Below are 41,329 nucleotides of genomic sequence, written 5' to 3' on the forward strand. Positions count from 1 at the left end.
ATGGGGAACAGTTCTGGCGATCGCAACTTCAGTTGCTTTTCTATGTTCTGCCTTTTCTCCTGGGCGATATTGTTTACTAACTAGATCCTGACTCCCATTAGCTGCTACTGTTCTGGTGCTGGGTAATGGAGGAACAGACCATAAAAGTTGGGTATCCAATCCCTTCCAGCTAGGGACTAGATTTGGTCTAACTAATAGCTGTGAATTCCCTCCGGTTAAGTCGGTATTTTCTGCGCCCAACTCCTCTTTTAGAGTTAATAGCATATTTCGAGTTTGGGTAGCCTGACTTATAACTTTTCCTGTAGAGCCATACCCTTCATTTGTCAAGACCCGATCTGCCATTATTTCGCCAAACAAAGGAGCAGTTGGCGATACCATTTCAGAAATCGAGTCCGGCGTAAACTTAACTAAAGGAAGTGTTGATTCCCCCAGTTCGCTGCTAACTGACTTTCCGGGTCTACTTGGGGATAATATATCGGCAGATTGAGTGGCTGAGTCTAATTTGACCTGAACAACAGGCAATTGGTTAACTGAGATTTTGGAAAACTCTAAGTTAGAAGTTGAATTTATCGGAGTAGCTGACTGATTCGGCTGCCCAATATTGTCTAAATTTCTTGAACCAGAATTAATATAAACCAAAGATTCGGCTAGAGTCTCTGAAATACTTTCAGGAATGTGATTTTGTTTTCGGTCGTTTACTTCACTTAGTTGGGAGCTTTGCCGAGGCAAGTTATGAAGTAAGTTTGATTCGACACCAGGAGTAAACTTTGCTTGAATAATGGGTACTTCTTTCCGATGTACTTTCGGGATAGATGAAGTTTCTGAGAGATTAACTTTTTCCCCATTATTATCTGGAATAGGTAGAGGCTGAGCGTAAACGAGGGGGAGATGATTCGCTGATTGAGTCGTTACACTAGACCAGCGCCGCTCCATTAGTGCGAGTAAGGGTAGCCGATCGCTCAATCGTTGCGATCGCGAAATAATCGCTCCTGCTAACTTAGAAGTATTAATCAGCCCTGGCTTTTCTAAAGGGCGCATCAGTCGCGCTTGGAACTTTTGGTCAATCCCATCCTGCCAACTGGTTCGTTCTGTTAAATAGGGCTTAAGTTGTGACATAATTTATACCCAAGCCTATCGGACCAAAAGTTACAGGTTTATCAATACCCTGGTGAATCAACTCCAGTCTTTCAACCGCCACTTCATTAGCATTACTAGCATTAAAAGTAGGGCCAGACCACTTCACAGGATAAGCATTTTTAAAATTCCATAACATCACAGGAATTTGTTGGCGGGTCAGCAAAATAATCGTGACATTTTTAAGTTGAATATTGCCTTGAGTTGTCGATTGATACCAAGTCCAAAGCGTATCGTTCGATGTCAGACCGTGACTTAACACAAGATTTGGGTATCGAGTGCGTCTGGGAAATTGATGGCTATATCCATTCACTCCTCCTTCTTGATAGGATTCAAATTCAATTTCGCTTTCCAGTCCCGTAATCTCACTAAAACCACCCGTTATTAACCCTTCAATTTCGAGATAAAAGTTAGAACCGTTATAAGGATCGAAACGAATGCCTGTTAAGCTATTTGCGAAACTTAAACCCACATTTAACAGTGTTTTTCCCACGATTTACTCCTGAATAACTCCTCTTCTAAAAACTAGACCCCAATCCCTCGTTTAACGTTTGATTGATTCGCATAACTTCAGCAACCCACTGCTGTCTTTCTCGGTGTTCAAATCTCATAATTTGTTCGTAAGACCAGTGAAAGTGATAGGCAATATAAGCTACCTCCTCAAGCAATCGTTCTGAGGGGTAGCAAACTACTCCCCCGCTGGCACAGTTTCAACCTCAAATTCTCCTTGACAATGAGGACAAGCAACGAGGAAGCGACTGTGACCGTTTTGGTTGATGCGCTGGTAGAAATCTTGCAAGTAAACCAAATCGGCAGAAAAGAGGTTTTCAATCATTTTCGGATTGATATGTTCGACATCTCCCAACCGAACGATCGTCCTTGATAGAAGAATAATCACCAAATAAGCTGAATTTGATTGAACGCGCGGATCTCGCAGTGGTGCAATTTCGTCGAATGCAGTAGCTAATCGCATCGTTCCTTCTCGATGGACATTACCTTCTGGGTCTATATATCCTTGAGGTAAAGTAAAGGGAAATTCAGTCTGCGGTATCATGGGGGAATTTAAACTTACGACCATTTATCAACGCTGATGCCTTCATGGGCAATTTCTAAAGTCTCAACGGCCACTTCATTAGAAGTCGCATTAAAGTCAGGCCCCGACCAAGTGACAGGCCAGCAATGAGTTAAATTCCAGCGAATTTTTTCTTGACCTGTTTCATCTAAGAGAACAATGGAGATATCTTTTCTGTACTCAGCACCCCCTTTCACTGTATTTTCCCGCCACTTCCAGAGTTCTTGATTATTGGTTGTGCCTCGCTTCAGAGTGATATTATTGTAGGTTACTAAACCTGGCAGTTTTCTGACGGTTGGCGGATCGGTTCCTTCCCGATATTCGGCGGGAGTTTGAGTGGAGTTGAGTCCGCTACATTCTCGAAAACCAGCGTGGATAATGCCATTCCATTCAACCCAGAAGCGATAACTTAAATAGGGATCTGGTTTGTGGGGGGCTTTAACATCTGGCATGGTGAATCCTCCTGTTCAAAATTATTAAGGTTGAGTCGTTGAATTAACTCCAGCCGTCCCGTGGATGAGACGAACGACAATAAATTCGTTGGGTTTAGTCGGTGCTAATCCGATTTCCGTGACAACTGTGCCGATATCGCGCATTTCTGGCGGATTAGTTTCGCTGTCGCATTTAATGTAAAACGCTTCTTGGGGAGTTCGTCCTTGCAATGCGCCTTTTCGCAGTAATGACTCTAAATAAGTGGTTAATTCGCGCTCAATACGCACCCACAATTTGAAATCATTTGGCTCGAAAACAACATCCTCTAAGTTTCTCTCTATCCAGCGAAGAACGGTTAAGAATAATCGCCGGACGTTGATATATTGCCAATCTGGATTTTGGCTTAAAGTGCGACCTCCCCAAATGCGAATGCCTCTACCTTTGAAGACGCGCAAGCAGTTTATGCTTGGTAGCTCATTTGAGTTTTTCTTTAGGTTTAATGCGTCTTGCTCGTCGGTAGACAAGGAAACGCTCAAATCTAAGACTCCTTCTAAGGGATAATTAGCTGGAGTCTGAGGAAAACCATAAGTGCGATCGCTGTGAGCGTAAATTCCAGCAATATGACCGCAAGGCGGAACTTCTATAAGTTTCGGGGTAGGGGTAGCTGGGTCCAAAACTTTAATCCAGGGGAAGTACAAAGCACCGTTATTGCTTTGCAGGCCTTCTCTTTGTTTGGTTATTTCCTGTTTATTAGGCAGTGAGTCCAGAATAGCAAAGCGATCGCGCATCTTATCGCAATGCTTCAGAACAAGTTTCTGCATTTCTACCTGTTCTGATTCCGAACTTTGCTTCATAATATCTGGAGCGCAAACCAAGTCAATGGTATCCAGAGATTCTATCGCTGCAAGTCCTTGTTCAAGTGCTTTTTGTTCAGCACTTTGTAGAGGAACCACATAGCAGAGACGACCTCCGTTTTCAAAAAAACCGCGTACTGCATGAGCAAGGTAACTTTCAGATGACGGCTGAACAAAGAATTGCTCAAACTGGGGCCAAAGCTTTAATAGCTTCGGTTGATTAACATCTCTAGGTTCGGCATTTTTTGCCACCCTTATACCCAAGAATGCAGGGACTCCTGTGATTAACTCGGTAGAAGGGGCAGGGAATATTTCCTCCAAATACACCCCTGGTGTTTTACGTTGCGTCAGCATTTTAACTTCCCCTGGAAAATTGCTACTATTTACCTGGCCCAGACCACTGGCTAAGATTGAAGATGACAAACTCTGCCGGTTTGACTATAGCCACACCTATTTCAGTTACAACTTGTCCTTGTTCGCGCAATTCAGGTGGATTGGTTTCTTCATCACATTTAACGTAGAAAGCTTGTTCTGGTGTACTGCCAAACAGGGCACCGCTACGCCAAACGGTCATCAGAAAAGAAGTCACATTGCGACGGATTTTCGCCCAGAGTTCCGGAGAATTCGGCTCAAACACTGTCCACTGAGTCCCCTGGTCGATCGACTTTTTCAGATAGTTAAATAGGCGACGGACATTGATATATTTGAACTCGCCATTCTCATCGCCTCCAATGGTGCGCGCGCCCCACACGCGAATATTGCCGTTGAGATTGCGAATGCAGTTGATTCCTTTGGGATTTAGACCATCTTGTTGATTTTTGCTGAGATTTTGCTTGAGTCCCAGCGCTCCCAACACAATTTCATTTGCTGGTGCTTTATGAACCCCCCTTTGTGCATCTACGCGAGCGTAAATTCCAGCAATGTGACCGCTGGGCGGTACATATATCAGTCCATCCCCATCCGGATTCGCCGTTTTTGTAGTTGGGTCAAAAACTTGAATCCAAGGGAAGTAGAATGCAGCATAGTTGGAGTTATCAGGCTTGTTTTTCGTAATATCTGCGCTCGTATCGTCTTCGCTACAGTCTAAGATAGCAAAGCGATCGCCTGTTTTCTCCTGGCAATGAGTTATGATTGCACTGCGAGCCTGTGGAGTAGTAATTCCAGGAGCAGCAACAATGGCAATTTCATCGATCGCTTCCAAACTTTCTAACAAAGTATCAGTAATTTTCTCCTCGTTTTCGACTCGCATCACATAGCAGCGAGTTCCGCCGTTGTTAAAAAACCCAGAAACTGCATGGGCTAGCTGTTTTTGGCTTTCATCTTGAGAAAAATCGCCAAAGAATTTTTTGAACTCCTTAAAATTGGTACACAGTTTCACTTCTCCAGATGGGACAGGTTCAAAAATTGGAAAAGTTACTTGGTAATCGGCAGTAATAGTTCTTTTGCCCTCACCTGGCATCTGATCCGATGTTAAGGTAAATTTTGCAACGCGATTTGTATCATTAGGTGTAATTCCTACACCGGGAATTATTTCTCCGTTAATCTTGATAGTGTATGTTTTTGGGGATGTGTTAACTGGATACTGTTTTAGTTTAAATTCCATTTGCTCGTCGGAAGTAGATTCTGGAACTTGGCCAACTACCTCATTAGTAATTTGATTGGCTAACACTATATACTTGATTTTGAACTGGTCTGGCGGGCTGATATGGAATGTAATTTGGGCAGATTGGCTTTGGGATGGCTCAGGGTCTGTGATTTTAAATTCCTTCTTTTCTAGCTTACGTTCGCCAACCCATATATCACAATCACCTAGTAAATTCTCACCTGGGTATGCTTCCCACCCAAAAGATGAAGAGGCATCGCCACCTCTATCATTTCCTTGCATATTTTGATCATCATTACTACCAGACTTATTTGTTTTTGCTGTTTTTGGACCGGTTGTCCCAGATGTATGTCTACCCCCAGACCCAGGCACAAATGAACATTCTTCTTCCTTAGAAATGACAGGCGCAGTAGGAATAGTAATCTTGTTAGGCACAACACCGATAAAAGCGGCTGTGCTAGTTCCCGCACCAGCAATGGGAGCCGAACCGGAAGGAACTTCTTTTACATATACACCGGGAGAAAGATACGTTGTCATTGGAGTTACTTCTTTATAGAATTGGACTCAATTTCATTCAGTTTGGTTCGGCTGAGAGCTGATCAACCCAAAAATTGCCTTAGCTAGGTTGTTCAACTTTTGGCTTGTCTTCTGGATTTAATTCAAAATTCTGAAGCTCCATTATTCTACTCTGGCTCAATTTTACACTTCGGTCAACTGGTTTGTAACCTTGAGCAGAAATTTGAATAGTAAGATCCGTATATTCTCCATCGGGCAAGTTTATAAAGCTAAAGCATCCGTCAATAGCAGTTAGAGTTCGGTCAGGACGCTCAACCATCTTTTCCCAACTCTTAGCATACTGGAGAGCGTGTAAATCGAGCCAATTTTTGAATTTGCCTTGTTTTTGGCCAACTTCCACTAAAGCCCCAGCAATCGCTAAGTTAGTTTTAGCATCTATAACTTGTCCGGCGATCGCCACCCGATTTTTTGTCTGTTCCTTTGCTGACATAATTTTATTTTCATAATTGAGAATAATTTATTATCGACTCCTGCACAAGCTTTCCAGCTTCTACAGGTTCATGGACATCTACCGCAATGGTAACAGTATAGCTCAGAATTGCTTTGGGCTTCCCTCCCATCACTTGCCAGAATTCCGACCAATTTTGGGATTGAGGTGGACGCAAAGCCATTGTTCGCAACGGAGGTTCTTTTCCCTGGAGACTACCACGCAAAAACTCATTGGGAATTTTGGGGTAGCGCATCAGTATCTTCATAACTTCACCTAAAAACCGATGTTCATCTCGATCACTTTGATCTTTTTGAACGCTCTCGCTTTTTTTCACCCAAACTGTAATTAAATAGGAACAATCAACTCTGACTGGAGGCGGATATTTGAGCGCGCTTCCATTAGTTTGACGCTCTACGATCCACTCATTGCTACGCAATTCTAGGTTTTCTCGAATATCATAGAGAAATAAGTTAATCGTAGTAGCAACTGCATCTGTGCTGCTAGCCACCTCCTTATCAGGGGCAGCAAAGCTAATTCCAAAATCAGTAGACCTCCATTTTTTAGAAAGTTCTTGACTGAGTAATTCTTGCAGAGTTTCATCTAAGTCTTGAATCATTGATTTAAGCGATGTCTCGCACAGGTGTCACTACCGACCACTAGAACAAATTAAACAATTTAATTTTTTTCCGAATCGCCAAGAATAATATCTGACTATCGATCGCCGCGTTCTGAAAAAATAGATGCGTGAGAATTCAATTTTTTATCCTCAACCTGGTAATGATGCAACACCTGTTGAAAGAGGTAATACTTTTTCTCGTTTAGTTGGGAACCAACTAGCTGTCTTCTATCTTTCGATAGACCAACTCTATTTTTTTAGATTGATGCTTGTCAAGGGGGTAAGACCCCTTTTTTTGGTTATTTATATTAAGAAAATCTACAGACTGTAAAAATTTAACGCCTAGTCGCAAACAATACCGTCTGAAGCGTCTTGCGATCGCTTACCGCAGGAAGTAAGAACGCCAGTTCCAGAATTCGGGGTGCATTTAAGTGGTGACAGAGGTACGATCGCTTTATGCCCCCAACGGCTGCACGCTACAGGTCGTTTTCTGCAAGCTCACTCAACAAGCGATCGCCCTCCTGACGGCCCGCACCCCAACTGTTGCCCTAAACGGGTATCCCCAAATCCTGCCCTAGTGATGGAATAGTTTTTTGAGAGTATCAGATAAATGAAGCGGTGGACTCAGCCGTTTCAACCAGTACGACTGAAGCGTCCTTCATCTTCGCCGATCGCATAAGGGGCGATCGCAACCATCACCAGCAGCAAATGGTGAAGCTATCGCGCCGACTGAGAATCAACACCGATACACTCACGGCTTTCCCCAAGCACTAAATCACATCTGGCAATTCATCTTCAACAAACCGCAAGCGCGGATATCGGTAAACAGCAACTGTTACCAGTATGGCTAGAATTTCCATCGTAATAAATAGCAAGCCAATACCGCGGCCCGGCCCCACACCAATGATTTGACCGATGCTTCCAGCTAATAAACCGTCCGCCGCCATTAAAGGTTCAAAGATTCGTTCGGCTAGGGGGGCAGCCATAGCATAAGCTAGGGGGATGCACGAGAAACAAATCATATTAATTGTGGCAAAGACTCGGCCTTGAATATCGGGAGCCACTTTTCGGAGCAAAATAGCATCACACCAACCATTGATAAAAGGTAAACTCAAGAAAAACAAGAAGTTAGCTAGAGCGAAAAGGGCAGTATCGGTGCGTAATCCCAATGTTAAGATGCACAGTTGACTGAGAAAGGTAAAACCAAATACACCACGAATTAATGGTCTTGGCCCTCCCCAAACACTCATCACTACGCTGCCTACTAACATCCCTGCACCGCCAAGGGATTGAATCGTTCCGAGAACGGTAACTGAAGAGAAGGAAAGTACCAGAGGTGTGAATAAAACCTCAATCATTCCGAGTGCAACATTATTGATGGCAAATACAATGAGCAATGCGAACAGTCCAGGGCGAGTGTAAATGTAAGTCCAGCCTTCAATTGCTTCACGCCAGAGTGAAGGTTTCTCATCTTGGAAAACAGTAGCAGTTTTAACATTAGGAAAGCGAACGAGTAACAGAGTTGTTACAGCAAAGAGGAATGTGGCAAAGTCAATTAAAATAATCCCTTGAAGCTCGATGGTTCCTAGCAAGACCCCTGCCAACAGCGGTGAAATTAGCTGGGCGCACGCTTCTGCTGATTGAACCATACCACTAGCACGAGGGAGAAATTCTTTCGGCACTAATGAAGAGGTCGAAGCAGTGTAAGCGGGCAACTGAAACGCTTTGCAGATGGAACTGAGGCTGACAGCCAGGTAGATGTGCCAGATTTGAAGGCTTCCGGTAGCGAGTAATAGGGCGATCGCCACTGTTGTCATCCCCGCAGCAAAGTCAGACAAAATCATACACTTGCGTCGATTCCATCGGTCAACTAAGGCACCCGCTACTGGAGAAATTAGGATGCTCGGTAACAGAGCCAATAGCAAAATCAGAGAGAATTGGGTGACTGAACCTGTACGTTGGTACACCCACACTCCCAATGCAAAGCTTGTTAGACCCGACCCAATTAAGGATATTAGTTGTCCGAACCAGACGATAAGAAAAACACCTATTCCATCGGTAAAGGGTCGGAGATTCTTAAGAATACGCATAATGGCTAATTTGTACTATACAAAAGGTTAGTTTGACTGGATTTGCAACACATAGCCTTCACAATGTAAGTCGGCTGCCTGGAAACCTAACCCTTCTAAACCTTGATAGTGCTGCACGCAAGTTTCCAGATTTGGCAATCCTACAGTGGGCTTGATACTCTCAAAACGAGAAGAGAGAAGACTGGACATAACGCAGCCCATGATGTTTAGAGGATTGGTAGGCTTAAACTCGTCTGACAATGAATCTTCATCCATGTTTTTCTTCATTGATTCGGGTAGGTAGATGACCGTTTCTATCGGGTCAGGTGCGTGAAGCGCTCCACCTTCGGTAAACAAAATATCTTTGTGTTTCTCAAAGCGCTTAATCGCCTGTTCTGGAGAAAAGCAGTGTGGGCCAGAATCATCAACAATTAGAGTGCCTGGTTTCAGCCGATCAATGTCGAGAATATCTGGGACGTTGGTAGCACCAATAATTAAGGTAGCATCGTAGATTTCGGGTGGGAGTTCCGATGAAGAGGAAGAGGTAGCGATTTGAACAGAACCTCGAAATCCTAAATCACCGCTCAGTTCGCGTTGAAGATTTTGAAGCGATTCCAGTTTACTGTAAATATCGCACACTATAATCGATTGAGGATGCGGCAAACATTTTAACATCAGGCGCAGGGTATTAATTCCAATTGACCCCAATCCGATGAAAGCGACTTTCTCTCGCTGTAAAGAACGATTACTAATCTGTAAAATTTTCTTAATGGTCAGAACAACAGAAGAGCAGGTAGTAGCGTGTCCCGTAGTGATTTTTGGTAAGTTGTTACGTCCCTCAATAGCTTTAGCAATCGCACGACCGTAATCCGTTGCCGAGGGAATTAAACCCGTTAAGGAAACAGTTTTCGCACCGATTCGCCCTGCCATTTCTAAAGCTTCAACAACCATTTGTACGAGTGTCTGCTGGTCGCTGTATAGTTCATCCTCGAATATAGGGAGGATTAGACCCGCTATTCGACCCCATTTAGTTTCCATAACAGCATCCCACATCGGAAGGTTTTCCAACCACTTTTGGAGGACTTCATCGCGAGTTAACTTGGTTTCTTTTAGTAGGGAAATAGGAAGATAACCCAGAGCGGCTGAATCAACTGGTGCTATTTTTCCTACAGCTAACAAGGATAGCAATGAGCGCTGTTCTAGTTTAAAAAATGGAGAGGATTCTGTGATTTTGGGTAAAGAAGCAATCATCGGTTTTTCAACTTCGGTTTGAAGTTCTTTTAGGTTGACAGATGGCTCAGTCGTGAACAGCGGTTCGATGGCTTTGGCTAATTTAGCTATAGTGGGATGCTCAAATAGAAGCTTGACTGAAACTTTAAGGTTCATCTCTACTGAGAGCTTGGATACGAGTGAAACTGCTTGCAGTGAATGTCCTCCTAGTTCAAAGAAATTATCATTAATGCCGACCTTTTCTAATCCCAGGACTTCAGCCCAGATAGCAGCCAGTTTCACTTCAGTCGGAGTGCCAGGGCCGACAAATTTGTCTTCCTGTTCGTTGTAAAAGTTATCTGGTGCGGGTAAGGCGCGACGGTCTATTTTGCCGTTGGGTGTCACCGGCAGCGCTTTGATCAGCACAAACGCGCTCGGTATCATGTAATCAGGTAGCTTTTGTTTCAGGTAGTGGCGCAGGTTGCGAGTTACAGTGCGCTGCAAAGTTTTCCACAAGTCTTGAGTGTCTAACTGATAATCTACGCTTTGCTCGATTTGAGCCTGTTCGCTGGGTGTAAGACGAAAGCGAATCCCAGCCTGTGGTGGATGTGACCAAACTACTGTCCCAGAAAGCCAGCGCGGTTCGCTCTCTCCAGGTAGTTGCATATGCACGCGGACGCTCTCACCTCGCTCGATAGCCGGCACCCCCACCAAACCAACGCCGCCAGTGGAGATATCCTGTGTGTGGATTGTGAGGGCGTTACCGTTTAGTTCTAGTTGGCATTCACTGTGATAAGGGACACGTTCTGGAATAAGGTTAGAGACTAGATAAGCTACGAGGCGCTTGTTTCCAGGTGCATCTTCTCGGTCGATGACTGTCACTGAGCGCACGTTCGGATGTTTTGCCAGTACAGCCTCAATTTCTCCGAGTTCGATGCGGAATCCGCGAATCTTCACTTGGTCATCTATCCGACCTAAGTATTCGATATTGCCGTCGCTCAGGTAGCGGACCAAATCGCCAGTTTTGTAGAGACGTTCACATGGGTGATTACTAAAGGGATTCCGAATGAACCGCTCATCGGTCAAATCGGGACGGTTGAGGTATCCTCGTGCTAAACCAGAACCACCGATATGCAACTCACCAGGAATACCAATGGGTACAGGCTGACGATTCCCATCTAAGATGTAGGTCTGGACATTACCAAGGGGACGACCGATCGGCAACTCCTTCAATGTCGTGTCCACTACCGATAAATCATATATCGTTGCCCCCACAGTGGCTTCTGTCGGGCCGTAATTATTCACCAGACGAACTCGCTGTCCCGCATATTCAAGCCAAGTTTTCAGTCGTTCGGGCAGTGCTCTTTCTCCGCCAATGATTATTAACCGCAATGATGGGGGTAATACCACCGTTTTTTGGCTCAAGAAAGCGGTCAGTTCGTGCCAGTAGGCTGTCGGCAAAGCCATTACAGTTATTTCCCATTTCTTGCACTTTTGCAAAAATCCCTCAATGGAGTCCAGCATGGAATCGGTACGCAATACAAGTGTGGCACCAGAAGTTAGGCTGGTATAAATTTCTTCGGCACTGACATCAAAACTAATTGAGGAAAATTGTAAAATGCGATCGCACTTCTCTATCTCATACTCAATATTGACGGCACTGGTATAGTTTACCAAAGATCGATGCTGGATAGTAACTCCCTTTGGTTTTCCAGTAGAGCCAGATGTATAAATAACATAGGCTAAGTTCTCGGCATTTACGCCGTAGGCAGTGTTTTCTTCGCTGTGTTGGGCGATCGCCTCCCATTGTGTATCCAGGCAGACTACCTGTGCTTCATACTGGACCAGTCTGTCAACTAACCGTTGTTGAGTCAGCAACACTGGTACAGCCGAGTCTTCTAGCATGAAAGCCAAACGCTCAGACGGGTATGCGGCATCGAGTGGAACGTATGCGCCCCCAGCTTTGAGAATCCCCAGAAGTCCTACTATCATCTCCAGAGAACGCTCGACACAGATGGCAACCAGTGTTTCTGGTTTTACCCCCAGTGCTTGTAAATGGTGTGCTAATTGGTTAGCTTTGGCATTTAGTTCTCGGTAGGTTAGGTACTCCTCTTTAAAGATTACTGCTACTGCATCTGGTGTTTGTTCTACCTGCGCTTCAAATAATTGATGAATACATAGATTCTGAGGATAGCCTTGTTGAGTTTGATTCCACTCGACTAATAACTTGGATTGTTCAATTGCCGTCAAAATCGGTAAATCTGATAGCCTTTGTTCTGGATTCGCTACAATACCAGCCAACAAAGTTTGCCAATGCTCTATCATTCGAGCAATGGTCGTGGCATCAAAGAGGTCTGTACTATATTCAAAAGCTCCTGTTAAACCCTGCTCGGTTTTCTGTAAAGATAAGATTAAGTCCAACTTAGCCGTATCATTGCTTCCTGGTTCAGATATGTTAATTTTTAAATCTTGAAGAGTAATATCAGACGTTGATTCATGCTCCATGTCGAAACTTATTTGAAACAAAGGCGAGTAGCTTAAGTGACGCTCTGGGTGTAGTGCTTCTACTAACTGATCAAATGGTAAGTCTTGATGATCGTAAGCTTCTAAAACAACTTGTTTAACTTGTTGTAATAACTGAACAAAGGTAGGGTTGTCTGATAAATCTGTACGCAGCACTAAATTATTAACAAAAAATCCCATCATTCCTTGAAGTTGAGGGTACTGACGATTAGCAACGCTCGAACCAACAACAATATCGGGTTGATTAGTGTAGCGATAAAGTAATATTTTAAATGCTGTGAGGAGCAACATAAAGAGCGTGACCCCCCGCTGCTGACTCAAACTTACGAGTGCTTCACTAATATCTTGCTCAAGGGTAAAAACTTGAGTTTCTCCGCGAAAGGATTGTACAGCAGGTCGGGGACGGTCGGCTGGCAATTCTAACAACGCTGGCATTAGAGCTAGTTTTTGCTGCCAGTAAGCGAGTTGAGACTGTAAAACTTCTCCCTGTAACCACTGCCGTTGCCACACAGCAAAGTCTACATATTGAAGGTGGATTTCAGGCAGAGTTAGTGTATGATGCTCAACTAAAGCTGAGTAAATTGTGGTTAACTCTTGAACAAAGATATTGACAGACCAACCATCAAAGATAATGTGGTGAACTGTTAGCAGTAGAACATTTTCTGTTGGAGTAAGCTGAACTAACTGTGCTCGGAGTAGAGGCTCTTGGGCGAGATTAAACACATACATTACTGACTGAGAAGCTAATTTCTCATATTCAATCTCTCGTTCACTTGCTGGCAGAGGACGAAAATCCACGACTGGCAGCGTAAAATCTCTAGTGGCAGCGATCGCCTGAACGGGTTCTCCATCTACAGCAATAAAGTTAGTGCGTAAGATTTCATGGCGATTGATGAGTAATTGCAAGCTTGACTCTAAAGCCGCAATATTGAGTTGACCGCTAAAATGCAAGCCAAGAGGAATATTATAGAACGCGCTGTTCGGCTGCAATTGGTTGAGAAACCAAAGACGCTGTTGGGCAAAGGAAAGAGGGAAGGTGTTGTTTTCGCTTCGGGATATAGGAGCGAGTTCACTGGCATTCTTCTGATTATTGGCTTGGTGCAAAAAGGAGATTATCTCTGCTTTACGCCCATTAATTTCTGACTTAAGAGCAGGGGTGAGTGTCCCTTCAGGAGCGTTGCAACGAAGGCGATCGCCTTCCATAAATAGGTTGATATCTAGCTTGCGTAGATTATTTATAAACTCAATTGTATTCATCAAAATTCCACCTCTTCTCTGTTATTAATAGTTGTGTTGCTCGTTTCGCTATTTTGACTCGCCCAAGATATTGCTTCAATGTAGCTAGAAATACCCGCTACAGTGGGAGATTCAAACAACTTCGATAAAGGCAGATTCAGCCCAAAGGTATGACTCACTTTTGAGAGCAGTTGAGTCGCCAGTAAAGAATGCCCACCTGATTCAAAAAAATTGTCATTTATACTCACTTTCTCTACTCCTAAGACCTTAGCCCAGATGGATGCTAGTAATTCTTCTGTAGGAGTCCGAGGAGCTACAAAATCTCCTTTTTGAATCAAACTATTGAGGTCTGGTGCTGGCAATGATTTGCGGTCTACTTTGCCATTCGGTGTCACTGGCAAGCACTCCAAAATCACAAAAGCACTAGGCACCATATAGTCTGGTAATTGCTCTTTCAGAAAATGGCGCAATTCACTAAAAGTGGGTGCTGGTTCCTGAAGAGGGACAATATAAGCCACTAAGCTCTTTTGACCCGGAATGTCTTCTCGAAGCGTAACAGCGACTTGGAGCAAGTTTGGATGCTGGCTGAGTGCTGCTTCAATTTCTCCGAGTTCGATGCGGAAACCGCGAATCTTCACTTGGTCATCTATCCGACCTAAGTATTCGATATTACCATCGGGCAGATAGCGAACCTGATCTCCAGTTTTATAAAGGCGCTCAGCGGGAAAGTCACTAAAAGGATTGCGAATAAACCGCTCATCGGTCAACTCAGGACGGTTGAGATACCCCCGTGCTAAACCAGAACCACCGATATGCAACTCACCAGGAATACCAATGGGTACAGGCTGACGATTCCCATCTAAGATGTAGGTCTGGACATTACCAAGGGGACGACCGATCGGCAACTCCTTCAATGTCGTGTCCGCTACCGATAAATCATATATCGTTGCTCCCACAGTAGCTTCTGTAGGGCCGTAATTATTCACCAGACGAACTTGCTGTTCCACACACTCAAGCCAAGTTTTCAGTCGTTCGGGCAGTGCTCTTTCTCCGCCAATGATTATTAACCGCAATGATGGGGGTAATGCCACCGTTTTTTGACTCAAGAAAGCAGTCAGTTCGTGCCAGTAGGCTGTCGGCAAAGCCATTACAGTTATTTCCCAATTCTTGCACTTTTGCAAAAATCCCTCAATGGAGTCCAGCATGGAATCAGTACGCAAGACAAGCGTCGCACCAGAAGTCAGGCTGGTATAGATTTCTTCGGCGCTAACATCAAAACTGATTGAGGAGAATTGGAGAATGCGATCTGACTTCTCTATTTGATATTCAGCGATCGCAACCGTCGTGTAATTAACTAGCGACCTATGTTCAATTAAAACGCCTTTAGGTTTTCCAGTAGAGCCTGATGTGTAGATAACATAAGCTAGGTTATCAGGTGTTACGCTGCTGCTAGGGTTCTCCTGACTATGAAAAGCAATTTCTTCCCAATCTTTTTCAACGTAGACAACACGCGCAGAATGTGAGGGAAGTTTCTCGACCAACTTTTGTTGAGTCAGCAGCACTGGCACTGAGGAATCTTCTAGCATGAAAGCCAAGCGCTCGGAGGGATAGTTTGGGTCGAGTGGAACGTAAGCGCCGCCTGCTTTGAGGATGGCCAACAAGCCAATTACCATTTCGAGCGATCGTTCTACACAAATTCCTACTAAAACTTCAGGTTTTACCCCTAAAGTTTGCAAATAATGTGCTAACTGATTGGCTTTTACATTTAATTCTCGATAAGTTATTTGTTCCGCTTCAAAAACCACCGCCACAGCATCAGGAGTTAATTCTACTTGTTCTTCAAATAACTGATGGATGCACCGATATTGAGGATAATATTTCTGAGTATGATTCCACTCTATTAACAACTGATGCTGTTGGGTTGCACTCAGCAAAGGTAACTCTGAAACTGGCGTTTTTGGATTAGCAACAATTGTTGATAATAATGTTTGTAAATAACCCGACATCCGAGCGATAGTTGACCCATCAAACAGGTCAGTATTATATTCCCATTGCCCGATAAAACCATCATTAGTATTTTGAAACGATAAATCCAAATCAAACTTAGCGTAGTTAGTGCCTATTATCAATCGGCTGACTTCTAATGCAGGTAAAGAGAAGTTAGATATCGGCTCATTTTCAACCCCAAACATGACCTGGAATACAGGGGAATGACTTAAAGAACGCTCTGGTTGCAATGCTTCTACTAATTCCTCAAAAGGCATATCTTGATGAGCGTATGCTCCCAATGTCACTTCCCTGACTTGACGTACTAACTCTTCAAAGCTGGGATTTAAGGATAAATTAGTAGTTCTCAGAGCTACAGTATTGACGAAAAATCCGATTAGCTTTTCTGTTTCTCGATAATGACGATTAGCTACTGGCGTACCTACTACAATATCATCTTGACCTGATAAGCGATAAAGCAACGTTTGAAATGCTGTTAAAAGGAACATAAATGGGGTAACACCCATGCGTTTACAGAGTGAAATAATAGCTTCACTTAGTTCAACAGGAAGTTGAAAAGATTGGTGTGTACCTTGGTAAGTTTGAATCGCTGGTCTGGGTCGGTCTGTTGGTAATTCTAATAAAGCGGGAATCCCTTTGAGTTGTTCCTGCCAATAGTTAAGCTGTGTTTGGAATACTTCACCAGTTAACCAGTTGCGTTGCCAAACAGCAAAGTCAGCATATTGAATGGGTAATTCTGGCAAGCTCGGAGTTTGATTATTACATAATGCTGTATAAATTGTACTTAGTTCTCGTTCGAGTATCTCAATTGACCAGCCATCAGCAATAATATGGTGGAAGACTAATACAAAGATATAATCTTGTTCACCTAATTTCAGCAAAGAACTTCTTAGTAAAGGTTCTCGTTGGAGGTTAAAAGGTTGATGTGCCACCTGAGTAACTAATCTTTTCGCTTCAATTTCTCTCGCTTCTTTAGATAAAGGTTCTAAGTCTATAATCGGTAATTCCAGCTTGTAGTTTGCCTGAATAATTTGAACGGGTTTACCATTTTGAGTAGTAAAGTTAGTCCGTAAAGCTTCGTGACGAAGAATAATCTCATTGATACTATCCTCTAAAGCACTGATATTGAGTTGACCGTTCAACCGTAAAATGTTCGGGATGTTGTAGAATCCACTTTCTGGTTGCAATTGGTCGAGGAACCACAATCTAGCTTGGGCAAAGGATAATGGGATTTCGGTTGTGCGTTGAACTGGTAATATGAGTGGTCTTTGTACAGGGTTTTCGTTACTTAGTAAAATTTGAATCTGTTCTGCTAGTGAGGCAATAGTAGGGGATTCAAATAAATGGCGTAACGGAACTTCCACAGCTAAACTTGCGCCAATTCTAGAGATAATTTGAGTCGCTAATAAGGAATGTCCTCCCAAGTTAAAGAAATTATCATTAATTCCTATTCGTTTAATTCCTAGTACCTCCGCCCAAATGTTGGCTAATATTTCTTCTAAAGGAGTGCGCGGTGCAACAAAAGTTAATTCGAGTTCCGGTCGAATTTCTGGGGCAGGTAAAGCACGACGGTCTACTTTACCATTTGGGGTTAAGGGAAAGTGTTCCAGTGTGACAAAAGCACTGGGTATCATGTAATCGGGGAGTTGCTGTTTGAGGAAATGACGTAGGTCAGCAACGGTGGGTGATACTTCTGTTTGGCGAACGAAATAAGCTACTAATTGTTGGGTGTCTGTGGTATTTTCAATGGCAACAACTACAGTTTCTCGTATAGCTGGGTGTTGCAATAATGCTGCCTCAACCTCGCCCAATTCGATGCGGAAACCTCGGATTTTTACTTGGTTGTCGATGCGGGACATATATTCGATGTTGCCGTCTGGAAGATAACGGGCTAAATCTCCAGTTTTATAGAGGCGCGAACCCGGTTCATTGCTAAAGGGGTTGGAAATAAATTTCTCATCAGTCAACTCAGGACGGTTGAGATAACCTTTGGCAAGTCCCACACCCGCAATGTGAAGTTCTCCCGGAACGCCTATCGGTACGGGTTGATTGTGAGGGTCAAGAATATAAACTTGAGTGTTATCAATCGGACGACCAATCGGCAGCACGTCCATACCTTCAAAGCATTGTGCGACTGTAGCGCAGACAGTGGATTCAGTTGGCCCGTAAGCATTAAAGAAGCGCCGTCCTTTTGCCCATTGAGTGGCTAGAGAAGGAGGACATGGCTCTCCCGCGACGATGATATTCTCCAACGCTGGCAACTCCTCACTCGGCAGAGCAGCAAGTGCTGATGGTACAAGAGTAAGATGGGTAATCTTTTGCTCCTGTAATAGCCTCAGCAAAGGGTTTCCCGGTTGCAGTGACTCCCGCGTTCCCAAACAAAGTATTGCTCCCGCACAAAGAGCCATGACAATTTCTGAGATAGAACCATCAAAGCTAATGGATGCAAACTGGAGAACCCGACTATCGGGCTGCACATCGAACAGCTTGATTTGTCCCTGTGCTAGATTACACAATCCTCGATGAGCAACGAGAACTCCTTTAGGCTTTCCGGTTGAGCCAGAAGTATAAATGACATAAGCCAAGTTCTCTGATGTCACGCCAGTAGTGGGAGAAAGTTCACTTTCAGTAGAGATTTTTTCCCAATCAGAATCTAAGCAGACTATTTGTGCTTGATGTTCTGGTAACGAGGAAACCAGTTTTTCCTGAGTCAATAGAACTGGTAGTTGTGAATCATCGAGCATATAGGCGATGCGCTCCGATGGATAAGCAGGGTCTATCGGAACATAAGCACCACCTGCTTTGAGAATGCCCAAGATTCCTACAATCATCTCAAGGGAACGTTCGACACAGATACCTACCAGTGTTTCTGGTTTTACCCCCAGTCCTTGTAAATGGTGTGCTAATTGGTTAGCCTTGGTGTTTAGTTCTCGGTAGGTTAGCTGTTCGTCTTTAAAAATTACTGCGGTTGCATCTGGTATTCGTTCTACTTGTGCTTCAAATAATTGATGAATACATAGATTCTTCGGATAGTCTTGTTGGGTTTGATTCCACTCCACTAATAATTTGTGTTGCTCAATTGCTGTCAAAATGGGTAAATCTGATAGCCTTTGTTTTGGATTCGCTACAATACCAGCCAACAAAGTTTGCCAATGCTCTATCATTCGAGCAATGGTCGTGGTATCAAAGAGGTCTGTACTATATTCAAAAGCTCCTGTTAAACCGTGCTGGGTTTTATGCAACGATAAGTCTAAATCTAACTTAGCTGTGTGATTCCTTTCAGATTCAAATGTGCTAATTGTTAAATCTTTCAGTTCAAGAGTAGTCTTTGGCTCATTTTCTAAAGCGAAAACTACTTGAAATAAGGGGGCGTAACTTAGATTTCGCTCTGGATGTAGTGCTTCTACTAACTTCTCAAATGGTAAGTTTTGATGATCGTAAGCTTCTAGGACAACTTTTTTAACTTGTTGTAATAACTGAACAAAGGTAGGGTTGTCTGATAAATCTGTACGTAGCACCAAATTATTAACAAAAAATCCCAGCATTCCTTGGGTTTGTGGGTGCTGACGATTAGCCACTGGGGAACCAACTACAATATCGGGTTGATTAGTGTAGCGATAGAGCAATATTTTAAATGCTGTTAGCAGCAACATAAAGAGCGTCACTCCCTGCTGCTGACTTAAATTTACAAGTGCTTCACTAATCTCTGGCTCAATCGTAAAAAATTGGGTTTCTCCGCGAAAGGACTGTAGAGCAGGTCGAAGACGATCTGTTGGCAATTCTAACAACTCTGGCATTAGAGCTAGTTTCTGTTGCCAGTAAGAGAGTTGGGATTCTAAAACTTCTCCTTGTAACCACTGCTTTTGCCAAACAGCAAAATCTACATATTGAAGATTTATTTGGGTCAGATTTGGTTTACTTTCTTCAATTATAAATGAGTAAATTGTAGTTAATTCTTGAAGAAAATTATTAATAGACCAACCATCAAAAATTATGTGATGAATTGTTAGAACTAAAACATTTTCAGTTGAGGTTAATTGAACTAACTGTGTCCGCAGTAAAGGCTCTTCGGAGAGATTAAATACATAGCTGGCTGCAATAAAAGCTAATTTCTGACACTCCAAATCTCGTTCACTGGCAGGCAAAGAACGCAAATCAACGACTGGTAAAGAAAATTCTCTAGCCGCATTTATGAATTGAGTAGGTTTTTCGTCTACGGTAATAAAGTTAGTGCGTAAGATTTCATGGCGATTGATGAGTAATTGCAAGCTCGATTCCAAGGCAGCAATATTGAGTTGACCGCTAAAATGCAAGTTCAGAGGAATGTTATAAAAGGGGCTGTTAGGTTGTAGTTGATAAAGAAACCACAATCGCTGTTGATCAAAGGAAAGAGGAAAGGTATTGTTTTCTGTTCTGGATACGGGAGCGATCGCAGTGGTATTGCTTTGAAGATTCGCTTGTTGCAAAAATGAGATAATCTCAGCTTTGCGCTCGCTAATTTCTGCCTTAAGAGCAGGCGTAATAATCCCTTCAGGAGCCTTGCAACGTAGGCGATTGCCTTCCAGAAACAGCTTAATATTTAACTTTCGGAGGTGATTAACAAACTCAATCGTATTCATTAGAATTCCACTTCCTCTTCTTTGTTATTGATTGTGATGTTGCTGGCTTCTAGACTTTCTTTTGCCCAAGAAATTGCTTCAACGTAGCTAGAAAGGCACGCTATAGTTGGAGCTTCAAAAAACTTAGATAATGGAACGTCGATTAAAAAATTTTCCTTCACTTGTGCGATGAGTTGAGTGGCTAGTAAAGAATGCCCCCCTAATTCAAAGAAGTTATCATTTATCCCCACTTTTTCTACTTCCAAGACCTGAGCCAAAATGGATGCTATCAATTTTTCTGTAGGAGTCCCAGGAGCTACAAAATCGGGTTTGTGAATTAAACTATTGATATCTGGTGGTGGCAATGATTTGCGGTCTACTTTACCATTGGGGGTCAGTGGTAGTGTCTCCAGCACTACAAAAGCATTCGGTATCATGTAATCAGGCAATTGTTGTTTAAGGAAATGGCGCAAGTCGCTAATTGCAGGTGCTGGTTCCTGATATGGGACAACATAGGCAACTAATTGCTTATCGTCTGTAGCGTTTTCTCTGACTATAACTACAGTTTCTCTGATAGCTGGATGCTGGGCGATCGCTGCCTCAATCTCGCCCAGTTCGATGCGGAAACCGCGAACTTTTACCTGATTATCGATACGACCGAGGTATTCGATGTTGCCATCTGGGAGATAACGCGCTAAGTCGCCGGTTTTATAGAGTCGGCTATTAGGTTCGTTACTAAATGGATTGGCAATAAATTTTTCAGCGGTTAAATCAGGCCGGTTTAGATAGCCTCGCGCTAAGCCGGCACTGGCAATGTGTAGTTCTCCAGGAACTCCAATGGGAACGGGTTGGAGGTAGTAATCGAGAATATAAACTTGAGTATTATCAATCGGACGACCAATATGAGGCAATGTATTATCTGTGCTACCGCAGGTCACTAATCCAGAAGTCGTGACCACAGTGTTCTCAGTTGGCCCGTAGTTATTGACTACCTTGAAAGGAATTGAAGCTGATGGATACTGATGAAGCTTATCTCCACCTGTCAGCATAATTCGTAAAGCTCCGTCACAGCGCCATTGCAGAGACAACAGCTTTTCTGCTATTGGGGTAGGGACAAAAGTAATTGTTATTTTTTTCTCAACTACCCAGTCGCGGAGCTTTTCTGGAGAGAGAAGAATCTCTGGCTTAACTAAATAAATACTTGCTCCCGATGCTAAATAAGGCCATACTTCCCAGACGGAAGCATCAAATGCAGTTCCAGCTAGCTGAGTAGCTCGATCTGACGATGTTATTTCAAAAGCGTGTTGGTGCCAAAAAACTAGATTTAACAGTCCTGAATGGGGAATTAAAACCCCTTTGGGCTTTCCGGTTGAGCCAGAGGTATAAATGACATAAGCTAAGTTTTCTGGTGTCACGTTAGTGAAGGGAGAAAGTTCACTTTCAGTAGAGATTTCTTCCCAATCAGAATCTAAGCAGACTACCCGTGCTTGATGTTCTGGTAACGAGGCGACCAGTTGTTTCTGAGTCAATAGAACTGGTAGCTGCGAATCATCGAGCATATAGGCGATGCGCTCAACCGGGTAGGCGGGGTCTATGGGGACGTAAGCACCGCCAGCTTTGAGAATGCCTAGTATTCCCACAATGGCATCAAGAGAACGTTCGACACAAATGCCCACTAAAACTTCTGTCCCAACTCCGCGAGAGCGCAAGTAGTGTGCCAACTGATTCGCTTTTGCATTCAACTCTCGATAAGTCAGTTGTTCCCCTTCAAACATTACTGCCACAGCGTCAGGCGAATTCTCAACCTGTTCTTCAAATAATTGATGAATGCACTTATCCTGGGGATACTCAGCTTCTGTGTTATTCCATTCGACTAATAGCTGGTGTCGCTCGATTTCTGTCAGCAGGGGCAATTCAGAAAGCTTCTGTTTTGGATTGGCTGTGATCGCTTCTAGCAAGGTTTGGAAATGATCTGTCATTTGAGCGATCGTGACATCATCAAACAAGTCGATATTGTATTCCCACTCCCCGATAAGTCCCGATGCAGTCTTCTCTATAGACAAAACCAAATCAACCCGCGCCATGCCAGTTTCTACTGCTAATGGACTTACCCTTAAGCCTTCCATTTGGATTTCAGGTAATTCATCGAGCAGCATGAACATCACCTGGAACAGTGGTGTGTAACTCAAAGAGCGTTCTGGCTGCAATATCTCTACTAATTTCTCAAACGGTAGTTCTCGATGACCATAAGCTCCGAGCGTTACTTTTCGCACCCTAGAGAGTAAATCCTCAAAGCTTGGGTTTCCTGCCAAACAAGTGCGTAATACTAGCGTATTAACAAAATATCCAATCAAATCCTTAAATTCGGCGCGATCGCGATTCGCAATGGGCGAACCGACTACAATATCATCTTGCCCTGTATAACGGTAAAGTAATGTTTGAAACGCCGTTAAGAGCGTCATAAAAATAGTCACTTTTTGCCGCCGACTTAAATCGAGCAGAGCTTCGGTGAGAGGCTTTGGAATGACAAATCTATAATGTTTTCCTCGAAAAGTTTGTGTAACTCCTCGCGCTCGGTCAGTGGGCAGTTCTAATAGAGGTGGGGCATCTAATAGTTGTTCTTTCCAATAAGTTTGTAGGGAATCTAATACCTCACCTGTCAAGTATTGCCTCTGCCAAACTGCAAAGTCTGGATACTCAGCCGGGAGTGGAGGTAATTCTTGGGATAAGTCATTGTAGAAAGCTGCTAACTCCCGCCACATAACACCTAATGACCAACCATCCCAGACAATGTGGTGAGTTCTCAGCAAGAATATATATTCTATGTCTGTTAGCTTAAGTACAGTCGCTTGGATTAAGGGTTCACTAACTAAGTCAAAGGGCTTTTGGGCTTGTTCCGTTGCTAATTGTTGGACTTCTGTTTCTCTGTCACTAGCATGTAGATTGCTTAAGTCTATAACTGGCACTGTCAAAATCAAGCTTTCAGCAATAACCTGAACTGGCTGCCCGTTAACCGTCGTAAAGTTTGTTCGTAAAGCTGCGTGGCGATCAACGATTTTGTTCAGGCTTTGCTCTAGCCTAACGATGTTTAGTACGCCCAAGAATCGTAAAGCAAATAGTTCGTTGTAAGAAACGTTATTTGGATCTAACTGGTTCAAAAACCACAGTTGTTCTTGGGGAAAAGATAGAGGTATGTCCCTTTTTTCTGAGAGGGGTACAATTGTTCGGTCAGTATCGTTCGCACTTGTCTTATTCTGGGATAGCAACGAGATAATTTTTGCTTTATTTAATACCAGAAAATCCCGATCTTCTGATGTCATTACCCCCTTGGGAGCGCGAAAACGCAACGTATCACCCTCTAGCCACAATTTGACACCGCGTTCGGCAAGTTCAGCTAAAAATTGATTGAGGTTCATAGTGCGCCCTCCTCCATCTCATATGAACGGAGTTCGCCACGTCGGCGAACATCCAGCGTCGCGCAATGGAAAGAACCCATGAAAGGATAGTAACTTTCAAATTCACAAGGAATCGGTTTAAACCCCCAGTCTTTTAATGCTTGAATCGTAGATTCCTGTGATTTTTCGACGATTACTCGCTCTTCATCGAGACTAAGTACGTTCATATTGACCCACTGACTGATCACTTTTGTGTCATACAGTGTCATCGGCGTTCGGTTCGGTTTAGGTGCGAGCAGGATATCCCAAGATTTGAAGTAGTCAGGCAGGTTGTCAACATCTATGAACAGGGGGTTTACTAACACTTTTCCTGGAGCGAGGGGAACTAGGGTAGTGTCAATATGCAAGGCTTGGGGGCAGAGTGACTGAAGCTCGTGAACTCGATATTCATCACCCAGGTGCCGCCGCACCCATTCAATCCCAAGACTGTTAGTAACGTGACTCTTCTGGACAAAAATATCTCGTCCAAAGCGTACAAAGTCTGCGGCATCAAAAGTTGGCTCAAACTCAGTGATTACAAAGCGCCTTTCCTCACCTGGAGCAGGAGTTTTGTAATCTGGGTCGTATTGTGAATCAAGTAGCTGTGGTTTGGGAGCCGCAACCCACTTAGCTCCTCCCTTTAAGTATTCTTTTAGTAGGGAGCGATAAGCCCACGACTCGAAATAACGACTGCGATCGGCCATTGGAGCTTCAATAATTTCATTCCCAATTACCAAGAAAACGTCGCGGGGATTTGCTGAACAAAAGCCATTCATGACTTCCCAATCTGGTGTGCGGAAAGAGGCCGAGTAATCAACAATATCTGGGCGACGGACAATAACTCCTTCGGATTCAAGAATATGAGCAAATCCATCGACACACTTGGTAGCAGCCTGAACGAGCCACTCTGGGTAGGGGAGCGGCTGTTTCTCCGTCCGCTTGGCTAAGCTCTCCATTTGTTTCTCCTGACCAGGAAGCACGGTAGCGCGATGAATGGTATGCCACGAGGGAACCATTGCCCCATCGACGATGCCAACAATAACTTCCTCAAGTGGATCCCATTCATTGTAAGAACACACGGGAGATGGGTTAGTAACTGTGGCGGAGCGATCGAATGACTTGGGGGAGGCGAATTCAGTGACTGTTCTTTTTTCTAAAGACTTAAAATCCTTGTGTGGCTTATCGTTACGTAAAAGTTCAAGCTGTTGAGACATTAATTGAAGCTGTTGCGCGATAATTCTTTCTACACTGGGCTCAGATTCTACATTTTCATTTGGTTTTTTCATTGCTTTATATTGGGGGACGGCTACTGCTGCATTAAATGTTTTGGCTTGAGCTAGTTTTTGGGGCGGTTTACTGGATTGAAAAGTGGATGTTTTAACTGTATCAAGCGACTTTAATTCGGGATTTGAGCAAGTTGATGATTCCGATTCTTCGGAGAAATTCCTATCGATATAATTAGCTAGAGTCTCAATAGTTTCTAATTCTTCAAAAAACTGTTGAACTTCCACATTGACTCCAAAATTGCTTTTAATGCTTTGCATTATTTCTAAAAGAAGGAGTGAATCAGTACCCAGTTCTAAAAAAGTGGTATTATCATCTATTTCCTCGCTCTTTATTTGTAGCAACTTCGCTACAAAAGAACGTAATGTTGAGCTAATACTGTCGGAGGATGTAGTTTGTAATCCAGTATCTCTGTGCTTAATAGAGGAAGTAATATCCATTTTTTGATTAGATATATTAGTTTCTAATGGCTTTAGCTCCCTCGTTTCACCATATTCATGTAGCACCTGACGATTTACCTTGCCATTCGGTGTTAATGGCAGGGCATCTAACATAACGAACACTCCTGGAATCATGTAATCGGGTAGTTTATCTTTGAGAAAACCGCGCCAGTCACTGCGAGAAATCGCCCTGGCATCCCTAGGGACAATGTAGGCTGCTAGATATTTGCGATCTGCAACATCTTGTCGCGCCACTATCGCAGTTTCTAAAACTGCTGGGTGTTGAGACAACACAGCCTCAATTTCGCCGAGTTCGATGCGGAAACCTCGGATTTTTACTTGGTTGTCGATGCGACCAATAAATTCGATGTTGCCATTTGGGAGATAACGAACTAAATCTCCAGTTTTGTATAGGCGAGAATTTGGTTCGTGGCTAAATGGATTAGGAATGAACTTTTGCTCGGTTAAATCAGGACGGTTGAGATATCCTCGGGCTAAACCAACACCCCCGATATGGAGTTCTCCTGCTACTCCAATGGGGACGGGTTTGTTCTCAGTGTCGAGAATATAAATGTTGGTGTTAGCGATCGGCCGCCCGATAGAGGGCTTTTGACTTCCATCAGTGCACAGGGTGAGGGTAGCCCAGATAGTGGCTTCTGTTGGCCCATAAGCATTGAAGAACTGACGACCTGATGCCCAACGTGCTACAAGGTTGCTGTTACAAGCTTCCCCAGTGGCAATCACTGTCTGCAATGTCGGAAGGTCTTCGGGAGGCAGAAGCGCCAAAACAGTCGGTGGTAGGGCAACAGTCGTAATGGCTTTGTCGCGCAACAACCCAATCAAAGCAGGTCCCAGCATTAATGAGTCCAGCGAAGCCAGTACCAGTGTCGCTCCCGACACCAGAGCCATGACAACTTCCCCAACTGAGACATCAAAGCTAAAAGAGGCGAACTGAAGAATACGGTTCTTTGGCTGCACATCAAATAGCTGAATTGTGGATATGGCTAGGTTGCACAGCCCCTTGTGCGCTACTAAGACGCCCTTGGGCTTGCCTGTAGACCCTGACGTGTAGATGACGTAGGCTAGGTTATAGGAGGTGACGTTGCTGCTAGGGTTTTCCTTACTTGGTTGGACAATTTCTTCCCAGTCTTTGTCCAAGTAGACAACACGTGCAGAATGTGGGGGAAGTTTTTCGATTAGCTTCGACTGAGTGAGCAACACTGGTACAGAAGAATCTTCCAGCATGAAGCCCAACCGTTCCAAGGGATAAGCTGGGTCGAGCGGAATGTAGGCACCACCTGCCTTGAGAACACCCAGCAGTCCTACTATCATCTCGATGGAACGTTCGACACAAATTCCCACCAATACTTCTGGCCCTACACCCAGCCCTTGCAGGTAATGTGCCAGTTGGTTTGCCCTTGCGTTCAATTCGAGGTACGTCAATTGCTGTTCTTCAAAGACCACCGCCACAGCGTCAGGTGTCCGTTTTACCTGTTCCTCAAATAACTGATGAATGCAGCGATCGTGAGGATATTCTCTTGTAGTGTTATTCCACTCGACTAATAACTTATGTCGTTCGGCGTCTGTTAAACTTTCTTTGCTTCTAAGTTGCTGTTCTGGATTAAATGCTGAAATTTCTGATTTATTTAAAGGAGCTACCATGTGTCTAAGTTTAATTACAAATAATATAGTTGCGGGAACTAGCGTGACATTGAGGGCAATTTTGTAGGGGCAATCCGTTGGCTTGCCCCTAACCGAGTGTGTAAATGCGTAAGTCTTGGGAAAGCTAAACGGGAAAACCTATGCCTAACCCCTAATCAAGCAAAAGGAACCGAGAATAAGAAACCGCCCTCGGTATAAGGCGCTTGCAAAGGGCTAACAGGAATACCTGGGAAGTTGCGAGCGCTCATCTCGTTATAGTTCCCCACTGCGGAAATCGCATTCAAAGCAAAATTATTCGACAAACCCAGACTTTCACCCACATTTCCTTCCACTCCCAAAAAGCGGCGGACAACTGGATCTGAACTATTGATTTCCTGGCGCACATTTTCAGAAGTTAAACCCAGTTCTAACGCTTCATAAAGAGAATAAGTAACTCCAGAAACCACATCCTTCCACTGGGATTGATTCTCGTCCACCACCATTGCTAAAGGCTCCTCTCCCAGAACTTCTGGAAAGGGCTGATGCTGGTCTCGCTGCTCTGGGGGTAAGGTGAGAAGACGAGAGATAATCAGACCTCCATCGCCGGTGATCGCATCCAATTCGCCCTTGATATAACTATCAAATAGGGTCTGGAAGCTATCTAAGGCTACGATTTCCGCATTAATGCCCGAAGCACTCAGTTTTTCTCGCAGAGTTGCCTCAGAAGTAGTATTTGCACTCACGCCAATTCGGCGACCTGCAAGCTGTTCAAAAGAGGTAATTCCGCTGGCGGTTGGTGTTACCACAAATTGAGCATCGTAAGTATTAATGGGGGCAAAATCTACCCCCAGCAAAGCATCCCGCTTGAGGTTATGTGTAGCGTTGCGGCTAGTTACATCAACGATGCCATTGGCGACATCGCTGAAGCGCTGAGCACCCGTTTTCTGAATTACGAATTCCACTGCGTTGGGGTCGCCAAATAGGGAAGCTGCTAGTCCCCGACCCAAATCCACATCAAATCCGGTTAAATTGCCGTTGGGGTCAGCAAAACCCAGTCCGGGTGCATCATTTCTCACCCCAACGCGCACGAACCCCCGGTCTAAAACTTCCTGTAAAACGTTGCGGTTGTCGTTATTTACCAAGGGTACACTTAATTCGTCAGTCCCCGAAAATGGTGGATAATAAAGCAGTCCCCCAGGCTCGACAAACATTAGTTCATTGAGCTGGCGCGGCAGCACTTCGGGATTGAAATTGCGATTGTAAATCTCTTCGTAATTACCAATTTGTTGGATAACTTTCAAGGCAAAATCATTCTTGAGTCCCAAAGATTCTCCTAAATTCCCTTCCACGCCTAAGAAGCGCTTACTGGCGGAATTTCCATCAAGAAATTCATTCACATTCTGGGAGTTGATGCCAAAGAATTCGGCTTGGATGGGAGTGTTGACCACCCAGCGCACCACATCAGCCCATTCAGACTGATTTTCCGGCACGATGAGTGCTAAAGGCTCTTTGGAAATGTTCTCCTCAAGGATGACTTGATTTCCCGGATTGGATAAGGTGGGAATGCGATTGCTCAGCACCCCGCGATTAATCGAAACTGCCCCCAATTGCCCCGCATCGTAAGCGCCAAACAGAGCATCTTGTGAGGGAAAAGTTTGGATGTTGAGGGCGATTCCGGCACGTTGGGCGGCATCTATTAAATTTTGCCCAGAGCGCGTTCCTGCTAATACGCCGATGGTTGTTCCTGGTAACTGCTCAACAGAACTAATTCCACTATTACCACGCACCAATACCGCTTGAGTGTCGAATAAAACGGTAGGCGAATAATCTACTCCTAAACTGGCATCGCGGAGCACAGATTGAGTGGGCAGGGTGGCGGCGATATCCACTGCGCCACTGGCAACACTATTAAAGTCTTCACCCGCCTTGACGACTACGAATTCTACTGCATTCGGGTTCCCAAACAAAGCAGTGGCAATGGCGCGACTAAAATCAATGCCAATCCCACTAAATGAACCGTCGGCTTCCCGGTTGCTAAATCCGAGTGCATCCTCGTTAACTGCAACCCGCACAAACCCGCGCTTTAAGATTTCTTGAAGTTGAGATCCTGTGGGTGTGGTACTGGCAACGGGATCTCGACCTTCAGCCGCTCCAAACCGCGCATAATGTTCAAATCCGCTTGAGAAACTACCGTTGGCAACTGCTGCTGCTACCTGGGGGTTAGCATCTAGATAAAATTGCTCGTTGAAGGAAATTTGTGGCGTTCTTTTTTCAATAAAACCAAACTTTACCCAATGCTCGAAGCCGTTGGGAATAATGCCTGAAGCTACGGCTTGTGCCACGTCGGGATTTTCTTGCAGGTAGGTGCTTTCGTTGTAGTTAAGAATGGTCATACTCCTGTAATTCGATAATTTGTGTGTTCAATTGGCAGGGATTCGGATAAACGCTGAATGCTGCTCCAACCGCAGCCTATTCCGGCACCTTGCTATTGTTGGATGGTTTTGTTAAGCAATAGGTGAATTATGCTATTGCTGTTGTGTTAGTCGAACCCTCGCCTTCCCTTAGAAGACAGTCAACTGCACCCACTGTTCTCCCAATCTTTCAGCACCTTTCAAAAAGTTGGCTCGATACAAATTTTTTTTGCCGGAGGCTACTATTGCACCCATACGTCCGCTCTTGAATGCCTTGATCACACTAATAATCTGATTTTTTGAGCCACTACCCCCTGTAGATTCAATTTAATCTTTTTGCCAGCCGTACTCATCAGCTTATTTATTTGTCATCTATCTTTAGATATATTTAATATAAGTCTTTGGATAGATGCTTGTCAAGGGAAATCAATAAAATTTCTGTAAACAAAAGCTCATGCAAGGTAAAAATTCAACATTTCCTTGTTTGGGCCTGAGTAACGTAGAAAAAGGTTGAGAAGAAATGCCCCCATTTACATTCACTTCGAGAGCAAATAGTTCTTGAGATAATTTATACATCCTTATATCATTCGTCCATAGGGATTTACTGATCTAACAATGATGTACGCACTATTCTGTAAATCACGAGCTAAAAAATAGCCGTAATTTTACTGATAGGTGCGATTATCGCGCACACTCAGAACAATATGTCAGTAATTAAGTAGAACCCCCTTTTGTAGCGTTAAACCTTGATGATAACTGTATCGTTCAAAAGTTATGAAAGTCTATTAATTGCTTCCACAGCTTTTGAGACGCATCTTATCTCTATAATATTTCCTCTCCCCTGCCTTTGTAAGTCGGAAAAGTCGGATCGTAAAGTCGGAAAAGTCGGATGTTGCATAATCTATCGAGCTCAGGTTCCTACAACTTCAGGGAACTGTGTAGGACTGTTGCAGGACAGCTAGCAAAACCAGACAATGCTATGGCTGCGGTGGTGGGACACCGAGGGCAATTTGCTGCTGACAGGTGCAGAACGAGCCTCTAGAACCCAACAAGCACTTTTTGATAATTCCTCGGCTGTTGGGAATGGGATTGAATGCAGAGCAAGTGGGATAAGCCCTGGGTTTATCAGTAGAGTTCGTCAGGCAGCATTCCCAATCTTGATGCAGCTAAATTTGGCTTTCCCGCACAAGAATTGTGGATTCTCAATCTAGCAAACCTTGCACTGCATCCGGCTATCGCCGTCCCTCCCTAAAAAACCAAGGACTCTCGTGGCCAGGGGGTAAATTTTTACCCGACTGTCAAGCTCTGCGAGACAACAACATTTTAGTCGATTGATTGTCAGGTTAGCCAGACAACAACATTTTGCCTTATTATCGAGGTCAGCCTTACACTCGTTTTCAGCCTCAACGGAGCCCAAAAACCAGACAGGCCAGCCTCAACTTTATTGCTTGCATAACGGCTGCTATGCTACAAAATCGCTTCTAAAATTTTAGCTGCCTGCCAATTTTCTCGCACTTGCTCAACTTGATTTTTAATTCAATTCCGATGCCGGAACTTGACTATTAAATCAATTCGGATTTTGTTAAAAACGCTAAAAAATTAGCTAATTGTTGCGTCAGCTAAAGTCAGGGATTTGCAGTATAAAGTCAGGGATTTGCAGTATAAAGTCAGGCAAGTGCAGGTATTTGCAGGGGGTGCACTTTACCTGCACTTGCCTGTAAATATCCTGCAAATGCCTGACTTTTTCGGTCAAATTACTGCTTTTTTGTGTCGAGCGTACATTTGCCTGTTGAGGCAGGTTATGACTGTTCTCTATCGGTAGCAAGCAATGTTTTTGTCCGTACAAAACCTTATTTACTAATTTTAAATAAAAACGATGCACCCTTATGAATGGGGAATCCTAGGTGTCAAGTAGCTTGATTGTTACCCGCTCTTCGACTGTGCCGATTGCTCACATTGCTCCTGCTGTTGTGACAACTTCGTAGCAGCACTGGCATCAATTCCTCCCGTCACATCTGGGTAGTGATCGGCTTGAGCGACAGCTCGATCGCCCACGACGGAGCTCCTACAATTAAACAGGCGAGCGGCTACCAATCTCGCGCCGTAGCTTCAGCTATTGAGGAGGATTTTGTGGCGGCAATCGACGCGGGCTTTTCTTGCATCCACCGATGTTTTGGCGATCGTCAGCAAGGTGGAATTTGCCCAGTTCAAACAGCTAAAAGGTGAGGGGCGAGCTCACAAAAACGCATATTGCCGAAAGTTTTCCTAGGTCTGCCGCTCTTTGATTTTTCCTTGCTGACCACGGAGAAACCAGGAGTGATCGGCTTGTTGGGCAGCCTGATTGCTCCGGCTTGATTCCCCGGTAAATCGATAGGGAATAAGAAATTACTATTTCTATAAATGGATAGGCGGGGAAATTTGATTTACTTGATCGGCGTTGCAACGATCACAGACGCTCTCGCTCTTAAGACACTTTAGATGGTCTGCTCTTAACCTGCCTTCATACCAACAGTTTAGCCGATTGCAAAGCGCGGGCCCGACAACAGCAATTTATGCAACTGCCAAGGCTGACATAACGGCTGCTACGCTGCCAAATTTTTCGCACTTGCTCAACTTGATTTTTTATTCAATTTAGATAACGGCTACTGTGTTGCCAATTTTCTCACACTTGCTCAACTTGATTTTTTATTCAATTCCGATGCCACAACTTGACTATTAAATCAACCCACTTGTTGTTAAAAACGCTAAAAAATTAGCTAATTGTTGCGTCAGCTAAAGTCAGGCATTTGCAGTATAAAGTCAGAGATTTGCAGTATAAAGTCAGGCAAGTGCAGGTATTTGCAGGGGGTGCACTTTACCTGCACTTGCCTGTAAATATCCTGCAAATGCCTGACTTTTTCGGTCAAATTGCTGCTTTTTTGTGCTGTTCGTGCCTTTGCTTGTTGAGGCTGCTTTTGGCTGTTCTCTCTCGGTAGCAAGCAATGGTTTTGTCCGTACAAAGCTTTATTTATTACTTTTAAATAAAAACAATGCACCTCATGAATGCGGAATCCTAGCCGCCTGGTCAGGTTTAAGACTTTCTTAAGCTTTAATGACAAATGTAGCTAACTGTAATACACATCAAGCTGAATATTATACAGCTATAAGAAATGAGAGGGAGAAAGGAGCTGACAACGCTCTCGCCTGTCGAGCAAACACTTTAAAAAGCAAATGGATAGATTGTCAGTTATTGAGTAGCGCTCGCAACCAGTTATCCTCAAATGGCGGGGGTCACTTTACGCCCCTAGTTTGCTCTTTTGGGGTGAATTTGAAAGTAGTTATAGATTTATAAAATGAGATAAACTCAACTATTTTTATGACTATGAAGCTCAATAAATTTCCTCAACAGCAGCAAAACCAGAGACTTTCGAGTCGGCTGGAACTGAGATTGTCTGACTCTGACTACAATCAAATTAAAGCAAGAGCAGAGCAAGTCAATTTGAGCATGAGCGACTTCATGCGCCGTGCAGCTTTGAGGAGAGCCATGCCGCGCCCTCTAGCTGCATTTGACTTAAAAGCCTATCAAGTGTTATGCAAGATTGATACCCAATTGAGAATTGCAGGAAACAACCTCAATCAGATGGCTAAAGCTTGCAATAGTGCTGTGGCATTGGGAGAACCCGTTGTTGTCAATACAGGACTCTTAAAAAGCGTACAGCAAGTCATTCGAGAAAACGGGAAGGCAATTAAAACAATAGTTGCAAACCTCGCCAAATCTACAGTCCGCTAATTTTTAACAAGCCTGAGCAATCGATGCAATAAACCTACTGCGAAACGGTTATGATTGGCAAACAAATCAAAGGTACAGGCTTTCGAGGCTGTCTGAACTACGTGCTGGGCAAAAAAGACGCCACTCTAATTGGCGGTACTATGTGCGGACAAACTCCTGAAGAACTGGCTGCTGAATTTGGCATCGCCCGACAACTAAGACCTAACCTGAAAGTAGCAGTTTTTCACGCCACTTTATCTGTCGATAGCACCGAAAAACTAGAAGATTCTGAAGAAAATGACCGACGCTGGCTGGCGATCGCAGCCAACTACATGAAAGCGATGGAATTTGACAACAACCAATACGCAGTTGTCAAGCACAGCGATACAGAACACGACCACATCCACATCGTCGCCAGTCGCATTTGCCTAGATGGGGGTGTTGTTGACGATAGCTGGGATTATTACAAAAGCCAAGAAACTATTCGCCAGCTCGAACGGAACTACAACCTGGAAACTGTTACACCCAGTTGGGAAACAGACAAGCGAGCTCAGACTACAGGAGAACACAGGCAATTAAAAAACAAGGGAAACAAGAGCGTCAGGGTGCAATTGCAAGACCTAATTGATGAAGTTACCCAAGACAACCCAAGTATGCCAGAATTCGTTGAGCGGTTGCAGCAACAAGCCGTAGAGGTGCAAGTAAAAACAACTCAAAGTGAACTAAGTCAAGGCATTTCTTACAAAATAGATGGAGTCGCTTTGAGTGGCACTCAGTTGGGTAAAGCCTACACTTTTTCTGGATTGCAGAAGTATCGAAATGTTAGCTATGACCAAGGACGAGATATCGCCCTAATTGAGGCTTTAATGCAGCCACAACACTTAGCTATCGCCCCCAGTGAGACAGAGGAAAATGAGTTAGAGTCGTCACAATCCGAGTTAGAAACAACCGCACCTGCAATTCCTGCAACAGCAAATGAGTTAGAGTTGTCACAATCTGAGCTAGAAACAACCGCACCTGCTACTCCTGCAACAGCAAATGAGTTAGAGTTACAATTATCAATCCTGCCTGAAAGGAATGAAACTCAGTGGCAAAAAGTGCGCTCGCATCTAGCAGTCGAGTACAGTTTACCTTTAGAATTGCTTAATTTATTGCACTCTCATTCTTGGCTGTATGCCGCCTCTGAAAAGGCTGTATTTACAGGACGGACGCTTGACGGGGAAGCCCGGTTCGCTTTTGTTCTAGATGAAAGAGGCAACTTTAGTACAACCCATCCCCTGTCATCTGAAGCTGCTTTCTGGGTAGCCACTACTGGAGAAATTGAGCGAGCTGTGATTGCTTGTAACCCAATAGAAGCCCTTTCAATTTTACTTATTGAACAGGAAAACTCTACAACAGCACCAGCGACACTTTACTTAGGAATTGAACGAGCTTCACAACTGCCTATAGAATTCTTACAAGAACTCGATAGCGTTATTATAGCGATCGCCGAAAATTCTCAGCTCGCTCGAAATGCGAGTGCGCTGCTACCGAATGCAGAACTTGTTAATCCACAGTCAAGTTGGAATGATATTTGGATACAATTAATTGAGCAAGAACAGCAAAATATTCAACCAAATAACCAACCTTATAAACAGCGCATCCAAGACATCGAACTGGATTAGTTATGGTTCCCTGAAAAAGTGAGTAGTGTTTAATAAAAACGCTACTTAACAAACTTTCAGCTTACGACCTAAATTACTGATAGTGCTACCACTAAGTATTACAATTTGGTGAATAAATTTATCAACTATTTTTCCTGGATTTGCTAAGAAAATTGAGAGGGCGCTGGCTCATTGTTTTTTGTGAGCCGACCTTGAAAAAAAAATATTTATACGTTTTTTCCTAAAAGTTAGTACAAAAAAATGAGCGCTGTCGCGCCAAAAAATAAAGTATCGGAGATAAAAAATGGAAGTATCGCAAACCAACACCTACAATTTCAATAATTTAACCTTCGTCCACCAAACCGAAAACGAACTGTACATCATGGGCAGGGAAACAACACTTGTATTGAATTTTCAACAAACAAGCTATCAAACGCTCGATAAAATAATCCACGCTCTGCGACTTTTGAGAGATAAAAAAGTCCTAGACAGAAAGTCAATTATCGAGCAAGAGCTGCTGGCCTTAAACTTCCAATTCCCTCTCGAAAGCAGCAACCGTAGCCACAACGACACCAACAATGGTAGCAGCAATGGTAGCAGCAACGGCAGCAACAAAAACTGCGAGCTAAAAATCGACTGGTAATTCAATTATGCCGGAGAGACAAGTTTGTTTCTCCGGCAGCCAATAGCAAACATTAAAACCACATTCAAAAATGGCAAACAAAATGGCAGGATACGTGTATCTCCTGCACTTTGATAAGCCGATATGTTCGAGTCGTCCGGCGCAACACTACGTCGGCTGGACAAAAGATTTGGACGAGAGGCTTTGGAAACATAAAAAAGGCAGAGGTGCTAAATTTTGCGCCGCTGCCCGAGAACGCGGAATAAACTTTGTCTTGGCAGAATGCTGGGTTGCAGACAAAAGTTTTGAGAGGAGAATCAAAAGGCAAAAAAACCACAAACGTTTTTGCCCTCTGTGCAAAAATTGAAAGGACAAATCAGCTTTTTTGTAGGAAATGCAATTCCAATAGGAGGAAATATAACAGTTTTCAAACATTGTCAGATACAATTGACCGATTGACCGATTGACCGATTACCTTTTTCCCATTACCAAGAAGCTAATTTTCCGGTCTACACTGCTTTCATTAGCTTGCATAAATAGTTAGAACTGGGTGTTAGATTTCGTACTTGAACTTAACACCCAGTTGCTTGTGTGTAATTCCTGTATCTATTGCTTTCGCCAATGCGCCTCAACTCCTCGTCCCCGACATTCCAAACGCCCAGCATCCCTTTCCTGCCGCAATAGACGGCGAATCAAATCAATTCGCACTGTCGGACACCGTTCCTGCAATTCCCTAATAGAGAATTCTTGAGGCAAATTGTTAATCACATCCAATACGATCGCCGTTTTAGTTCCTTTTGCAGAAGTAACATATCCCACCCGCTGCTCAAACTCCCGATAAGCTGATAGCAGCATGACTCCCAAGAAATACTCCCACCAAGGTAATAAGTTATGCTGCCCTTCATGCCATCCTTGGGAAGATTGGTAAAGCGTATCGTATTGACGGACTCCCCGGCATGAATGTGGGGGATTCTCAAAGGTTGCATTCCGGCTGGCTGAAGCCGTGCCTTCATGCTTTCTTCTTCCTGTCTCTTTGGCTCTTAACTAGACTGTTCCCAGTCCCCGTCAGACCGCCTCCACAGGCAATTTCTTTAATGTCTACGAAGCGTCCCTCCGCCGACAATCCGCGATTACGAATAACTTGAGCCGCTGCTACATCTCGATGTGTCGTATACCCACACTCAGGGCAATTATGCACTCGGTTATCGAGAGCTTTCTTGCCAGTATGACGATCGCAGTTAGGGCAGACTTGAGAAGTGTAATCCTTGTTTACTTTCTCGAAATGTACTCCCTGTTTCCAGCATACCCATGACAGAATTGAAATGAATTGTCCAAAACCAGCGTCTAAGGTGTGTTTGCAAAACATACCTTTTGCCCAGACTCGAAAATCGATATCTTCAACAAATATCATCCCCGCATCTTTAGCTAGGTCATGAGCTAATTTGAACTGCCAATCTTTTCTGGTATCGGTTACACGCTGATGCAGCCTAGCAATTTTTCGATTCAACTTATGACGGTTACTAGATCCTTTCTTTTTGTTTTTAAGCCGACGTTGCAGCAATTTAAGCTTGCGATGTTCGACTGCTAAAAACTTAGGACGTTTAACTAACTTTCCTTCTGAAGTTGCTAAAAATTGGTCTAAACCGAGATCTATGCCAACGGGTAATCCATGTGCAACGAGTTGAGGAACATTAACATCACATTCTAATGAAAGTATAACGAAATATCCACTAGCCTTCCGCACAATTCGAGCTTGCTTGACTACAAACCCATTAGGAATTTCTCTTGATTTAATGAATTCAACAATGCCTAACTGTGGGAGTTTAATACTATTTCCTTGAAGGCAATTTTTAAGCATTTGAGGGAATACAAACGACCGCATTCGGTATTTATTCTTAAATCTAGGAAATCCCATTCCCTTGCGCTTCATGTCTAGGAAGGCTGTTTCCAGCTTTCTTAACACCTGTTGAAGCATTTGAGCGTTAACCGTTTTGAGTGAGGGAAACAACTCTTTGGCTTTGGTCAGCCCCGCCGCCTGAACATAATAATTCGGGTAGGGAGCATCCGCAGGAACAATGTACTCCAAAGCGATCGAGCAAGCATTAATCGGACATTTACGAGAGTTAATCCAGTCTTTGCGCTCTCTCAATGCGTAGTTCCAAACCTTACGACAAATTACCAGAGTTCGTTCGATTTCCGAAATCTGCTTGTCTGTCGGCTTTAGTTTGTACTCGTAACTGAGATTTAGCATGCTTCTTGTCTATCTCTACAAAGTATTATAGCATTTTGTAGATACAATGACAAAAACAAGAACTCAACGGATGACTGGCAGCTTAAAAGCTGCTACTAGCCTTCATCCAGGCCTTGAAAGGAATGTGGGTATGACTGGTGTGAATTGTAGTTAGCACGTCCCGATAACCCGCAATTTCTTGTTCTGAACGATCGCGCGGCGTTGTTTTTTCTGTTACTAATTTCTTAATCCGTTCTAGTGGCACAGTAATGCCTTCAATGCGGTTAGAAGATTCGGTACTCTGAATAACCGCAGCTTGGCGCAAAGTGCCTAAAACTTGTGAAGCTTGTTGTTTGAATAACTCCTGCTTTCCCTTGTATTCTCCAAGCAAACGAATTGTTTGCAGAAGTCTTTGGTTGAGCTGTTGACTTTCAATGAAGCCCTCTTCAAATGACAGCATATCTATTTTATCTCCTTTGTATTAATTATAAACATTTATTGCAGTCAATAAGTCGGATATTGCGTGCGCTCGTATCAAAACTTTGAAACCAGATTGCAAGCAGAACCGACGCCAAATCCAGATAAATAAGTAAGGCGATAGTTGCTTTTAGCCATAGCCCTTGCCTCTCTTGTTGTCCAAGGTTTGACGCTTAGCAAATCGGGCTCAGTTTCCAGTTGCTTTAAATAAGAGCGATCGCCCGTTACAAAGGCGATCGCAATCGCCAAGAACTTGCAACAGCTCAAAGGAGCCTGAACCACCTGCTTTTCAGTAAACCTAACCACAATCCAATTCCACTCTAAGAATAATTGATTGCGGCGCATATCCCTGTCAGCATCGCAGCAGTGAGTGGGCTTCTTAGATTTGCCAGCATAAGGTTCATCAATCTCGACATCAATTCCGAGTCCAGATGGAGTGTGAATTACAGTAAAATCTGCTGAATAGCTCCTCTGAGATAACGGAATTTTAAACTCTGCTGCTTGGACAACTTCCTCGAAATATTGCTGTAAGTATTGCAAAAAGCGTTGTTCACTCACTCCTTGCCGAGCTTGAGATGTGCCATTAGGACTAACGCGAAGTGACATCAAATCCTTGAGCAATCGATTTCTGGAATCTAACTCAAGTTTTGCGCTTTTTAAACCTGTCTGCAACCCTTCTTTTTCCACCTTAAAACTAGAAAATTCTTGCTGTTTATTCGATGATAAATCTTGATGGACTAATATATTTTGTTGATTGTACTCAAGAATTTGCTGTTTATACCTGGATAGCAGTTTTTGACGGCAACCAAACACATAACTATAAGCAGCCGCAATTAAACATGAATAAGCAGCTACTACCAACAGCATTTCCCACCACAGCCAACCCCAAGAAATAGCTAACAGCGGAAGTACGATCGCACCATAGAGCCAAAACACCCAAATTAACCACAGCAACTTGACAGGTAACACCACAGGTGGTTGAGGCGGAGTCAGCAAAACAACAGGTTGACCGAATTGTTGAGTTTCTTGAAGTTGGGATGAGGTGGCACAACTAGAACTTGCCTCTGGCAAAGGATATTGATAGCAGAACTGCATTACCACTTTTGGGTAAAAAACTATAGGATAATTCATAACTTTAAATACTCCTTTTTTTTAAGAGCGCGGTCGCGCTATTTTTAAGAAATTTTTTTGAATTGTATGCCAAAAATTACCCAGTCAAACTCACAAGATTTAACTCATTCTCAACCAGGTAGCCAGATTCAAAAGGACAAACAAATCTCTCTTAAATCCGACGCGGCAACAATAGCTGCGCTTACTCAACTCGAAGAACGCCGCGATTATTATCACACCTGCATCAACGGAGGATACTAAGCATGAATTTAGCCACAGCGACGCTTGCTCAAAGTTCAATAACTGCGGCTCAAGTTTGGCATCAACTAGAATCAGCAGAAAGCTCAGAAGAAATTGACCAACTGCTGCAATCCCTTTGGCAAACCCAAGAAACCCAGGAACTTGCTGTTGATGCCCATGCCGACTTAGCCGACCAAATTGATGCCGAAATTGCAGGAATTACAGCCCGGATGCAGTATTTGATAGAACTGCATTCAAAAGCTCTCAACAAACTCCAGGGGTGGAGAGAGCGGTTAGACAAAACCGTTCTCTACTTCAACGAGTGCGGCGTGTTAACTTCAGAAATTATTGGTAAACACCGCCGCATTACTGTTAAGGAAAATCCGCCTACCTGTGAAATTTTGATTGACCCATCTCAACTGCCAGAACCCTATCGCCGAGTCGAAACCAAAACCGTAATTTCTGCCGACAAAAAGGCGATTGCAGACGCTTGGAAACAAGGAATGCCTGTAGATGGTACTAGGGTTTTCCGCAAGCGCAAAGTGGTCTACAGCTTGCTTCCAGGTAACAATTTGTACTCTCTTCAAGCCAACCAGACGCTTGAGAGTCGTTCTTCGGATAAAACGCAGTCCAAAAAACGGCGTTAGCCATCTTTTTAGGTGTCAGGAATACCTTGATTTTACACCTAAATTATTAGACATATCCGAATTAGATACCTCCGAATACTACCATTTATGAAAAGTCATGCAACAGTAGCAACAGTAGGTTGATTTCGTGAAATAAACCCAACGATGCAGATTGTAGCAAGACTTTTTAGAAATGGTATTAGAATGTGACACGTTTGTTTGGTAAGAGCGAAGACTTAATTTGGGTCGGTATCTATTACAAATCAATCCAGTATTGAGGGTTTTCAACTTGTTCTTCGGTGACGTTGAACAACTTTGATGCTCTACCTTTAATAACCCCGTTAGCATCGAGGTTCAAACCTCCAAACTGCTGACTGTTTTCACCTTCTCCAAAAGCAACGCGAGCAAGTGCATCGCTATCGCTATCAGAGAAATAATCCCGTTGGCTTTCCATAGCCGTAGTTGTGCGAACTACTTTCACTTTTTTTCTCCACATTGGGATTGTCATTCTGATTGTAACACGCTACTTCTTTCTTCTAAACCCTCCAATTGGAGGGGGAGAATATCACTCAGTAGCAGGAATTTGTGAAGTAACAACCTTGTCAAAATCGGGACTATTACTGTGCGTAAGTCCTAAAAATGTAAAAACTAGGATTCAGGAGCTAATCAATGAGCAGAAGAAAACTTACCCCAGAATATCGCTCCACAGAATGGGTAGCTGGGGAAGGACTAAAAATCCCAGTCTTTGATATGTCCTTGGCTGACGGTAGAGCAAAGGGGCGGTACCAAGCTGAATCAGAAGTGCTGCGTAACTCCCTGCTTGAACTGCTTTTTGAACCTGAAGAATTAGCATCCCTAACCATCGTTAAACCAGACCCAAATGATAGCAGCTTCGACCCTCTCAAAAACATCGACTTCGGAGATGGTATTACCAGAAGAGTTGCTTTCAGCTCCGGCAAAAATGTTTACTTTGCAGACATTGAACTCCAGGGTAATCGCATCTAATTTGGTATAAATTGTACTTGACAAATTACAGAAAAAAAACTATATAGGCCAGGAGTTCT

General features: G+C 43.7%; 31 protein-coding genes and 2 pseudogenes (1 of these 33 only partly in view). 12 read left to right on the forward strand and 21 right to left on the reverse strand.

What is annotated here, in order from left to right; genetic code table 11:
• The 9 genes and pseudogenes from QT992_RS12600 to QT992_RS12640 all read right to left on the reverse strand — a co-directional run.
• Positions 1–1,116: the 5' portion of a hypothetical protein gene (locus QT992_RS12600; protein ID WP_333335538.1), read on the reverse strand. It extends 198 nt beyond the left edge of the window; the window shows 1,116 of its 1,314 coding nt (coding positions 1–1,116); the start codon lies at positions 1,114–1,116; its stop codon lies off the left edge, out of view.
• A complete protein-coding gene (locus QT992_RS12605; protein WP_333335534.1) occupies positions 1,103–1,627 on the reverse strand; it encodes a phage tail protein in 525 nt (174 codons plus the stop codon). Before QT992_RS12605 ends, QT992_RS12600 begins: the two co-directional genes overlap by 14 nt.
• A gap of 25 nt (positions 1,628–1,652) precedes the next feature.
• Positions 1,653–1,805, reverse strand: a pseudogene (locus QT992_RS12610) (DUF6760 family protein); the annotation flags it as partial.
• A gap of 17 nt (positions 1,806–1,822) precedes the next feature.
• Positions 1,823–2,188, reverse strand: coding sequence for a phage tail assembly protein (locus QT992_RS12615; protein WP_333335531.1), 366 nt, complete (start codon positions 2,186–2,188; stop codon positions 1,823–1,825).
• Positions 2,189–2,202: 14 nt separating this feature from the next.
• Positions 2,203–2,658 carry a phage tail protein gene (locus QT992_RS12620; RefSeq protein WP_333335528.1) on the reverse strand — a complete coding sequence of 152 codons (456 nt, stop codon included), beginning with the start codon at positions 2,656–2,658 and terminating at the stop codon, positions 2,203–2,205.
• 24 nt (positions 2,659–2,682) lie between these two features.
• On the reverse strand, positions 2,683–3,846 hold the full coding sequence (locus tag QT992_RS12625; protein ID WP_333335525.1) for a phage tail sheath subtilisin-like domain-containing protein: 1,164 nt from the start codon (positions 3,844–3,846) through the stop codon (positions 2,683–2,685).
• Between the two features lie 25 nt (positions 3,847–3,871).
• On the reverse strand, positions 3,872–5,632 hold the full coding sequence (locus QT992_RS12630) for a phage tail sheath subtilisin-like domain-containing protein (protein WP_333335522.1): 1,761 nt from the start codon (positions 5,630–5,632) through the stop codon (positions 3,872–3,874).
• A 79-nt stretch (positions 5,633–5,711) separates the two neighbouring features.
• Positions 5,712–6,101, reverse strand: coding sequence for a carboxypeptidase regulatory-like domain-containing protein (locus QT992_RS12635; protein WP_333335520.1), 390 nt, complete (start codon positions 6,099–6,101; stop codon positions 5,712–5,714).
• A 10-nt stretch (positions 6,102–6,111) separates the two neighbouring features.
• Complete coding sequence (locus QT992_RS12640; protein ID WP_333335517.1) at positions 6,112–6,717, reverse strand: DUF4255 domain-containing protein; 606 nt, start codon at positions 6,715–6,717, stop codon at positions 6,112–6,114.
• A gap of 431 nt (positions 6,718–7,148) precedes the next feature.
• Between QT992_RS12640 and QT992_RS12645 the strand changes: the two genes are divergently transcribed.
• Both QT992_RS12645 and QT992_RS12650 read left to right on the forward strand, forming a co-directional pair.
• The gene (locus QT992_RS12645; RefSeq protein ID WP_333142299.1) at positions 7,149–7,295 is read left to right on the forward strand and encodes a hypothetical protein; all 147 of its coding nucleotides are present in this window, start codon (positions 7,149–7,151) and stop codon (positions 7,293–7,295) included.
• A 40-nt stretch (positions 7,296–7,335) separates the two neighbouring features.
• Complete coding sequence (locus QT992_RS12650; RefSeq protein WP_333335514.1) at positions 7,336–7,491, forward strand: hypothetical protein; 156 nt, start codon at positions 7,336–7,338, stop codon at positions 7,489–7,491.
• On the opposite strand, the gene QT992_RS12655 is transcribed toward QT992_RS12650, so the two are convergent.
• From QT992_RS12655 to QT992_RS12680, 6 genes are all read right to left on the reverse strand, one after another.
• Positions 7,488–8,807 carry an MFS transporter gene (locus QT992_RS12655; protein ID WP_333335510.1) on the reverse strand — a complete coding sequence of 440 codons (1,320 nt, stop codon included), beginning with the start codon at positions 8,805–8,807 and terminating at the stop codon, positions 7,488–7,490. The two genes, QT992_RS12650 and QT992_RS12655, sit on opposite strands and share 4 nt — an antisense overlap.
• Positions 8,808–8,834: 27 nt before the next feature.
• Positions 8,835–13,775, reverse strand: coding sequence for an amino acid adenylation domain-containing protein (locus QT992_RS12660; protein WP_333335507.1), 4,941 nt, complete (start codon positions 13,773–13,775; stop codon positions 8,835–8,837).
• Positions 13,775–20,380 (reverse strand): amino acid adenylation domain-containing protein, encoded by a 6,606-nt coding sequence (locus QT992_RS12665; protein ID WP_333335505.1) that lies wholly within the window; start codon positions 20,378–20,380, stop codon positions 13,775–13,777. The genes QT992_RS12660 and QT992_RS12665 overlap by 1 nt, the downstream gene beginning before the upstream one ends.
• Positions 20,380–23,775, reverse strand: coding sequence for an amino acid adenylation domain-containing protein (locus tag QT992_RS12670; RefSeq protein ID WP_333335502.1), 3,396 nt, complete (start codon positions 23,773–23,775; stop codon positions 20,380–20,382). Before QT992_RS12670 ends, QT992_RS12665 begins: the two co-directional genes overlap by 1 nt.
• Positions 23,772–27,179 carry an amino acid adenylation domain-containing protein gene (locus QT992_RS12675; protein ID WP_333335499.1) on the reverse strand — a complete coding sequence of 1,136 codons (3,408 nt, stop codon included), beginning with the start codon at positions 27,177–27,179 and terminating at the stop codon, positions 23,772–23,774. Before QT992_RS12675 ends, QT992_RS12670 begins: the two co-directional genes overlap by 4 nt.
• Before the next feature lie 155 nt (positions 27,180–27,334).
• Positions 27,335–29,551 carry a transporter substrate-binding domain-containing protein gene (locus QT992_RS12680; protein ID WP_333335496.1) on the reverse strand — a complete coding sequence of 739 codons (2,217 nt, stop codon included), beginning with the start codon at positions 29,549–29,551 and terminating at the stop codon, positions 27,335–27,337.
• Between the two features lie 980 nt (positions 29,552–30,531).
• Between QT992_RS12680 and QT992_RS12685 the strand changes: the two are divergent.
• From QT992_RS12685 to QT992_RS12695, 3 genes and pseudogenes are all read left to right on the forward strand, one after another.
• Positions 30,532–30,682 (forward strand): annotated as a pseudogene (locus QT992_RS12685) (Uma2 family endonuclease); the annotation flags it as partial.
• Between the two features lie 520 nt (positions 30,683–31,202).
• Positions 31,203–31,391: a hypothetical protein gene (locus QT992_RS12690; protein WP_333377055.1), complete on the forward strand. Its 189-nt coding sequence runs from the start codon at positions 31,203–31,205 to the stop codon at positions 31,389–31,391.
• Positions 31,392–31,600: 209 nt separating this feature from the next.
• Positions 31,601–31,795, forward strand: coding sequence for a hypothetical protein (locus QT992_RS12695; protein ID WP_333335493.1), 195 nt, complete (start codon positions 31,601–31,603; stop codon positions 31,793–31,795).
• A 594-nt stretch (positions 31,796–32,389) separates the two neighbouring features.
• Here the strand turns inward: QT992_RS12695 and QT992_RS12700 are convergent.
• Entirely contained in the window at positions 32,390–32,551 is a 162-nt protein-coding gene (locus QT992_RS12700; protein ID WP_333335490.1) for a hypothetical protein, read from the reverse strand.
• Between the two features lie 373 nt (positions 32,552–32,924).
• Between QT992_RS12700 and QT992_RS12705 the strand changes: the two genes are divergently transcribed.
• From QT992_RS12705 to QT992_RS33595, 4 genes are all read left to right on the forward strand, one after another.
• Entirely contained in the window at positions 32,925–33,338 is a 414-nt protein-coding gene (locus QT992_RS12705) for a plasmid mobilization protein (RefSeq protein ID WP_333335487.1), read from the forward strand.
• Positions 33,339–33,388: 50 nt separating this feature from the next.
• Positions 33,389–34,981: a relaxase/mobilization nuclease domain-containing protein gene (locus tag QT992_RS12710; RefSeq protein WP_333335484.1), complete on the forward strand. Its 1,593-nt coding sequence runs from the start codon at positions 33,389–33,391 to the stop codon at positions 34,979–34,981.
• 283 nt (positions 34,982–35,264) lie between these two features.
• On the forward strand, positions 35,265–35,603 hold the full coding sequence (locus tag QT992_RS12715; protein ID WP_333335481.1) for a hypothetical protein: 339 nt from the start codon (positions 35,265–35,267) through the stop codon (positions 35,601–35,603).
• Between the two features lie 82 nt (positions 35,604–35,685).
• The gene (locus QT992_RS33595) at positions 35,686–35,949 is read left to right on the forward strand and encodes a GIY-YIG nuclease family protein (RefSeq protein ID WP_445305795.1); all 264 of its coding nucleotides are present in this window, start codon (positions 35,686–35,688) and stop codon (positions 35,947–35,949) included.
• 239 nt (positions 35,950–36,188) lie between these two features.
• On the opposite strand, the gene QT992_RS12720 is transcribed toward QT992_RS33595, so the two are convergent.
• From QT992_RS12720 to QT992_RS12735, 4 genes are all read right to left on the reverse strand, one after another.
• Complete coding sequence (locus QT992_RS12720; RefSeq protein ID WP_333335479.1) at positions 36,189–36,437, reverse strand: hypothetical protein; 249 nt, start codon at positions 36,435–36,437, stop codon at positions 36,189–36,191.
• Between the two features lie 154 nt (positions 36,438–36,591).
• Positions 36,592–37,833, reverse strand: coding sequence for a transposase (locus QT992_RS12725; RefSeq protein WP_333335477.1), 1,242 nt, complete (start codon positions 37,831–37,833; stop codon positions 36,592–36,594).
• Positions 37,834–37,915: 82 nt separating this feature from the next.
• Entirely contained in the window at positions 37,916–38,272 is a 357-nt protein-coding gene (locus tag QT992_RS12730) for a hypothetical protein (protein WP_333335474.1), read from the reverse strand.
• A gap of 74 nt (positions 38,273–38,346) precedes the next feature.
• Positions 38,347–39,420 carry a hypothetical protein gene (locus tag QT992_RS12735; RefSeq protein ID WP_333335471.1) on the reverse strand — a complete coding sequence of 358 codons (1,074 nt, stop codon included), beginning with the start codon at positions 39,418–39,420 and terminating at the stop codon, positions 38,347–38,349.
• Between the two features lie 66 nt (positions 39,421–39,486).
• Here QT992_RS12735 and QT992_RS12740 point away from each other — a divergent pair, with 66 nt between their 5' ends.
• Entirely contained in the window at positions 39,487–39,660 is a 174-nt protein-coding gene (locus QT992_RS12740; RefSeq protein WP_333335468.1) for a hypothetical protein, read from the forward strand.
• Between the two features lie 2 nt (positions 39,661–39,662).
• Positions 39,663–40,286 (forward strand): siphovirus Gp157 family protein, encoded by a 624-nt coding sequence (locus QT992_RS12745; RefSeq protein WP_333335466.1) that lies wholly within the window; start codon positions 39,663–39,665, stop codon positions 40,284–40,286.
• Positions 40,287–40,521: 235 nt separating this feature from the next.
• Here the strand turns inward: QT992_RS12745 and QT992_RS12750 are convergent, their stop codons facing one another.
• Entirely contained in the window at positions 40,522–40,746 is a 225-nt protein-coding gene (locus tag QT992_RS12750) for a hypothetical protein (protein ID WP_333377057.1), read from the reverse strand.
• Between the two features lie 188 nt (positions 40,747–40,934).
• Between QT992_RS12750 and QT992_RS12755 the strand changes: the two genes are divergently transcribed.
• The gene (locus QT992_RS12755) at positions 40,935–41,270 is read left to right on the forward strand and encodes a hypothetical protein (protein ID WP_333335460.1); all 336 of its coding nucleotides are present in this window, start codon (positions 40,935–40,937) and stop codon (positions 41,268–41,270) included.
• The last annotated feature ends 59 nt before the right edge of the window (positions 41,271–41,329 follow it).

The organism is Microcoleus sp. T3_D1 (assembly GCF_036700405.1).
Classification (GTDB): domain Bacteria; phylum Cyanobacteriota; class Cyanobacteriia; order Cyanobacteriales; family Microcoleaceae; genus Microcoleus.

Bases quoted from the DNA above. Each gene is read 5' to 3' on its own strand.
- QT992_RS12615 (WP_333335531.1), bottom strand. From the start codon at position 2,188: ATGATACCGCAGACTGAATTTCCCTTTACTTTACCTCAAGGATATATA.
- QT992_RS12620 (WP_333335528.1), bottom strand. From the start codon at position 2,658: ATGCCAGATGTTAAAGCCCCCCACAAACCAGATCCCTATTTAAGTTAT.
- QT992_RS12625 (WP_333335525.1), bottom strand. From the start codon at position 3,846: ATGCTGACGCAACGTAAAACACCAGGGGTGTATTTGGAGGAAATATTC.
- QT992_RS12630 (WP_333335522.1), bottom strand. From the start codon at position 5,632: ATGACAACGTATCTTTCTCCCGGTGTATATGTAAAAGAAGTTCCTTCC.
- QT992_RS12635 (WP_333335520.1), bottom strand. From the start codon at position 6,101: ATGTCAGCAAAGGAACAGACAAAAAATCGGGTGGCGATCGCCGGACAA.
- QT992_RS12640 (WP_333335517.1), bottom strand. From the start codon at position 6,717: ATGATTCAAGACTTAGATGAAACTCTGCAAGAATTACTCAGTCAAGAA.
- QT992_RS12655 (WP_333335510.1), bottom strand. From the start codon at position 8,807: ATGCGTATTCTTAAGAATCTCCGACCCTTTACCGATGGAATAGGTGTT.
- QT992_RS12660 (WP_333335507.1), bottom strand. From the start codon at position 13,775: ATGAATACAATTGAGTTTATAAATAATCTACGCAAGCTAGATATCAAC.
- QT992_RS12665 (WP_333335505.1), bottom strand. From the start codon at position 20,380: ATGAATACGATTGAGTTTGTTAATCACCTCCGAAAGTTAAATATTAAG.
- QT992_RS12670 (WP_333335502.1), bottom strand. From the start codon at position 23,775: ATGAACCTCAATCAATTTTTAGCTGAACTTGCCGAACGCGGTGTCAAA.
- QT992_RS12675 (WP_333335499.1), bottom strand. From the start codon at position 27,179: ATGGTAGCTCCTTTAAATAAATCAGAAATTTCAGCATTTAATCCAGAA.
- QT992_RS12680 (WP_333335496.1), bottom strand. From the start codon at position 29,551: ATGACCATTCTTAACTACAACGAAAGCACCTACCTGCAAGAAAATCCC.
- QT992_RS12705 (WP_333335487.1), top strand. From the start codon at position 32,925: ATGACTATGAAGCTCAATAAATTTCCTCAACAGCAGCAAAACCAGAGA.
- QT992_RS12710 (WP_333335484.1), top strand. From the start codon at position 33,389: ATGATTGGCAAACAAATCAAAGGTACAGGCTTTCGAGGCTGTCTGAAC.
- QT992_RS12715 (WP_333335481.1), top strand. From the start codon at position 35,265: ATGGAAGTATCGCAAACCAACACCTACAATTTCAATAATTTAACCTTC.
- QT992_RS33595 (WP_445305795.1), top strand. From the start codon at position 35,686: ATGGCAGGATACGTGTATCTCCTGCACTTTGATAAGCCGATATGTTCG.
- QT992_RS12720 (WP_333335479.1), bottom strand. From the start codon at position 36,437: ATGCTGCTATCAGCTTATCGGGAGTTTGAGCAGCGGGTGGGATATGTT.
- QT992_RS12725 (WP_333335477.1), bottom strand. From the start codon at position 37,833: ATGCTAAATCTCAGTTACGAGTACAAACTAAAGCCGACAGACAAGCAG.
- QT992_RS12730 (WP_333335474.1), bottom strand. From the start codon at position 38,272: ATGCTGTCATTTGAAGAGGGCTTCATTGAAAGTCAACAGCTCAACCAA.
- QT992_RS12735 (WP_333335471.1), bottom strand. From the start codon at position 39,420: ATGAATTATCCTATAGTTTTTTACCCAAAAGTGGTAATGCAGTTCTGC.
- QT992_RS12740 (WP_333335468.1), top strand. From the start codon at position 39,487: ATGCCAAAAATTACCCAGTCAAACTCACAAGATTTAACTCATTCTCAA.
- QT992_RS12745 (WP_333335466.1), top strand. From the start codon at position 39,663: ATGAATTTAGCCACAGCGACGCTTGCTCAAAGTTCAATAACTGCGGCT.
- QT992_RS12755 (WP_333335460.1), top strand. From the start codon at position 40,935: ATGAGCAGAAGAAAACTTACCCCAGAATATCGCTCCACAGAATGGGTA.